Source organism: Bacillus sp. SIMBA_074 (genome assembly GCF_046534555.1).
GTDB lineage: Bacteria > Bacillota > Bacilli > Bacillales > Bacillaceae_G > Bacillus_A > Bacillus_A mycoides.
Genome location: NZ_JAWRYM010000002.1, coordinates 229,631 through 287,301, shown reverse-complemented (window position 1 = coordinate 287,301; position 57,671 = coordinate 229,631). Strand labels below are relative to the sequence as shown.

Sequence of the window (57,671 nt, the reverse complement as noted above, 5' to 3'; positions counted from 1 at the left end):
GAAAGAAAATTATATTTGGTAATATTTTATTTGTTTTTTAGGGCTGAATCTTTTATAATCTTTTATGCGAACGTAAGTTCTATTTCCGGGATGAAGAAGTTTATGTGAAATGGAGAGGGTGTTTTATGTATCCTGAAGTCATTAAAAAGATGGCATTTTCAAGAGAGCATAGAGATTTATTATTAAAGTTGTATAATAAAGAAATTACGCGTCGTGAATATGATCGACTTGTGGAATCGCTATATAGACCTTCTAAAGAGGCTTGCGAAGGATAAGGTGAGAGAGACAATCTAAAGGATTGTCTTTTTTATATTTGCGTATGTTCTGTTAAAATTAAGGTTAGCCTTAAAAGGAGGTGAAAAGCTTGCGAAAACGTTTATATATAGGGATTGGGGTTAGTCTCTTAATCGCTTTAGGTGGAGTTGTATTTTGGTCAGCTTTACAAGGAAATCGTACCGAGCATTTTATTTTACGACATATGGTGAATGAAAATGGAACACTTGCAACGTATCGCTTAGAGGATACAAAGGCAGGTAAGGGTGAAGCGAAGGGCCGTGAAGCTTTATCAGAATCTGCAGGGTTATGGCTACAATATACACTTGATAAAGATGATCAAGCTTTATTTGATGAACAAGTGAAGGTTATTCAAAATAACTTTGTACACAAGGATCGCATCGTTATATGGAAAATCTCTGAAAAGGGAGAAATGCAGTCAGCTACTAATGCACTTATCGATGATCTTCGTATTATAGAACAATTATATCGTGCTTATGAAATGTACAAGGAAGATCGCTATAAAAACCTTGCAGATCAATTGAGTGATTCTGTACTTCGTTATAATAAAAAAGGTAATTATTACGTTGATTATTACGATGCAGATACAGGGAAACAAAATAACTTTGCAACAACATCTTACATAAATCCGCATGCATTCTCTTATATGAAAAAGTATGGAAAAATTTCTGCACAGCAGTATCAGGAAGTTGTTCAGTTTTTAGCGGATTATCCAAGGCAGGGCTGGGCATTTCCGAAAGAGTATAAAGATGATGGGACATTTACGTACGATAAAGAAGTGAATCTTATTGATCAATCATACGTCGCTTATCATCGTAGTTTAGGCGGTCTTTCATCAGATGCTTATTTGGAATTTATAAAGAGGAAATTTCGCGAAGACGAAAAGTTATATGGTCGTTATAACTTAGAAACGGGAAAACAAGCTGTGAACTATGAATCACCAGCATCTTACGGATTAACAATTTTGTACGTACTACAAACAGGTGATACAAAGTTTGCGAAGGAATTGTATGAGCGGATGGCTACATTCCGAAATGATAATGTATTTAGTAGATATTATGGTGGATATGTAACAGGTGAGAATAATAATACACATATTTTCGATAACGTATTGCCGCTTTTAGCGGAAATGGAATTGGATAAGAGTAAAAAATAGAAGGTGCCACCCTATGGGGATGGTACCTTTTATTTGTGTCGTTACTTGTTTGTAAAGCGATATAATTTTACGCCCTAATATTGGAGAAGTAGTCAATCACGAATTCACGAAATTGCTGGGCGGTGTTTGATAAATAGCGCTTCTTTGACCAACTTAAGCCGATAGTTCGTTCGCAATTAGGTTCAATAATACGTAACTTATTTGATGCTAAAGTAGAGTTTTTTAATAAAGTTAAACCTGGGACAAAGGCGATGCCAAGACCTTGCTTAATGAGATCGCTAATCACGGTTGGTTCATCTACTTCAAAAGCGATATGTGGAGTGAAACCAGCTTTTTTACAAAATTCATCTGTTAAGTGCCGAAATCCGTAACCAGTGTTCATACTAATAAACGATTCGTCTTTTACTTCATGCAGATATACACTTTCACGTCCTGATAAACGGTGGCCTGAAGGGACGACTAAGAAAATTTCTTCTGTAATAAGTGGCTCCCACATAATTTCCTCGCCTTCAATTGGCACAGAAGAAATGCAAAAGTCAATTTCTATATTATCTAGTTGTCGTTTCATAGAAGGAGTAGATGCGAGAAACTGTTGGAATCGAACGTTAGGATGTTCTAGTAAAAAAGAGCCGAGTAGTTCTGGTAATATTCTCGGGATAGAAACTGCCAGTGTAATAGAGCTTTGTTGTAATTCAGCTAAATCTTTAATTTCTCTTTCGCCTTCACTTAATTCATGAAAAATGCGCTCTACTCGTTTTAAAAATACTTTTCCAAAAGAGTTTAATGTAATCTGTCGACCTTGGCGATCAAATAACGGGACGCCTAAGTCCTTTTCTAATCTAGCAATTGTTTTGCTGAGCGAAGGTTGTGCGATATGCAATTCTTCAGCGGCTTTTGTCATATGTTCTAATCGTGCGACTGCCTGAAAGTATTTTAATTGGAGCAGTTCCATTTTGAACCTCTTTTCTATAGACCAGAAGGAATGAATTGATAATTAAAGATGTATTATACAGTATGGAAAGTGACGTGTATAGTAAATCTGTTAAACCATTCGAAGGGTGTTAAATTAGAAGAGGAGTATGTTTCATGAAAGGAATTCAACTTATATTTAAAGATTGGAAAGCGATGTGGCACCATAAACATGGACGTATCGCTTTAATTTTTTTATTAATCGTTCCGTTAATTTATTCAGGATTCTTTTTAGCTGGATATTGGGATCCATATGGACGATTAGATAAATTACCTGTTGCAATTGTAAATTTAGATAAAGGTGCTGCGATGGATGAAAAAACAATTCATGCAGGAGAAGATTTTGTCAAAAATTTAAAAGAGAATAAGGAACTAGCTTTTCATTTCGTATCAGAAAAAAATGCTGATGAAGGGTTAAAAGAAGATAAGTATTATATGGTCGTTACGATTCCAGAGGATTTCTCTAAAAAGGTAAGTACACTTATGGATGAGAAACCAGAGCCAGCGCAGCTTCAGTACAAAGTAAATCCGGGTAAAAACTTTGTAGCAGCTCAAATTGGAACGACAGCTGTTGAAAATATGAAAACAAAAATCTCAAATAGTATTACGAAATCTTATACAGAAGGTGTCTTTTCAAAGTTTCAAGATTTGGCACAAGGGTTGAGTGATGCAAGTAATGGTGCTGAGAAGTTGCACGAAGGAACGACGGATGCAAAAAATGGGGCGAATCAGCTTGCAGATGGTATTCATCGTTTAAGTGACGGGACATCAAAAGTGAAAGAGGGAAGTGAAAAACTTGCTTCTAGCCAATCTGCCTTAAGTAGCGGTGCAAATGAGCTGAGTCAAGGAGCGGCATCACTTCATAATGGTATGGAGCTGCTAGCACAGGGTGAGAAGTCTTTACAATCAGGAGTTAGTGAATTAAGTGCTGGTACAAATGAATGGGTGAACGGAAGTGAGAAACTTGCTGAAGGGCAAGTGAAAGCGGACAATGCAGCAAATAGTGTAAAACAACAATTAGAAGAGTACGTGAAAAGTCATCCAGAAGTGCAGCAAGATCCTGCTTTTCAAAAGATCATTGCTACTTCTAACGGATTAGCTAAAGCAACAAACACTTTAAATAATAGCCAACAACAATTGACACAAGGTGCGCGGAAGCTTACTGATGGTCAGCATAAGATTGAGGAAGGCATGAATACATTCGGAGTTAAGTTAAACGAAGCTACCGCTGGAACGAAAAAGATAGCAGATGGTACTTCGAATTTAGCTGATGGATTTACGAAGTGGGGAAATGGATTTACATCATTACAAGAAGGTGTAAATCACCTTGCGAGTGGCGGAACAGAGCTGAATCATGGTGCTGATAAGTTAACGAACGGACTTGTTAAACTTGACGATGGTGCGAAAGAACTTTCTACGAAATTGGGAGAGGGCGCAGAGAAGATAGCGGATGTTCGCAATGATGATGCACGCAATACGATGTTCTCAGAGCCGGTTCAATTAGTGAAGTCGACAGTTTCTGATGTGCCTAACTACGGTTCAGGTATTGCACCATACTTTTTATCACTGGCATTTTATGTTGGCGGAATTATGGCATCGAATATTTTACCTCTTGGCCGTAGACAAAGTATGAAGGTAAGCGGAACAGTACATTTTATTAATAAATTAGGATTAGTATATTTAATTGGACTCATTCAAGCACTACTTGTAGATGTGGTAGTGTTAGGAGTTATGAAATTAGAAGTTGCAAGTGTATCACTCTTTGTTTTATCAAGTATTGTTATTTCCTTTACGTTCATGACATTTATTCTTATGTTAGTAACGGTATTCGGCATTGTTGGGAAGTTCGCAGCGGTAACGCTTCTCGTTCTTCAATTAGCGACGAGCGGAGGTACTTTCCCAGGAGAGTTAAATATAGCTGTGCTTAGCAAAATTGGACAGTTTCTCCCAATGTCTCATTCTCTTAGAGGATTACAAGATGTTATCTCTTTAGGAGATTGGTCGCAATTACGAATGCAAATTTTAATTTTATTATGCTATCTCGTTGTTGCTGGCGGAATCACATGGGTTACGAGTCATATACAGCATAAGGAGACGAATGCAGAGCAAGTTTCTTAAAATGAAAAAAGCTATCCGATTTTTCCGGATAGCTTTTTCTTATTTCTTTTCCATAACCGCAAAGTAATTACTTTCATTATCAGCGAAGTTAAAAGCTCTACCTGTAGGTAAATCTACAACTTGTCCAACTGTAACATTTTTCTCAGAAAGATCTTTATACAGTTGATCTAAGTTATTAGAGAAGAACATAAGTGAAGGGGTATTTAAGTTTAATTCAGGTTGCATCTTCGCAATTAACGCCTTATCGTGAAGGACGATGCTTGTTCCAGCTTCTTTTGCCGGCGCAATTTCAATCCAGCGAAATCCTTGACCGTTATTTTCTTCTGCAACGATTTGGAATCCTACTGTTTCTGTCCAGAATTGCACTGATTCATCTTGATTATTTACATATAACATAATTTGTCCAATTTGATTAATCATAGGTGTCTCCTGCTTTCTTTTCTTATATGAAATACTATCCCGCATTAACGGGCAGTAAGACCCCTACCTCAAAATTCAGCAAAAGAAAAGAAGTTAGGTGGGGATCGGGCTGCCCGTAAATGCCCGATTGGTGAGGGCTAATAATCAGTGGGGGATGAAGAACCCCTCCACTGATTAAAGTTTCACTTTATTATATCAAAGATATGGTTTGAATACCTTTTCGTGATTTTTTCGAAGTACAATCTTAGCCCATTTCATATTTGTCGTAGGAGAAGGTCCTGTAATCCATGTATGAAATGGTAGTGTACTGCAAATGACCATTGCTGAAATCGAGATTGTGGCCGTTATTGTAAATAATAATAGGCTATATAATATTGTGTTTTCTTGCAGTGTGAATAAAGAAAGAAATTTTGTACATAGTTGCAAGAAGAAAAAATGAGCTAAATAAGCGCCATACGTGTAATTCCCGATAAAACGTAGAGCTTTATATAAGAAACCACGTCGCTGTACAATTGTAATAGATAACACGTACAGTATCATAATTTCACAAACAATATATAAAAACATGGACGGTTTTAAATAAGTAGAAACCGTTAAATGAATAGAATTGGCGCCGTAAAAACTAAATAACTCATAATTGATGAATAAAAATAAGATGAAAAATAAGATTGTTATAAGCGGAATATGTTTCATGACAAATATACGCCAAGTTTTTAATGCTACAGCAGCTATTCCTCCCATGACGAAATAGAATGAGTAGAAGAAGAAGGAACGATCTGTATAATGTAAAATGGTTGAACTAGTCAGTTTCTCTCCATTAAAAATGTAGTGAGAAGAGTACCACATTAAGAAGAAATATAGACAAGCGAAAATGGTCATATATTTATATATGTCTTTTTTATTTTCTGTTCGTTTTTGAAACCAATAAAATAGTGTGCATAGTAACGGGAACAATAAGTGAATTTGGAACATCATAATAACGTACCAAAGATGAGGTGCAGCTGTTCCGAGTAATAAACTTTTTATTCCGCCTTGTAGTGTAATGACATCGTTTGTTGTTAATAGGTAAAGAATAGACCAGAAGAAATAAGGAATGAGTAAATGTGCGGCTTTTTCATAAATATATTCTCTGTAAACGAGTTGCTTCGTATATAGCCGAATTAAATGGAAGCCGACGATAAATATGAATGCAGGTGCTGAAAATTTTGCAAGATTAAATAGCATGCCCATAATGAGGGATTGCTCGAGTAAGACATTTCCTTGATTCATTGTATATAATAAGGAACTTTGCAAAACGACAGCAAGAAATGCAATGCTTTGCAAAACTTTGAATTCTGGTGCGCTTTGTGTCATCATGTCCATCTCCTTTTCCATACATGATTATAGTACGGAGAAAGGATGAAAGGTGTGGAATATTTGTGAAGATTATAACAAATTTGTGGCGGGATGGGATTATATTAACGTTTTTGCTAATATATCTATCACAACTTCAAATATATCGATTCACTGACAAATGACAACAAAAAGAGGATGCTCAAAACGAGCATCCTCTTTCTATATATTAAGCAAATTTATTTTTGATCCAGTTCTTACCTTCTACAAGACGAGCTGTCATTACGGCACAAGCGTTATCTCCTGTTACGTTTAACACTGTTGCAGGAGGATCGATAATTGTACTAATTGCTGCGATAATTGGCAATGCTTCTGGTGGGAATCCGTATAGAGAAACGATTAACATTTCACCAATCATACCCCCGCCCGGAATAGCACCCATTACTGTTCCTACTAATAGAGAAACAACAAGTGCAATTGCTAATGTTTTCGGTCCTTCGAATTCCATGTTGAAAATACCGAATAAGAAAGCAATTTTCAATACCCCGCCTAAAACAGATCCGTCTTTATGAAGTGTAGATCCAAGAAGGACAACTGTTTCACGAACGTCAGAAGAAATACCCATTTTCTTCGTTGCTTCTAAGTTCGCTGGAATACTTGCGGCACTACTACAAGTTGCAAGTGATGTAACTGTAGGAGAGACCATGTTCTTCCAAAATATTTGTACACCTTGTTTGCGACCTGCAAGGTACGCATAGAATGTAAAGAATACAAAGAAGTAAATAAGAGAAGCTGGATAGTATACCATTGCTGCTCGGAAGTAAGTTCCAAGAAGTTGTGGTCCGAATTCACCAACTAATGCTGCGAAGTAGGCAGCTAGTCCGATTGGAGCGTAGTACATAATGAAAGATACAACTTTCATTGAAATTTCTGCACCAGCTTGTAGGAATGTAGCGAATGGTTTCCCTTTTTCACCAACTGCTGAAGTTGCAACCCCCATTAAGATAGAGAAGAAAATAAGAGCTAGCATGTTCTCGCGAGATAGTAACTTTGAAAAGTCTGATACTGTTATGATACCGACAATTTGATCAGCAACACTAACTGCTTTTTCAGCTTTATCAGGCTGCGTTAGTTCTAATACAACACCTTGTGCTGGCGGGAATACTTTCACGATAATAATCATAAAAATAGCAGCTAAAATACTTGTAAATAAGAAAGTTCCAGCCATACTAGACATAATTTTACCGAAACGTTTTAATCCATCCATATTAGCAATAGATGACGCGATGCTAAAGAACACTAACGGTACAACAATCGTAAACATTAAGTTTAAGAAAATGTCACCAAGCGGCTTTAAAGCAACTGCATCGGCACCCATGAAATAACCAATAAAACCACCAATTAGGATAGAAGATAATAAAATAAGCGGAAAGCGATATGCCTTCATAAATATATCCTCCTATCGATTATAAAAAATCATACTGAATCATTATAGCGAGTTAGAGACTTCTTTACTAGGAAAATACGGATAGATGGAATAGCGTGAAAACCGAGAAATTTTTGTTTTTAAGCTCGGCATACAGTTAGAAATCTAGACATATATATTTGTAACCTAGTGGTGGCAAGGGCTACACCATAACTTAGGTTTGGAAAAAGGGGGAGGGGAGCGAGATGAATATTTTACTTTGCTGTGCAGCGGGAATGTCTTCCAGTTTGATTGTTACAAAAATGGAGAAAGCAGCAGAGGCAAGAGGGATACAGGTAAAGATTTGGGCAGTATCAGGTTCAGAAGTGCGAAATCATATTGATACTGCAGATGTACTTTTACTTGGACCGCAAGTACGTTATTTATTACCGAAAATGAAAGAATTATGTAAGGAGAAGGGAATACCTGTTGATGTCATTCAATCCGTCCATTACGGACTTTGTAATGGAGAGGCTATCTTACAAGCAGCTTTGTCCATGAAACCATGAGGAGAGTGGGATAGATGATAAAGTTTTTAGAGAAATATGTGATGCCAGTGGCAGGGAAGGTTGCAGAGCAGAGGCATTTGCAAGCGATTCGTGATGGAATTATTTTGACGATGCCTTTCTTGATTATTGGATCATTTTTCCTTATTATTAGTGCATTACCAATAACAGGATATAATGATTTTATGGCAGGTTTATTTGGTGAGAATTGGCAGAGGGCTTTAGGGTATCCAGTTAGTGCAACTTTTAATATAATGGCTTTAATAGCTGTTTTTGGAATCGCTTACAGACTTGGAGAATATTATAAAGTGGACGCTTTAGCATCCGGAGCATTATCGCTTGTGACGTTTTTACTTGCAACTCCATTTCAAGTTGCATATATTATACCAAGCACGAAGGAAAGTGTGATTGTAGATGGAGCAATCCCAGCTGCACTAATGGGAAGCCAAGGTTTATTTGTAGCGATGATTATTGCAATTATATCTACTGAACTTTATCGGTTTATTGTACAAAAAAAGATGATTATAAAGATGCCGGAGACAGTTCCACCAGCTGTGACACGTTCATTTGCGGCACTTGTTCCAGGTTTTATTGTTGTAACGGTTATTTGGATTTTACGCTTAATTATAGAAAATACTTCTTTTGGCAGTATCCATAATATTGTGGGGCAAATTTTACAGGAACCACTTAGTGTACTTGGTGCTAGTCTTTGGGGCGCAATAATAGCAGTTATTCTCGTTCATGTTCTTTGGTCGTGTGGAATTCATGGTGCTACTATTGTTGGTGGTGTAATGAGCCCCGTTTGGTTGTCGTTAATGGATCAAAACCGAGTTGCTTTCCAAGCAGGGCAAGATGTACCGAATACGATTACCGCACAGTTTTTTGATTTATGGATTTATATGGGTGGTTCTGGTGCAACACTCGCTTTAGTTGTAGGAATGTTACTATTTGCGCGAAGTCAGCAATTAAAAAGTTTAGGGCGATTGTCAATTGCGCCTGGTATATTTAATATTAATGAAATGGTAACTTTTGGTATGCCGATTGTAATGAATCCAATTTTACTTATTCCATTTATATTGGTTCCAGTTGTGTTAACGGTTGTTTCTTACTTTGCAATGGAATGGGGATGGGTCGCACGTCCGAGCGGAGCGGCTGTACCTTGGACGACACCTATTCTTTTTAGTGGATATTTAGGATCAGGCGGGAAAATTTCAGGTGTTGTTTTACAACTTGTTAACTTTGCACTTGCATTCTTTATTTACTTACCGTTCTTAAAAATATGGGATAAACAAAAAGTAGCGGAAGAAAAGGGGGAGTAAATAACTAAAATGGATACGATAGAGACGAAAGCTTTTCACTTAATTTTGCATGGTGGTAATGCGAGAAGCTGCTCAATGGAAGCAATTGATTGCGCAAAGCGCGGTGAATTTCAGGAAGCAGAAGCGAAACTAAAAGAAGCTTTAAATGAATTGCAAGAGGCGCATCGCTTACAAACAGAGCTCATACAGAAAGAGGCTGCCGGGGAAAAAAACGAAGTTACCCTTCTGATGGTGCATGCACAAGATCATTTAATGAACGCAATTACAGTGAAGGAATTGGCGAGTGAGTTTGTAGAATTATATAGGAAGATGTCGGTGGATGAATGAACCTTGCTTATGCGAGGTTTTTTTATGTATGTGTCCGTACCATCAGTGGAGTGTTTGTTCCACTGATGGTATTTACAATCCTCCTTTTTACGGATGAGTAAGAGTGATAATTAATCGGCAGTAATAATCTCTCCTGTACCACGAATTAGTTTTTTTATATGCATCTCGTTTGGTCTTAATATACTTACGATATAATCAATCGCTATTTGCGGTTCAACGGTCGTACCGCACGTATAACAGTCGATGGCTGCAAAGTTTTTTTCTGGATAAGTGTGAATTGAAAGGTGGCTTTCGGATAGTAAAACTAAAACAGTAACGCCATGCGGATCGAATTCTTTTGTACTTACGTTTAAAATATGGGCACCAGAGCAATCTGCAGCGTTAACTAAATGATATTCTAAAAAGTGAACATCATCTAATAGGGAAAAGTCCACTCCCCATAAATCTACTATTATATGCTTACCAAAAGTAGAATATTCCATAGGGTAGCACTCCTTACTATAATATTGTCAAAACTCCATTTCCTTTTTGTAACATTGATGTAGGATAAGATTCGATTCTGAGTTTAAAAGAGCGAGATTACGTTGTTCTAAATGTTCTTCTTTAAATTGAAACAAAGGAGAAAGAAGAGAAGGTAATGTTCGAGGAGTTGGTATTACATATAATTGCTCAATTTGATCGAGTACATAGGCAGAATTAGCAGCAATATGAAATCCCCAGTCAGTTCCGAAAGAAGGAACGATTGTATGATAACTTTTCACAGTTAATCCAGCATGTTCAATAGTGTTACCGATGCTCCAATATACTAGAGGTGCATCAGCAGGTGAATTAGATTGGCAGACGAATGCACCATCTTCTGTTAAAAACGTAGCTATACGAGCAAAAAGTTCGCTTGTATATAAAGTACTTAATAACTCTGTCGCTGGATCAGGGAAATCAATGATGATTACATCGTATAAAGATGAAGGTGAATTTAGAAATTCTTTTGCATCGCATACGTGCACGTTCACGCGATTATCAAAAAAAGCGTTTTTGTTTAAAGATACTATTTCTGGAACATTACGTGCCATATTAATCATTGCCTCGTCTAAATCAACAAGGTCTACGTGTAGCACAGTTTCATATTTCAAAACTTCTCGTAAGGCAAGACCATCGCCACCACCTAATATGAGAACACGTTTTGGATCAATTACTTTTGCCATAATCGGATGTACAAGCGCTTCATGATAAATTTGCTCATCAACGGAGCTGAATTGTAGTTGCTTGTCCAAGTATAAGCGAACATCGTTTACTTGGACTAAATTAATATTTTGATAATTACTCTTTTCTTCAAATAAATTCGTATGTTCACCAGCTTGTATTTCCTTTAGAGAAATTTCATCCCACACATCTAAGCTGTGTGAATCTGTGGGTACTATAATTACATTTTCCGATTGTACTTGCTTATCGTGTTTATCTGGTTCGTCGTGTTTGTCAGGTCTGTCTTGTTTATCTTCAGTGTCCTGTCGATCTAGTGTATCCGTGTTGGAATTTAATTCAGAATCCTCTTCTTGTTTATACCATTTATTTTGAACCTGTATTCTATAAATCTTCATTCTATTCTTTTTTCTATGCTTTGGCATTGGAATCCCCTTTCAAAATACTTTATTTTATTCTATTCTATGTAATTTAGTAGAGTTTGATTGGACAATAACTAGACGAGTGTCTTGAATAGGTATTTGTTTTGATTTGAGTTGAAATATTATATTTTTTGGCACTATATTTTCACACTTTTAAAAAAATTAGTGTTTTTTTGTTTTAAACACAACTAGACAACTAAACACTAATCTATTTTCATACAGTTATGTGTTAAAAGTGAGGTGTTTTATAACACACTGTGTGTTTTTTTTGGGACACACTGATTGAAAGCGGTAACACACAAAGAAATTACTCGAAAAAACGCTGATTTTAGGCGTTTTGAAAAGTTGGCACGGTAATTGCATTAATAAATAGCGTAAAGAAAAATAAAAAACATAAATTTTTTATACCACACAAGGGGGATTTATAAATGAATATTTTATTATGTTGTTCAGCAGGGATGTCTACAAGTTTACTAGTTACAAAAATGGAAGCGGCTGCAAAAGCTCGCGGTCTAGAAGGTAAGATTTGGGCTGTATCTGGGGATGCAGTAAAAAACAATATCGATCAAGCAGACGTACTATTATTAGGACCACAAGTTCGTTACATGCTTTCTACAATGAAAACGCTTGCCGATGAGAAAAACGTTGGAGTCGATGTTATTAACCCAATGCACTACGGCATGATGAATGGAGAAGCAGTTTTAGATCACGCATTAACACTAAAAAAATAATTAGGGGGGAAGCGAAATGCAAAAGTTTATTGCATTTATGGAGAAGTATATTGTTCCTGTCGCTGGTAAAATCGGATCGCAACGTCACTTAGCTGCGATCCGTGATGGATTTATTGCAGTTATGCCACTTATTTTAGTTGGTGCATTGGCATCACTAATTAATGGTTTTCCGTCTGAAGCTTTCCAAGAGTTCATGAAAGGTTTGTTTGGTGAAACGTGGAAACAAGTTGGCGGTGGAATGTGGACTGGTTCTTTCGCAATTCTAGCACTAATCATAGCATTTACAACAAGTTATAACTTAGCAAAATCTTACGGCGTTGATGGTTTGTCAGCAGGTATTATTTCATTTGGTGCGTTAATTATTCTTACGCCAACAACACCGAAAGAAGGCGGATTGAACTTAGCTTGGACAGGGGCACAAGGGCTATTCGTAGCAATTATCGTGGCACTCCTTGTTACTGAGGTATTCCGTTTCTTTGTACAAAGAAACATTACTTTTAAAATGCCTGATGGAGTACCACCAGCAGTTTTAAGATCTTTCGCAGCTATAGTTCCAGCATTTGTTATCTTAACAGTAGTTGCAGGTATTCAATTAGCAGTGAAATTAGCTGGTACAAGTGTTCATGAATTTATCTTTAATACGATTCAATCACCACTGCAAAGTTTAGCAGGGACATTACCAAGTGCAATTGTCATTGTACTCCTTGTTCATCTTCTTTGGTTCTTCGGTTTACATGGACCAAATATCGTTGGTGGTATTATTGAGCCATTATACTTACCGGCATTAGAGAAAAATATGAAGTTATTCCAAGGTGGTACATCTGCATTTGATGTTCCAAACATTATTACAAAACCATTCTTTGATACTTTTGTATATCTTGGTGGTTCTGGTGCAACATTAGCGTTCTTAGTGGTCGTATTACTTGTAGCAAAAAGTGCACAATTACGCGGTGTATCTCGCTTATCAATTGGACCAGGTGCATTCAATATTAACGAACCAGTAATCTTTGGTACACCAATTATTTTAAATCCAATTTTATTCTTACCGTTTATCATAACACCAATTGTATTAGTAATTACTTCTTATACAGCGATATCTATTGGTTGGGTACCAAAAACAGTTGTGATGATTCCATGGGCAACACCACCAATTATTAGTGGTTATCTTGTAACAGGTGGACATCTTTCAGGCGCAATTCTACAGTTATTCAACTTTGTAATTGCGATGGTAATCTACTATCCATTCGTTGTATTATCTGACCGTTCTGTTGTTCGTACTGAAAAAGCAGCAGCACAAGGAAATAACAACTCTGTACCTATGTAACATAGTAATTGTTCTCACAGGTAACATTATCTGTGAGAACAATCACCTTTATATCATGTTCAGAAAGATGAGAACCATCTACAAGAACACCAAACTATCATTAATAAAATAATAATTTAATAGAAATGTTCAAACTGAAGGGGTATTTAAATCGGTTGAACCATAATAGAGAGGGCGGTAATTATGATGACTACAGCAGAACAAATTCCATTCCAATTGATTTTAAATAGTGGTAATGCACGAAGCTTTGCAATGGAGGCACTGCAATTCGCCAAACAGGGGAAAATGGCAGAAGCTGATGAAGCGATGGTAAAGGCGAAAGAAGCGATTAATGAAGCGCATCATTTCCAAACAGAGCTCATACAATCAGAAGCAAGAGGGGAAAAAACAGAGATTAGTGTTCTTTTAATTCATGCGCAAGATCATTTAATGAATTCTATTACGGTAAAAGAATTAGCGGCAGAATTTATTGACCTTTATAAAAAGCTAGAAGCGAAAGGGGAATAAAGCATGACTGGAATTAAAATTGCTACAATCGGCGGTGGCTCTAGTTATACACCAGAGTTAATTGAAGGATTTATTAAACGTTATGACGAGCTTCCTGTTCGTGAAATTTGGTTAGTAGATATTGAGGCAGGAAAAGAGAAGTTAGAAATCGTTGGTGACTTAGCGAAACGTATGGTGAAAAAATCAGGTTTACCAATTGATATTCATTTAACACTTGATCGCCGTGAGGCATTAAAAGATGCTGACTTCGTAACAACGCAGCTTCGCGTTGGTTTGTTAGAAGCACGTGCAAAAGATGAAGCAATTCCATTAAAATATGATGTAATTGGTCAGGAAACGAATGGTCCTGGTGGTTTGTTCAAAGCGCTGAGAACGATTCCTGTTATTTTAGATATTTGTAAGGACATGGAGGAATTATGTCCAAATGCATGGCTTATTAACTTCGCAAACCCAGCAGGTATGGTAACAGAAGCTGTACTTCGCTACACGAACATTCAACGAGTAGTTGGTCTATGTAACGTTCCAATCGGAATTCGTATGGGTCTTGCAAGATTACTTGAAGTAGATGCAAGCCGGGTACACGTTGATTTCGCTGGTTTAAATCATATGGTATACGGATTAGATGTATACTTGGATGGCGTAAGCGTAATAGATCGTGTATTAGAACTTGTAACAGATCCAGAAAAGCAAATTACGATGGAAAACATTGCTGCGCTTAACTGGGAGCCGGACTTTATTCGCGGTCTTCGTGCAATTCCGTGTCCATATCATCGTTACTACTATAAAACACGTGAAATGTTGGAAGAAGAGAAAGAAGATTCGGTTGAAAAAGGCACACGTGCAGAAGTAGTAAAACAATTAGAGAATGATTTATTCGAGTTATATAAAGACCCGAACTTAGATATTAAGCCACCTCAATTAGAAAAACGCGGCGGAGCTTATTATAGTGACGCAGCATGTAGCTTAATTACGTCTATTTACAATAATAAAGGTGATATCCAGCCTGTTAATACACGAAACAACGGAACAATTGCAAGCTTGCCACATGATTCTGCTGTTGAGGTGAACTGTATTATTACGAAAGAAGGTCCAAAACCAATTGCGGTCGGAGATCTTCCAGTACCAGTTCGCGGTTTAGTACAGCAAATTAAATCATTTGAGCGCACAACAATTGAAGCTGCTGTTACAGGGGATTATCATAAGGCGCTGCTTGCTATGACAATTAACCCACTTGTACCATCAGATAAAGTTGCAAAACAAATTTTAGATGAAATGTTGGAAGCACATAAAGAACATCTTCCACAATTCTTTAAGAAGATAGAGAAATAAAAAGCGGCGCTGTTTAGCCCGCTTTTTTTAATTCTAGTAGGAGGTATTGCGATGATTAAACTAATTGTAAATGCAGATGATTTCGGTCTTACGGAAGGTACAAATTACGGAATTATTGATGGACATAAAAATGGGATTGTAAATTCAACGACGATGATGATGAATATGCCAGGGACAGAGCATGCCGTACGCTTAGCGAAAGAGTATAAAACGTTAGGGATAGGAGTTCATCTCGTATTAACGGCAGGAGAACCGCTTCTTAAAGACGTTCCATCACTTGTAAGTAGCGATGGATTGTTTCATAAACAAAGTGTTGTATGGGAAGGAAATATAAATCCAGAAGAGGTAGAAAAAGAATGGACTGCTCAAATTGAGAAGTTTTTATCTTACGGATTAACACCAACTCATTTAGATAGTCATCATCACGTGCATGGATTACCGCTTTTACACGACGTTCTTGAGAGATTAGCAAGTAAATATAATGTTCCAATTCGTCGTTGTGAAGAAGAGCGAGCGGTGCGCCCATTTTCAGATGTGTTTTACAGTGACTTTTACGCTGACGGTGTGACGGAAGATTACTTTGTGAAGTTAAAGGAAAGAGTGCAGGACGAGCAAACGGTAGAAATTATGGTGCATCCAGCTTATATTGACCCAGAGCTTGTGAAGCGTTCTTCTTACGTAATGGATCGCGTGAAAGAATTGCGTATTTTAACGGAGAGTGAGCTTCCTGAGGGAATGGAGCTTGTGAAGTTTTAATAGGAAAACGACGGCTAAATGGGGCCGTCGTTTTTTGTGCTTACAAAATGGATAGAACATATCCACCGAAGGCCCCGATTATAACGATAACCCAAGGTGGTGTTTTCCAAAAAGCGAGTAAGCAAAATAGAAGAGAAGCAAAAACGAAATCTACAGAATTCATAATTGTACTCGTCCAAATTGGATCATAAAAAGCTGCAAGTAAAATGCCGACAACGGCTGCGTTTACTCCAAGTAGTGCACCTTGTATGTAAGATACTCTCCTTACACTGTCCCAAAATGGTAAAACGCCAACAACGAGCAGGAAGGCAGGAAGAAAGATAGCGATCGTTGCAACAACTGCTCCGGCGGTTCCATTTAGCACTGCTCCTATATAAGAAGCGAATGTAAATAGTGGCCCTGGCACTGCTTGTGTTAATCCGTATCCAGCAAGAAATTGTTCTTTTGTCATCATCCCGTTTTGTACAAACTCACTTTCAAGAAGAGGAAGTACGACATGCCCTCCGCCAAATACAAGTGCACCAGAGCGATAGAAGCTGTCAAATAAAGAGATGAAATAAGAGTATGGTCGTAACATCGGTAACAGTATTAATAGTCCGAAGAATAAGACGAGACAAGATATGGCTACCATTTTTGAAATAGGTACGTTTATTTTATGAGCTTGGCTAACTGGCTGGCCACGATATAAAAACCAACCGATGAAACCAGATACTATAATGAGAATTACTTGTGTCCAGCTACTTGGCCATAATAGGGCGATTGCGGCAGTTGCAATTGCGATTGTTGCACGGTTTCGGTCAGGTGTTAACTTTTGAGCCATTCCCCATATTGCATGAGCGACAATTGCGACCGCTACAAGTTTCAGTCCGTGAATCCAGCCAGTACTTCCAAGCTCGAATTGGTTAAGAAATGAAGCGAAGAAAACTAAAACGAGCACAGATGGGAGAGTGAATCCGATCCATGAAATAATGGCTCCTAATAATCCGCCGCGTAATAAGCCAACTCCCATACCGACTTGGCTGCTAGCAGGGCCAGGAAGGAATTGACATAGCGCTACTAAGTCTCCGTAACTTCGTTCATCCATCCATTTTCTTTTTTGCACGTATTCATGATGAAAATAACCAAGATGGGCGACGGGACCACCAAATGAAGTAAGTCCTAATTTAAATGATACGAGAAAAATCTCTATTAATGATTGGAAAGAGTAGTTATTATTTTTCAAAATTTCCTGCTACTAAAGATATAGACAAATGTATATTCTTAGAGTATTCCTGCTTCTATGTGTCCTGTCTCGCCAATCATTCGCTACTACAGTTTGCTATAACACTCCACAGGCGTAAATTCCGATGTAGCCCACCGTACATATATACAATTTATTTACGTTAGTATTGTATATTTTTTTGCTTGTAAAAGGTTGATTGATGCGTTCAAATCTCTATCCATTACATTTCCACATTCACATGTATATACCCGGTCAGATAGCTTTAAGTATACTTTCTTTTGACCACAGCACGAACATAACTTTGACGATGGATAGAACCTGTCTACTTGACGTAGTTTGATTCCATATTCTTCACATTTCGTCAATAGCAATGTTTTAAATATATAAAAACATTGCCCAGCAACTGCTTTAGATAGATGTTTATTCTTCATCATACCTTTCACATTCAAATCTTCCACTGTAATAAACGTTGGCTTGGTTTTCACCACATCATTTACAATAGACTTTACATACTCTAGTCGGATATTTGTTAGCCGAACATGTAGTTTTTGCACCCTAAGAATGTTTTTATCTATATTCGCTCTTTTGTTCGTAGCAGATGTTTCACCTCTCTTTTTTACATTTTCAAATTTACGCGATAAAGAGCGTTGCTCACGTTTTAACCGCTTTTCTATCCTTTTTACGCTTATTGTTTTGTTGATGTTTTCATGAACGATACCATCGCTACGTGTAGCGAAATCCTTCACCCCTAAATCAATACCTAAACCTGTTTCATTAAGTGTTGGTTTCGTTGCTCTTTCTTCCAATTCGCAAAGCACAGATACAAAATATCTCCCTGCCCTTTTACATATCGTTCCACTTTTTACAATCCCATTTTTCGGGATATAACCATACTCCTTTAATCTCACCCAACCAATCGTTTGGACTTTTACTCTATGTCTTTCTACTGCCCAGTCCGTTTTGTTGTTTTTAGGAAAATAGCACTTCACATCTTGATTCTTCTTTTTCTTATAACGGGGAAATCCAGATAAGCCCTTAAAAAATCTTTTAAAAGCCGTATCTCCATTCATAATTGCCTGTTTTATCGCTTTACTAGATACCTCTTTAATCCATTGATCACATTCTTTTGTATAGACATTGTTTAACCATTTAGAAAAGTCATATCCACTCAGAAACTTTCCCTCGGATTCATACCTCTCTTTGGTTTTAGAGATATACAGATTGTAAACATACCTACATACCCCAATCGTTTGATTGATCTTGGTTATTTGTTCATTTGTCGGTTTAATCTCTATCAAATAGGCTCTTCTCATAACTTTTTATCACCCACCATGTTCTTTTTGTATTTTCTCAATCCATATACCCTACAACTACATACATGAATGATAGATATCAAATCTTGAACAAGTTCTTCTTGTGGAGATAATTTTTTATTTACCTTTTGGGTTTTGGTAAGCAGTTAAAACAACTTGGTTATCCCAACTTTGCAATGGTCTAATAGGTACGTTGAAAACTTCTGGAAATTCTTTTGGTTCATATTGTTACATAATTACATTTTAATACATATGTCTATAATCGTTCGCTTTTTCGATTACTGTATAATTCTCCTAGACTGTTTTTCTAAGTGCATTATACAAGAGGGAGTAAAGCAAAAGAAACGATTTTAATGTAAAGATTGTGTGAATCTTTTCTTCGTAATTAAAATTTGAAAAAGTCATAAATGATTATGTCTAAACCATAAAGTAGTAGAAGTAGTGCTGGGAAATTTATATGAGGAGAATGCCCGTATGACAACACATTTCTTTGCTAGGTTAACAGGGAAGAGGGAAGTACCTCCTGTAAATACAGAAGCTTACGGTGTAACAGAGCTCATTTTTAGTGAAGATTTAAAGAAGTTGCAATATCGGGTCATATTAAAAAATATAAAAAAAATCACGTCATGCCAAATTCATTTAGGAAAAGCGAATCAAATTGGTCCAGTTATTTTAAGTTTGTTTGGTCCGTTAGAGCAAGGGATTAGTGTGAATGAAGGAGTCGTTACTGGTGTAGCTAGAGTAGAGGATTTTGAAGGGCCTTTACAGGGGAGAGCATTTGACAGCTTGTTTCAAGAGATAATGCAAGCAAATGTATATGTAAATGTTAATACGAAATCTAATAAAAGGGGAGAAATAAGGGGGAGAATAAGGGAAGTAAAGAAGTAAGCGAAAAGGCTGTCCAAAAAACATTTTGGAACAGCCTTTTCTAATTATATAGAGTGCTACAATATCCCCTAGTTTAATTTTTTACAGGCTGATTTTTAATGAAGAAGTCCATTATATAGAATACTTCGTCATCTGGGATTTGTATTTCAAATGTATTTTCAATAGGTTGCAATGCTTTTTTCACTTTCATATACATCCAGTACTCATCTTGTCTTCGTTTCTCTTTATCAGGATGAGGGAGGAGACTTTCACCTTTTTGAAGACGGTCAACCATGCAGCTCATATGCAAAATCACACCCATTAAACTGTCGGGAGTTAGCTGTAAAGAAATCAATTCTTGAATTGTATTTAATGCATAACGAATTGTTTTAATAAGTAATGCTCCATCGTTACGCTGCATTTGTTGTTCAAGAATATCAGCCATTTTTGCATAGGTTTCTTCATACGTAATCAATTCTTGAATTGGTTGAATAGCTGTGTAGTTCACAATGTCTTGGAAATGATATGTTAAGCAAGGTATTTGCATATCGAAATTCGTGACGATACAAATGATATTACGCTCTTTTTTTATGTTCTCGATCATTTTCGTTAAATCTTTTTCATGAACGATGCTAATCGGAATAATTTCAATTAAGTCTTTATCAAAGCGTAAATAGTTCTCTAACATTTTTTGAATTGCTAAAGCACTTCCTTCGCCGGTTAAACAAGCTGTTAAAATCACGGATTTCATTGGCGATAGTGGCTTTTTCTTTTCTTCCTGTACGTTTAAATAGAACGGCGTTAAGTTCTTCACTGTTTCGTATAGTGCATCTAATGAATAGCCAAGCTGAGCTTTTCGAGCTGCTTCTAGTGCGTGTGGTGTACTCGTCATGGAAAGAACACGTACAGGGATTTTGAATTCAGTTTCTAATATATCACCAATATAAGCGAGAGATCCCATATCAACAAGTAAGAGAAGCCCGTTTACATTTTGAAGTGTTTTCATATACACTTTAACACGCTCTAAGAAGTCTTTTGGTGATTCATGCAAGGGCATATCGATACCAGTTACTTCATCAATACCGAGAAGTTCGTTTGCAACGTTTGCCATTTCTGTTGCGATGCCATTACCGTGTGCTAATATTAATACTTTTACTTCTGTTTGTGAGGCAGGAATTGGATCAACAACGAAGAACATTGTTAAAAAGCCAGCTTCATCAATAGGTATTGTTATTTGTAATTCTTCTTCTAATAGCTGAATACATTGCATAGCTACGGAAAAAGCTTCTTTATATTTCGTACGAATTTGATTTAATTGTGGGTGGTGAATTTGTTTCCCGCCCTGTAAACGTTGTAGAGTTGTCTGTACATGTAAACTTAAAGCGAGAAATACTTTTTCATCGAAAGTTTTAGATAAATATTTTTCAGCTAGTTCCGCAATTTTTTCACATACGGAAACGATATTACGATCCACAATTTTAAAAACATTTTCATGACTTGTTTTTTTAGATATTTGGTTAAAGTATTGGACGAAAAAGCTTTGGATATCATTTTCTATTAGTAATTCTAATTCTTCCTCTTCAATGCCGCGTGCTTGAAGTTCTTCATATTTATAATCAATATAATCGTAAATAGAAGAGCGACTTCCTTCGGGTTTTATTGTATGTTTACTCCAACCTTCATCACCTGTAAATACAAATGTTTCATTTGGTATTTGATATAGATGACGGCTCTTTCTTTCAATAAATAATCCTTCTTTCATATACCAAGGTAAATCTGTACTTGAAACACAGACAGAATCACGTTTTTTTGTTACGAAATCAGAATAAGCTTTCGCACAGGCAATTTGTACGTCCGTTTTCAATTGACCGATGTTATTTGGACAATTGTAAAAGACGAAAGCACGCATTGTATTTGGACTAACATGAATCTCTTTCCTTAGACGAATTGCTTCATTTATGAAAAATAGTTGCAGTAAAGCAAACCGTTCTTTATGTGTTCGCTCACGAAGTGGTGGAAGCGTAACGGTCATCGGAATACGTCTTGTAAATGTTTTTAATAAAAATGAATTTGGTTCTTCGGTTGTTGCAGTAATAATCAACACTCGTGCCTTACGCTCATTTTCCGTTTCTCCAAGGCGGCGGTATACTCCGCGATCAATAAATGTGAAGAGCATCTCTTGTCCTTCTGGAGGAAGGCGATGTACTTCATCTAAGAAGAGAATTCCTTCATGTGCTTTTTCAATTAACCCTTTTTGATCACTGGCACCTGTGTAAGCTCCTTTTTTTATCCCAAATAACTGTCCAAGTAGTAGTTGTGGATTGTTTGCATAATCAGCACAGTTAAAGACGATAAAAGGTGCATCTTTTGGAAGTTGTTCCACTTCAATTGCGTATTCGTGCATTAAAGAAGCGAACATCGATTTTCCGACACCTGTTTCTCCAAGTAGTAAAGTATGCATACCGTTTGGAGGATAGAGAATAGAAGCTTTTGCTTTTTCAATTGCAATTTTTAGGCTTGTATTTTCAATAGCAAATGTATCTAATGAAGTGCCCTTTGTTGAATGCGTTTCCAATGAAGTGTTCGTTTCTATATAAAAACGGACAGGGCGTGTAATCGTTTTTAATAAACGATTATCTTTCACAAGCTTGTTTAAATCGCTACTAACATTTGCACGGTCTAACTGTAGAAGTGTAGCGAGTTCTGATGCTGTTATACCTTCTGTATAATTCCCTTTTTGTATTGCGTTAAAAATGAGATCTATTCGTTTCATTTCTATTCACCTCGAAACTTCATCACTATTTAAAATTCTACACAAAAATGAGAAGTGTGGGAAGAGAAAAATAAAGTGAAACTTTAATCAGTGGGGTTTTTGTTCATTCCCACTGATTATTAGCCTTCACCAATCGGGCGTTAACGGGCAGTTGATCTCCCACCTAACTTCTTTGTTCCAGCTGAATTTTGAGGTGGGAGTCTTACTGCCCGTTAACGCGGGGTAAAACAGCTTTAGTACATAGGCACTAAAGCTGTTACAATCTTGTGTCTTTCCAAAAATTCACTTCGAGATGGGAAGATGGATTGTAGGGAAGTAGTTTATATCCTTGTGAGTGTAAATAATCAATTACTTTTGGGAGTATTTGCACTGTGACACTAGAATCATGCATTAAAATAACCTCTACTTGTTCATCGCTTTGATTTCGTACTCTTTCTAGTATTGCGGAAGGATTATCATAGCTTTTCCAGTCATATGTATCAATTGTCCAATCCCACATTTTATACTGGGCAGATACGAGTGCATCACGGTAATTCTTTTTTAAGTAAGGCATGCTACCGTATGGGACCCGAACGAGATGTGTATTTAAATGTGTAACTTGCTGGACAATGTTTTGGGTTTGCTCCATTTCTGCAATTAAAACAGATGGATCGCCAGTATAAAGACGTTTTACATCATGCGACATACTATGGAGACCGATATAATGTCCATCTTTAATCAATCGCTCCATCGTTTTTTTATAATGTGGCACCTTTCCGCCAATAACGAAGAAAGTTGCTTTTCCGTTCTTCTCTTTTAAAATATTTAAAATTTGTGGTGTGTATTTATTTGGTCCGTCATCAAATGTTAAGTACGCAATTTTTGTTGTAGGAGAGGTAGTTTGAGTACTTTGGTAATCTTTTACTTGAATGTCTGTAGTTGCTTTTGTATTCGATGATGCGTACATAGTAATAGTTAAAAATAAAATTATACATTGAAGTAATCGCTTGATCATAACATTCACCCTCAGTTTGACAATCAAGATGTAAAAATGAAAATTTGATACTTTTTTCGTTATACGTATATCTTTCTCCAATAGAGGCACTCTCAAACAATCTATATTTTGGAAATGGGGAATAAGGATTAAAAAATAAAAAATAGCATCCTCTTATGAAAAGAGGATGCTATTTGAATATTTCATAATAGTAAAGGCTATACTACAATTAGTCTTCGCGCTTTTTCACTTTTTTATAGAAGGAAATAATTGGTTTGTAACGTTCGTGTACAAGACCGATTACTTCAGCAATGATTTCTGTAAAGAAGATTAAAATGAAAAGAAGAATAATGGATAACCATAATGTTGCACTACTGAAAATAATTGCATTTACACTAAAGAAAATACCCAATGCGTAAATAATTAGTACCGTTTTACGATGAGAGAATCCCATTGCAAGCAAACGGTGATGTAAATGCGATTTATCAGGTGCTGAAATAGGCTTTTTATTTACGATACGGCGGATAATTGCAAATGTCGTATCAAATATAGGTACACCTAAAATAATGATTGGAACGATAAAACTGAATAACGTTACGCTTTTGTATAATCCAAGTAACGATATAACAGAAATACAGTATCCTAAAAATAGTGCTCCTGTATCTCCCATGAAAATTTTTGCTGGATGGAAGTTGTAGAATAAAAATCCAATTGTACTTGCTAATGTAATCAGTGCTAGAGGTAATATAATAGCTGCTCCAGTACCCGATGGGCTAGTGAAGGCCATATATGCTAGCGTTGCAAGTACGATAGATGAAATCCCTGCGGATAATCCATCTAATCCATCAATTAAGTTGATGGCATTTGTAATACCGACAATCCAAAATACTGTAATTGGATAAGCAAGCCACCCGAGTTCAGTATCTCCGAAAATTGGGATATATAATATTTGCACTAATAATCCACTTTTGACAATCATGATGGCAACTAATAGTTGTCCACCGAATTTTACCCTCGCAGATAGTTCGTACATATCATCTAAAATCCCGATGATAACAATGATGATAGCACCTAAAGTTATCGATAGCATTCTTTGTTCGTATAATCCACCGACAACAAATCCTACGGCTACACCGATGAAAATTGCTAACCCGCCAAGACGAGGCATAATTTTTTGGTGTACTTTACGCGCATTTGGCTTGTCTGTTGCTCCTATTTTGAAAGCTAATTTAATAACTAAAGGAGTAACGACGAGTACAGTGATGAAAGATGCCAAAATGGCATAAATCACTTGTGAGTCCATTAATACCCCACCCTTTATAGTTTAACGTAATTTTTCTAATTGTATTTATCTGAAAATTATGATGTTTATTTACAGGCTCATAACATATGGTATCACAAAAAGATTAGAATTCAATCTTTTTTTCTTTTGGCTGTAAAGGGGAGTGAATAGAATATATGACAATTGGATATGGAATGTTGTGTCCTTAGAGAAGGTTGATCTCATATTGTGGCTTGTAATGTGACATTGTACCTCCCTCTCATATAGCGATGACTTTTGTTTCCGTATTATAAGTGTTGCACGTAAAATTGAGTAAGTTCCGTGTTAAAATGTGGGAATTTACATTTTGTATATATTGCATCATTTAACTTTACAAAATCTTAAAAAATAATAAAAAAACAATTCATATAATAAAGAAGTGAAAGAGTTTTCTCATTTTTAGTGTGAGAGGGGGAAGCACAGGGAGAATTCTGTGTATTCGTATATTTTCTTATGTATATTCCTGTGCGAAAGGAAAATGAAAATTACGATAATAGGTACCGGATATGTTGGATTGATTACGGGAGTAGGATTGGCGAGATTGGGACATTCAGTCACATGTTTCGATATAAATAGTGAAAAAATTGAACGGATTAAACAAGGCGAGTTACCTATTTATGAATGTGGATTAAATGAATTAATAAATGAAGCATACGAGAATAATCATTTAACTTTTACAGCAAGTAAATCAACGGCATTTAATGATGTAGAGTTTATATTTATTGCAGTTGGAACGCCATCTTTATTAGATGGAACAGCAGATTTAACGTATATTCGTAGTGCTTGTGATGATATTGGAACATATGTGAATAACGATATTATTGTTGTTACGAAAAGTACGGTTCCTGTAGGGACAAATGATGTAATGAGAGAATGGATTGAGGGGAAACTACAAGGTAGACATGAATTATATATTGTATCGAATCCAGAGTTTTTAAGAGAAGGTTCTGGTATTTATGATTTTTTTCAGGGTGATCGTATCGTAATTGGAGCATGTAGTGAAGAAGCTGCAAGGAAAGTAGAGAATTTGTACAGTAAATTAAGCTTACAAACGTATATTACAGATATTCGAAGTGCTGAGATGATTAAATATGCATCTAATGCTTTTTTAGCTACGAAGATTAGTTTTATTAATGAAATTTCTAATATATGTGAGCAAGTGGGTGCAGATATAGTAGATGTAGCTACAGGGATGGGGATGGATAAGAGAATTGGTGCATCTTTTTTAAATGCAGGCATCGGATATGGAGGATCTTGTTTTCCAAAAGATACGAAAGCACTTGTGCAAATTGCAGGGAATGTTTCTCATGATTTTCGCTTGTTGAAAGCAGTCATTGAAGTGAATAATAAACAACAGTTGTTGTTAGTTGAAAAAGCGAAGAAAATTATAGATATGAAGAAGAAGCGAATTGCGGTTCTTGGTGCAGCATTCAAACCGAATACTGACGATATTAGGGAAGTACCATCTCTTATTATAATAGAAGAATTAATTAATATGGGTGCGGATGTGGTTTTATATGACCCACAAGCTATTCAAAATGTAAGAAGTTTATTTGGAAATACGATACGATACGCTGAGTGTATAGATGAATCGATTAGAGAGGCGCATGCAGTTTTTATCGTAACAGAATGGGAATCAATTCGAAATTATCCGCTAGAAAAGTATGCACAGCTTATGAGGGAACCTATTCTATTTGATGGGAGAAATTGTTATACTAATGAGGATGCCGAGAAGCATGGATTAGATTATTACTCAGTTGGGCGAAAAGACGTCTGTAATAGTAATGTATCTCAGGTGCGTTAAAAAATGTATTTTCACATGCATATTTTTATATGCGATAATAGAAGTTTTAACTAGTGAAAGAAAAGAGGCAATGAAATGACTGAACGTTTAAAAGTAATGACAATTTTCGGGACACGACCAGAAGCAATTAAAATGGCACCTCTTGTATTAGAGTTGCAAAAGCACCCAGAAAAGATTGAATCAATTGTGACTGTAACAGCACAACACCGTCAAATGTTAGATCAAGTATTAAATATCTTTGGAATTACGCCAGATTTCGATTTGAATATCATGAAAGATCGTCAAACGTTAATCGATATTACAACACGTGGTTTAGAAGGTTTAGATAAAGTAATGAAAGAAGCGAAGCCTGATATCGTACTTGTGCATGGTGATACAACGACGACATTTATTGCAAGCTTAGCTGCTTTCTATAATCAAATTCCAGTAGGACATGTTGAAGCAGGACTTCGTACATGGGATAAGTATTCTCCATATCCAGAAGAGATGAATCGCCAACTAACAGGTGTAATGGCGGATCTTCATTTCTCACCTACAACAAAATCAGCAACGAACTTACAAAAAGAAAATAAAGATGAGTCACGCATTTTCGTAACAGGAAATACAGCGATCGATGCACTGAAGACAACTGTAAAAGAAACTTATAGCCATTCGGTGTTAGAGAAACTTGGAAATGATCGTCTTGTACTTATGACAGCACACCGTCGTGAAAATTTAGGAGAACCAATGCGCAATATGTTCCGTGCAATTAAGCGTCTTGTTGATAAGCACGAAGATGTACAAGTTGTATACCCTGTTCATATGAATCCTGTTGTTCGCGAAATAGCGAATGATATTTTAGGCGAGCATAGCCGTATTCATTTAATTGAGCCGTTAGATGTAATTGATTTCCATAACGTTGCAGCTCGTTCATACTTAATGTTAACTGATTCTGGTGGTGTACAAGAGGAAGCACCATCACTAGGTGTGCCAGTCCTTGTCCTTCGTGATACGACGGAACGCCCAGAAGGTATCGAAGCAGGTACGCTGAAATTAGCAGGAACAGATGAAGAGACAATCTTTGGTCTTGCTGATGAGTTGTTATCTGATAAAGAAGCTCATGATAAGATGACGAAAGCATCTAACCCTTACGGCGATGGTCGTGCATCTGAGCGTATTGTAGAAGCGATTTTACAACACTTTAAGAAGTAACAACAATTGCGTGAAAAAAAAAGAGCCAAATCGTATACGATTTGGCTCTTTTTTTATTCATGATTCCTCATAATCCACTCTGCATGAGCATTTGTAGAAGGGGGAGGAGGCGGTGGTGTTTTGTTCTCACTCGGCTCCTTCTTTGCTTTTGCGCTGGAGTTAGAATTTGAATCGGAATTTGTATTCTCATTTTTCGTAGTCTCTGTTGGAACTTTTGCTTTTTCTCCTATTTCCTTTTCAATTTCGTTACGTACAGTCTCTACACTGATTGGATCTGGAAGGAAGTAATAAATACCGCCAATTTTTCTGTCTTCTCCTTCAAGTTTTAACGTTTGTATTGTAGAAGGGTCGAATCCAGAGATTTTATTGTAAAGAGCAAGTCCGTCTGAAATAGGAATATCGGTTTTTATATATTTTCCAACTACCTTTGTTAAATCTTTAATTTTAAATACGGTAGAAGCAGAGTTTAGCTTTTGGGCAACAGCAGCCAGTACTTGTCTTTGTCTAGCAGCTCGACCATAATCACCGTTAGGATCTTGCTTTCGCATACGGACGTATGCGAGTGCTTCTTCACCATTTAAGTTCTGTTGACCTTGTTTAAATTGGATTTTTTTATAGTAATCCACGTCAGAGCGTTCCCAGAAATCGAAGGGGACATCAACGGTAATACCGTCAACAGCATCAACGATACCTTTAAATCCTTGGAAATCAATTTTAATATAATGATCAACAGGAACTTTTAAAAACTCTTCGACGGTGTCGATTGCCATTTTTTCTCCACCGTAAGCATGGGCAGCGTTAATTTTGTCTTCTTTATTTTTGCCAACAATCTTAACACGAGAATCGCGTGGGATACTCATAAGTGAAACCTTTTTTGAGTTGGGATTAACTGTCGCGAACATGAGTGAATCTGTTCGGCCGTTTTGACCATCTGTTGCGTAATCCTCAATACCCATAATTAGTATTGTGAAAGGTTTTTTTGTGATTTCCACATCTTCTGCTCGTAATTTAGATTTTTCACGGCTAAATCCACTGTACATCCCCATGAGAGAAGTGTAGGAATTTAACATATAAAGTCCTACGCTACCAAATAAAAATGCGAAAATAAGAAAGAAGAAAAACTTTCTTCTACGTTTCTTTTTTATTCTGCTATTTTGGAGATGATAATCACGTTCTTCCATATATAATCTCCTTAGTTCATTTGTAGGGAATTAATTCACTACATTAATATTTAAAGGCGATAAGTTAGCTATTCTTAGATAACACCTTGTTCTAAGTACAACATATCTCCTTCTTTAATTGTACACTTCCCGTTTGTTAATTCAATCATCCAATCTGTAAATGTTTGTTTTCGATTTTCTTCTACATACGTATCGAATGTGACGTTTTCTAGATAATGTATATCTTTAATGTTATATTCTGAATTACGTAATTCATTTTCAACTTTGCCAAGCAATGTGTAATCAATTTCTGTTTCCATAACGCGCATTAGTTTTCGCTCAACAACGCCTACGTGATTAAGTCCTTCACTTGTACATTTTCCATATGCGCGAATTAATCCACCAGCACCAAGTTTAATGCCACCAAAATAGCGCGTGACGACAACGACAGTATCCTTTAGACCTCGCTTTTTTAATACCTCTAACATAGGTACACCAGCTGTGCCGCTCGGTTCGCCGTCATCGTTTGCCTTTTGAATTTGATCTTGTTCACCGATTAAATATGCGGAACAATTATGTGTTGCATTCCAATGCTGTTTTTTTATTTTTTGTATAAATGCTTGAGCTTCCTCTTCCGTTGTGGCGCGATTCACATAGCAAATGAATCTTGATTTTTGAATCACAATTTCGTGCTCTCCATAGCCTTTTATTGTTAAATATTGTAATAACAATGGTATACGCCCCTATCTTTCAAAATAACTAGTACTTTACATTTTAAAAGCGAGCGTTTTTATATTCAAACATTTTTTACAAATATGTTGAAATTTTTGGTGAGTATTTTATCCCGCATTAACGGGCAGTAAGACTCCCACCTCAAAATTCAGCTGGAGCAAAGAAGTTAGGTGGGAGGTCAACTGCCCGTAAAAGCCCGATTGGTTCAACTAATAATCAGTGGGGGATGAACAAAACCCCCACTGATTAAAGTTTCACTTTATCTTTTTGTTGTAATTTGTCGAGCGGGTGATTGTAGTTTCTAATCGGCATTTTTATGTATGGATGCACCTTTTCTAGTTTTCGTGTAAAATTAGGGGATAAAAATTTTTTATAAGGCAGGTACGAAAATGAAAACAGCTATTGTTACCGATAGTACAGCATATATACCGAAGCATATTCGTGACGAACTCAATATATATATGATTCCATTAAACGTTGTGTTTGGAACGGAATCTTATCAAGAAGAGGCTGAAGTTTCAGCAAATGATTTTTATATAAAAGTACGTGAACAAGAAGAACTTCCGAAAACTTCGCAACCAGCAATTGGAAAGTTTTTAGAGTTATATGAAGAGTTATCTAAAGAATATGATGCAGTTATTAGCATTCACCTTTCCAGTGGAATTAGTGGTACATATCAAACAGCAACGGCAGCTGGACAGATGGTAGATGGTATTGATGTATATACGTACGACTCTGAAATTAGTTGTGAAGTACAAGGGTTTTACGTGCGTGAAGGGGCAAAATTAGTAAGTGAAGGGAAAGCCCCAGAAGAGATTATCGCTCGCTTTGATGAAATGAAGCAAACGATGGATGCTTATTTTGTAGTGGATGATTTACATCATTTACAACGTGGTGGAAGATTAAATAGTGCACAAGCTTTCATCGGTAGTTTGTTACAAGTAAAACCAGTATTATACTTTAGAGATAAAGTAATTATTCCATTCGAAAAAATTCGTACGCGTAAAAAAGCGTTAAAGCGTATCGTTGAAATCTTTGATGAGCAGGCAAATAAAGGTGTGCCTATGGAAGCTGTTATTATTCATGCGAATCGTGAAGAGGAAGCTAATGAATGGAAACAAGAATTAGAAGAGATATACCCTCATGTTACAATTCGTACGAGTTATTTCGGAGCTGTAATTGGGACGCATTTAGGTGAAGGTGCGCTTGGTTTAGGTTGGTATACGAAGTGATAAAGATATAAAAGCTCTCTTACTTGAAGAGGGTTTTTTTACGGGGATTTGACAAGTTAATATTTGGAAATGGTAAAATGTATGTAAAATTAATAATGAGGAAAGTTTTATTACTTACTTTTTACAAGAAACTATATTATAATAGAAGAGAGGTGAAACATATGGAGCATAATTCTTGTTTATGTCCAAAGTTTGAGTCAGCTTTTACAATGCTTAGTAAGAAATGGACTGGCTTAATTATTAAATCTTTGCTCGAAGAGCCGAAACGTTTCAGAGAAATCGCAGATATTATACCGAATATGAGCGATCGTATGTTGTCAGAACGTTTAAAGGAATTAGAAGGCGAAGGTATTGTAGTTCGTAATGTTTACCCAGAAGTACCAGTTAGAATCGAGTACGGTGTAACTGATAAAGGGAAAGCGTTGGAAAGTGTTATGGATGAGGTCCAAAATTGGGCTGAGAAATGGATGAAGTAACGTTTCTATTTCATTCATATTGGAGTATTTTCAAAACGTAAGGGGTTCCCTTACGTTTTTTTTCAATCCTATAAAAAACGGTGTAAGGCTCTTAAAATTCTACATATATATACAAATTTAGATATACTTTGCTATAGAGATAAATGTAATATTACATTTATTTTACAAAACCGTAACATTAGCAAAAAAACTCCCGAATTATGGTATAAATTTTAATAGGTTATATACGGAAAATGAAAAAAAGAAAGCGGTGTAAAAAATAAAATGAAAAAGCTAAAAATGGCATCTTGCGCATTAGTTGCAGGGTTAATGTTTTCTGGGCTAACACCAAATGTATTTGCAGAAGATAAAATTTCTGACGTGAAATCACAAATTAACACACAAAATGATACTTTACATAAACAACAACAAGAACGTGATGAATTACAAAAACAAATGAATGACTTAAACAAAACAATCCAAGGTTTGGATAAGTCTGTTCAAGAGAACGCTTCAAAACTTGATGAAACAACAAAAAAAGTTTCTGATACGGAGCAATTAATCGAAAATAAAAATAAAGATATTGCAGAACTACAAACAAAGATTGCAAAACGTGAAGAGTTATTAAGAAAACGTTTAGTTGCACTACAAGAACAGCCAAATACGAACATTGTAACAGAAGTTCTTGTAAACTCTAAAAACGTTGCAGATTTAGTTGATCGTTTAGCTTCTGTGTCTAAAATTATGGAATCTGACGAAGATATCATGAAAACACAACAAGAAGATCAAACGAACGTGAAAAAAGATGTTGAGACAGTAAAAGAAAAACAAAAAGAATTAAAAGAAGCACAAGCTCAAATTGAAACTGCTAAGAAAGAACTTGACGTTGAAAAAGAGAAAAAAGCAACAGCAGTAAACGATTTAAGTGGTAAAATAGATACAGTTGTAACTACAATGACAAGTACGGAAAGTCAATTGCAAGATCTTGAGAAACAAGCACTGCAATTACAACGTATTGCGGAAGAAGAAGCGCAAGCAAAAGCGGCACAAGAAGCTGCTGCTCAAAAACAAGCAGAACAAGCTGCTAAAGAAGCACAAGCTCAACAAGCTGCACCAGCGCAAGCGCCTGCAGAACAAGCTGCACCAGCAAACAATGCTGGACAAGCTCAAAAAGAAGAACCTAAAAAAGAAGAGCCTAAAAAAGAGACACCTAAACAAGAAAACAAAAAACCAGAGCCAACTCCACCAGCTCCTGGTGTGATTGGTAAAGCACAACAATACCTAAATATGCCATATGTTTGGGGAAGTGCATCTCCATCAAACGGTGGTTTTGACTGTAGTGGATTTATTTCTTACATTTATGGTGTAGGTCGTCAAGACGTTGCAGGTTACTGGAACTCAGTTTCGAAAGTAAGTAGCCCACAACCTGGAGATTTAGTATTCTTCCAAGGTACTTATAAAGCAGGTCCATCTCACATCGGTATTTACGTTGGTAACGACCAGATGATTCATGCAGGTGATAAAGGGATTGCTTACGCTAGCTTAAGCAGTAGCTACAACCAAAAACATTTCTTAGGTTACGGTAGATTATAGGATTTATAATTGAATAAAAACGTGTATAAAGTCGATAGCTTACTATTTTATAAGTAGGTTATCGGCTTTTTTGAGTTTTTACGAGATAAAGAGAAGGATTTATAGTAGTGCTAGAGGTGGTTTATGATGTTAGCCGGGAAACAGTTACTATTAGAAGAACTTTCTTCAGACTTGCAGGATAAATTGGATCATTTGAAAAAGAATCGAGAAGTCGTTTGTGTACAAGGGGTAATTAAGAAATCTTCAAAATATATGTGCCAGCGTTGCGGAAATATAGAGCAGCGACTGTTTGCATCATTGCTATGTAAAAGGTGCAATGAAGTATGTACGTATTGCCGGAAATGTATAACGATGGGCAGGGTAAGTGAATGTACTGTACTTGTTCGCGGGATTGCTGAAATAAGCGGAGAAAGTTATTTGAATCCGTTACAGTGGGAAGGCGTTTTGTCTGACGGTCAGGAGTTAGCTGCGCAAAGTGTCGTTGACGCTGTTAAGCAGAAAGAATCATTTTTTATTTGGGCGGTGTGCGGGGCTGGAAAAACAGAAATGTTGTTTCGCGGAATTGCAGAGGCACTAAAAAAGGGAGAAAGAGTTTGTATTGCAACGCCGAGAACGGACGTTGTACTTGAATTAGCACCAAGATTACAAGAAGTGTTTCCAAATATAAATGTAGCTGCTTTATACGGAGGGAGTTTAGACCGAGAAAAAGATGCGGCGTTAATCGTTGCAACTACACATCAATTGTTACGTTATTATAGGGCGTTCCATGTCATGATTGTAGATGAGATAGATGCTTTTCCGTATCATGCAGATAAGATGTTGCAGTATGCAGTAAACGAAGCGACGAAAGAGGAGGCAGCACGTATTTATTTAACTGCAACTCCAGATGAAAAGTGGAAGCGTAAGTTGCGAAGTGGTAAGCAAAAAGGGGTTATTATTTCAGGACGTTATCATCGTCATCCGTTGCCAGTTCCAGCATTTCGATGGTGCGGAAATTGGAAAAAAGACCTCATGCGTAACAAAATCCCTCGAGCCGTATTACAATGGCTAAACATGTACTTAGATAAACAATATCCCATTTTTCTATTTGTTCCCCATATACGATACGTAGAAGAAATCAGCTTGTTATTAAAATTAAAAAACAGTCAAATTGACGGTGTGCATGCAGAAGATCCGAAGAGAAAAGAAAAGGTAGCGGCTTTTCGAAAGGGAGAAATTCCTTTATTAGTTACGACGACGATTTTGGAACGAGGAGTAACTGTGAAAAATTTACAAGTTGCAGTTTTAGGAGCTGAGGAAGAAATATTTTCAGAAAGTGCTCTCGTTCAAATTGCAGGGCGTGCTGGCAGAAGCTCTGATGAACCGCATGGAGATGTTATCTATTTTCATTATGGAAAGACAGAGGCGATGGTGCGTGCGAAAAAACATATTCAAAGTATGAATAAGAATGCTAAAGAACAAGGATTGATAGATTGATGCATTGTCTACTTTGTGATGAGTATATTTCATATGCGATTAGTTGGTACACTTTTTTTGTTAAGCTTCATAAAAAGTATATATGTGATAGATGTGAACAAAAACTTTCCTATATTATAGGAGATATTTGCAAGGAGTGTGGTCGGCCTTTAGAACTTGTACCAGCTGAATATAAAAACGGGGATATTTGTATGGACTGCATAAAGTGGACGAACGAGCAGAGGTTTCCGTCTCTCATAAATCGTTCGTTGCATGTGTATGATGAAGGGATGAAAGAAATATTAGCACAGTTTAAATTTCGAGGAGATGCTGAATTAGTGCATATTTTTCATCAGCCTTTTCGAAGTCTTTTTCAAAAATATTTTGCGAATGTTTCAGTTGCCATTCCGGTTCCTCTTAGTGAAGAGCGAGAATACGAGCGTGGTTTTAATCAAGCGGAGTTACTAGCTTCTTGTTTGCCTATCAAAATGTTTTGTACATCATTAAGAAGAATAGAAACAGAAAAACAAAGTAAGAAGAAGCGTAAAGAAAGGATATCGGGAGTTAATCCTTTTTATTTTCAGGGAGAAGAGCTGTTTCATGAGCAACATGTTTTAATTGTGGATGATGTGTATACGACAGGAATTACTGTCAGGCAAGTTGGAAGCCTTTTGTATGATCGAGGAGCGAGAGAAGTTTCTTGTTTGACGCTTTGTAGAGGTTAATATGTGAATGTCGAAAGGAGTAATAAAAAGACGACAGGTCTTCTTTGACTTACAGTCTTGTCATTCGCTATAGTCAGAATATGGGGCGAATGCCCTGATTTTAAGAGTGAAGGGAATGGAATGAACATGCAAGGACGAGTAAAATGGTTCAATGCAGAAAAGGGATTTGGGTTTATTGAGCGTGAAGATGGTGACGATGTGTTTGTTCATTTTTCTGCTATTCAACAAGATGGGTATAAGTCGTTAGAAGAAGGTCAACAAGTGGAGTTTGATATTGTTGATGGAGCACGTGGGCCACAAGCGGCTAATGTTGTGAAACTGTAAAAATTAAGTTTTTGGAAAAGATAGAGCTGTATTTTTAGCAGCATTATATAGATGGCGAAAGCTCTTGCTCGTAACAAGGGCTTTTTTGTTTTGGAGGAGTTGTCAAAAAGTTGTTTCTTTTCTGTAACTAATTGTCCACAGTTACATTCGTTATTCACGATGTTAATAGGATAAAATAAGGATAGAAACGATGCATCTTTTCATTTCAACAAAAAACGATAAAAAAATCGCAATTCCACTAATTTTTTTTAAAAATTAGAAGGAGTTTTTAAGCCAATGTCGAAATTATAGTACATAGGCTTGAAAGGAGGAATTCATCTATGAAATTCAACATTCGTGGTGAAAATATTGAAGTAACTCCAGCATTAAAGGAATATGTAGAGAAAAAACTAAGTAAATTAGAGCGTTATTTTGATACATTCCCAGAGATTAAGGTTAACTTAAAAGTATACTCTGACAAGCAACGTATCGAGGTAACAATTCCATTTACAGATTTATTACTTCGTGCAGAAGAAACAAATAGCGATATGTACGCTGCGATTGATTTAGTAGTTGATAAAATTGAGCGACAAATTCGTAAACATAAAACAAAAGTAAACCGTAAATTACGTGAAAAGGGTTCTATTAAAACTAACTTTATTCTTCCAGAAGCAGTAGCTGTTCTGGATGCGGTAGAAGAGGATGAATTAGAACTTGTACGTACAAAACGATTCGATTTAAAACCGATGGACGTTGAAGAAGCGATCTTACAAATGGATATGCTAGGACATAATTTCTTCGTCTTCACAAATGCGGATACAAATGAAACTAATGTTGTATATGGCCGTAAAGACGGGAAATATGGTTTAATCGAAACTAAATAATAATTCGAAGGCGCAGCCAAATGAGGCTGCGCTTTTTTATATATTTTAGTTATTGTATTGAGATCTTGAATGTGATTATCGCCACAAGTATTTCCTTGTTAGGAGTATACTAATTTTGTTTAATTTAACAATATTTTATAATTGTAAATAAAATATTAAGTTTCCTGAAATTAATTGATAGTGCATTTCGGCTTTGATATCCTAATATTTCATTATATTGATTTTATTTCTTCAGTGAAAAAATAAAATCAATATAATGCTACAAATTATCGGAGGTGTTTTTAGTGAGTATTAAGAAAAAAAGTCGTTTTATGTTTGGATCTGTTTTATCTTTAGGTATTTTAGCTAGTACTTTTGCTTTAACCGAACCGGCCAAGGCTGATACTAAGGCTAATACAAGGGATGATCATGTGGAATTTACCTTTAGACTTTGGAATGCATATGATTATACTAATGCACGTCCTAAAGAGAATGATACTTCTATGTATATGCGTGTGAAGAGCAGTGAGAAGGGCGGTGGTTCTTTCAACGTTTGGACAGAAGCGGATAAAAATAAAAATGCAGAAAATAGAAAATGGGTAAATGTTTCAGGTGATTCAGGTAAGCATGAAGGAGAAGTGCAACCAGGTAAAACATATCTTTTCAAAAATTATGCATATGAAAACTATGGGAAAAATGTTCCTGTTAGATTTGGTGGTTATTCTAGAGAAAATAATGCTTATCCTACTGCTTGGAGCCCTGATAGTGTAAGACCTAATGGACCTTACATCGAATATTGATTTAGAAATTATAAATTGAAATTATTTATTTTGTAGCGCTAGAAAAAGTCGTATAGTTTCTAATCTAGATTATACGACTTTTTCTGCTATTTAATTTTTAAAAATAGGAGGAGCTGTAATGAAACTTATTTCAAAATATATTTTAGTTTGTTTTTTTATATTGAGTATTAGTTTCTTAGTTTCTTGTCAAAAGAAAGTAGATGAACCTATTGTAAATATTGAAGATACTTTAACGGAAAAAGGAAATTTAAAAAGTATTCAGTTGCAAGAAATTAAGAAAAATACTATTTATGAACAAGTATTTTTCGGGAATGAAAATGGTAATGATTTCTTTCAAGGTCAAATAGATAGAAATGATATTGCAATAGAAGATAAGCTTTTAGATAAAAATTTAAAGTCAGGAGTTATACCAGAAAATTATTATGTTTTTTTAACGGGTGTTACGAATAAGAAAAAACCAACGTATCTTTTGGGACGGATTGAACAAATTGATGGAAAAGTAATTCAGTGGAAACAAGAAGTTAAGAGTGTACAAAGAAAAGATGCAAATGGTGTTTATCAGTATGATGTTTATCAGTATGAAGTTGAGTTTCCTAAATTTGAAGGAGAGAGAGCAAATGTTTCTTTTCGTTATATTTGGTTAAATAAAGAAAATAAATGTTATGGTGTTGCGGATCAATTATTCATATTAAAAAAGATTTAAATTTAATTAATGGTTTATGGAGGAGCTATAGATGAGTTACTTTTTAGGAAGGATTTTAAAAGGTAGGATGTTTTGGTTGTCTTTATTTATTATGTTAATAATTGTTATTGCTCAATATATTGCTATGTGTGTAACAACTAAAGGATTTAACGATGATGGGATTATAAAGGTATCCCCATATTTGTCTAATATTTTATATTTTACTAGATTATCGTTTTATAGTGAGTTTTATCTACTTATATTTCCTATGCTTTCTGCAATGGCTGTAGCAGGGATTTATAGAATTGATAAAAATTATGGGTTTATTTATCCTGTTATTTCTAAAATGGGAACAGGTTATTATTTTAAGCTACTTTATTTTATGAATTTCATTGTATCTTTTTTTATTATAAGTGTCCCTTTACTATTTAACTTTTATTTATATGCAATGACTTATCCAACAGTTGCTCCGCATCCAATATTAAATTATATGGCTTCTACTGTTTCACCAACAGCTCAATTTCATATAGTTTATTATGAGTACCCTACTTTATATTTTCTAATGTATGTATTTTTAAATGGTTTATACGGTGCAGTTTTTTCAAGTGTGGCTTTATCAGTTTCGTTTTTTATAAAACGAGTTTATTTTATTTATTTAGTTCCATTTGTTTTACATATTTTTTGGCTTGGTATTGGAAAAGGGATTCTCAATCCTAAGGATTATTTAATTAAAGATTTCGGCTTTTTTGAATTACAAATTTTTCTTAGTGTACTGTTATGTATTTGGTTTTGCTCTGTAGTTCTTTATTTACGGGGGAGTAGGAAGCATGTTCTTTTATAATGTAATGAAAGAAACTATAAGGATGAAATATGTTTGGTTAAGTATTCTCTTTTTACTTAATGTCAGTATCATTGGTTGTTTGTTCAATTATTTTGAACCTGGAATTGTAAAAGAGAAAATGAATGAATTGGAAACTTTGTATAAGGTTATGTCGTTTTATAATTTATCAACTATATTTATTCCTTTAACAATCGTTTTTTCTGTATATTCTATGTCGAATTTTTTTAGTATTTATGTTGTTTATAGAGTGAATAATGCATTGAAATTAGTTTCTATATATTATTTAAAATTATTAGTTTTCGTTTGTTTTTTTGCGGGGAGTATGATTTTACAGTTATTTTTGATGTCAAATATGATGGCTGTAAATAGTATTTCTGTGAATTATCCATTATTATTTTGCATTCAATTATTTGCGAATATTTTCATATGTATGATAAGTGCTTTGTTGCAATTATTTTTACCTAGTTTACTTGCAATAATATGTATGATCACTGCTGTTTTACTAGATAGATTTATATTACATGGATTTTTATTTACAAATGTTTTTTATATAAATGTGTTTGAAGATGCTACGGGTTTATTTATACGTTTATTTGGATGTTTTTCTATCTTTTTTATAAGTGTATGGATTTTATCTAAAAAAAGTTATATTTCTATGAATGATGAAACAGAGGTGATCTAGTTTACATTATGATTTTATATCATTTGTTAAAAAGAGATTTACATGTAAGGTTTAGAGATTCCATCAAGATAATGGCTTTTTTATTCTTAATTTACGCTATGATTGTATTTACTTTTTTATACAATCAGTCTCTTATTAATGGTAAAGAACCTGTATTAGTAGATGTTACCTTTTATCGATTTTTTCATGGAGTAGACTTTGTTGATTTATCTCACTTTTATAAGGAGGGGCGATTTTCTATCCCTTTTTATTGGGTTTTTTTTCAAATCACTCCTTTGTTGCTTGTAGGGAATTTTGCTTTTTCAGATATTCAACAGAATGGTGTTTATTTATTTCCTCGTGTTAAGAAGAAGCATTTTCTTTGGTTAACGAAAATACTATCTTTGTTCTTTTATATAATTAGTATTTGGATTGTTATGTATTTTCTTTGGTTTACTGTTTACTATTTGCTTTCTTTTGGCGAGTATTCTTTTTTAAATTTATATAGTCAATTTTCGTATAAAATATTAGGTACTATGCTAATTCAAATAATCATAAGCTTTTTATTAGCTTTAATTTTTGAGTTTTTAACGTTTTATATACCAATAACTATTGTTTTTGTACTGATGTTGATGTACCTATTTATGTCTATTTTCTTTCATAGTATTTGTTTTTTAGGCTCTTTTGTTATGCCAAATCGCTGGTATTTTGTTGATCACAGTTCAATTCAATTGACTTTAGGTAATAATCAATCTATTCAATGTAATGATTTACTTTTAATAGGAGTAGTAATTGTTGTTGTAATGATTTTATTAGGTAGTTTTTGTTTTAAAAAACTAGATGTGATAGGTGAATAATTTATGGACAATTATATTAAATGTGAATGTATGATGAAAAAATTAAAAGGAAATATTGTGTTAGATAATATTAGTTTATCGATAAAAAAAGGCGAGTTTTTAGTTTTGAAGGGGCATAATGGCTCTGGTAAAACGATGATTTTACGAGCTATATCAGGGTTAATGCGTTTGGATTCTGGATTTGTTTATATAGATAATAAAATGATTGGAAAACAAAAGCAATTTCCTGATTCTATGGGAATATTGATTGAATATCCAAGTTTTATTCCAGGGTATACTGGTTTTCAGAACTTGAAATTTTTAGCATCGATTAACAATAAAATTTCTGATGAGGAAATTTATAATATTATTCAAAGGGTTGGACTTGATAAAGCAGATAAGAGAAAGTATAAAAGATACTCTTTAGGTATGAAACAACGTTTAGGGATAGCGCAAGCTTTAATGGAACGACCAAAATTATTGTTATTAGACGAGCCAACTAATGCTTTAGATAGTGATGGGATAAAAGATGTTTTAGATATTTTGGAAGTAGAAAAATCTAAGGGAACGACTATTCTTGTAGCTAGTCATGATGTGCATGTTCTAGATAATGGAATAGTAGATCGTATTGTACATGTTAATAATGGAAAGTTGGTAGATTAATAGTGACAAGAAAACATGTCTTAATAATCATTGGATTGTGTGTGTTGCTATGTACATTTGCTAGTTTGTTTAGATTTAAAACATTAAATCAAAATAATGAATCTTATAAAGTGGTAAAAGATGAGTTTTTATCTAATAGAACTTTTGATGATGGACAAGGAGTGAAGTTTCATGCACTTGAGCCTCTTGATCCTACAAAAGTTTATGATCCTTATGAAGACCGTGAAGTAGTGACGTATGTGTTACCTTTAAATATTACAAATACAACAAATCGGGATATTAACTTATTTAGTAATAAGTCTATTTCTAATACAATGTTTTATTCTAAAATAGGGGAGTTTTATAATTTAGTTCCTTATTCAATGGAATTACCTGAAAAATATCAGTTTGATCCTGTAATACCTGCTGGTAAAACAGTACGAGGATATATAGGGACAAATTATTTTATAGGAGATGACCCTTATAAAAATTATAAAAACTTTTCAAATGAATCAACTAAGGTGAAATTCATTTCTTTTATGAAGGATAAGAAAGGGAAATATCATGAATTAGAAATACCAATAAATTAATAACATTTATTAGTAGTATTAATTTGAAGTGTAATTGTAAAAAAAGAAAAAGTTCTATATAAAATGTATTAAGTATAGTGTCTTTTTCTTCTTTATTGATATCTATATATTTTAAGTTTACTTTTGAGTTGCTGTGGTTGAGTATATCTTGCAATATAATGATAGATATTGTTTATAGAAATCAAAAGCTGAAGGTTTTGCGCATTGTGTGAGTATCTATGGATGCTGCACCGGCAAAATCTTTGGCTTTTGTAATTGTCGATTTAAATCTTACTAATATGTTCATTCCAGCTACTCTCTTTAAAGGGAACGGGAAAGAATATTATTTAGAATTAATATGAAATTTGGAATATGAATTTGAAATAGAGAGGTAGGGAAAAGAATCATTAATTTGTTGAAACGAATAAAATAAAAACTTTTTCTGAATCTACGGCTCGACATTTGGACGATTGTTGTCATAGTTATAAGACAAGTGTTACAATTATCATTAGGTTTATACATTTTAGTTTTTTAATTAGGAGAAAAATTGGCATAACATAAAGTGAAACTTTAATCAGTGGTGGGTTCTTCCCACCTACTGATTATTAGCCCTCACCAATCGGGCATTTACGGGCAGTTGATCCCATACCTAATTTTTATTTTTGCTTAATTTTGAGGTAGGGATCTTACAGCCCGTTAATGCGGGGTAAATTTGATTTTTATAACGACTGATTGTAAAGAGAAAAAGAAAGCAATCGGAAGTTTTATTTTAATAAAAGAGGAGCGTATTTCCTATGATCGGTATTTTAAAAAAGGTATTTGATGTCAACCAACGCCAAATTAAACGTATGCAGAAGACAGTGGAGCAAATTGATGCATTAGAACCATCTATTAAGCCGCTAACTGATGAACAATTAAAAGGAAAGACGATTGAATTTAAAGAACGTCTAACAAAAGGTGAGACAGTAGATGATCTACTTCCTGAAGCTTTTGCGGTTGTTCGTGAAGCAGCGAATCGTGTTCTTGGAATGCGTCCATATGGCGTACAGCTAATGGGTGGTATCGCCTTACATGAAGGAAATATCTCTGAGATGAAAACAGGTGAAGGTAAAACGTTAACATCTACTTTACCTGTATATTTAAACGCATTAACAGGAAAAGGTGTTCACGTTGTTACAGTCAATGAATACTTAGCGCAACGTGATGCGAGCGAAATGGGACAACTTCATGAGTTCCTTGGCTTAACTGTAGGGATTAACTTAAATAGTATGTCACGTGAAGAGAAACAAGCTGCTTATGCTGCTGATATTACGTATAGCACAAATAACGAGCTTGGGTTCGATTACTTACGTGACAACATGGTGTTATATAGAGAGCAGTGCGTTCAGCGTCCACTTAATTTTGCTATCATCGATGAAGTCGATTCTATTTTAGTCGATGAAGCACGTACGCCGCTTATTATTTCGGGACAAGCTCAAAAATCAGCAGAGCTATACATGTTTGCAAATGCATTCGTTCGTACATTAGAAAATGAAAAAGAATATTCATTTGATGTGAAAACGAAAAATGTAATGTTAACAGAAGATGGTATTACGAAAGCTGAGAAAGCTTTCCATATCGATAACTTATTCGATTTAAAACATGTAGCACTTCTTCACCATATTAATCAGGCGCTTCGTGCACACGTTGTTATGCACCTTGATACAGATTATGTTGTACAAGAAGGCGAAATCGTAATCGTAGACCAATTCACTGGTCGTCTTATGAAAGGTCGTCGTTATAGCGAAGGTTTACATCAAGCTATTGAAGCAAAAGAAGGCGTAGAAATTCAAAATGAAAGTATGACGCTTGCAACAATTACGTTCCAAAACTACTTCCGTATGTACGAAAAATTATCTGGTATGACTGGTACAGCGAAAACGGAAGAAGAAGAATTCCGTAGTATTTACAATATGAATGTTATCGTAATTCCAACGAATAAAGATATTATTCGTGATGATCGTGCTGATTTAATCTTCAAATCAATGGAAGGTAAATTCAATGCAGTTGTTGAGGATATTGTAAATCGTCATAAGCAAGGGCAACCTATTCTTGTTGGTACAGTTGCAATTGAAACGTCAGAGCTTATTTCAAAAATGTTAACACGTAAAGGTGTACGTCATAATATCTTAAATGCAAAAAACCATGCGCGTGAAGCAGATATCATTGCAGAAGCTGGTATGAAAGGCGCTGTAACAATTGCGACGAATATGGCTGGTCGTGGTACGGATATTAAGTTAGGCGACGATATTAGAAACGTTGGCCTAGCAGTTATCGGTACAGAGCGTCACGAAAGTCGTCGTATTGATAATCAGTTACGTGGTCGTTCTGGTCGTCAAGGGGACCCTGGTGTAACACAGTTCTACTTATCAATGGAAGATGAACTAATGCGCCGCTTCGGTTCTGACAATATGAAAGCGATGATGGATCGCCTTGGTATGGATGATTCACAGCCAATCGAAAGTAAAATGGTTTCTCGTGCTGTAGAATCTGCGCAAAAACGTGTGGAAGGAAATAACTATGATGCACGTAAGCAGCTATTGCAATACGACGATGTACTTCGTCAACAACGTGAAGTAATTTATAAACAGCGTCAAGAAGTAATGGATTCAGAGAACTTACGCAGTATTATTGAAGGTATGATGAAATCTACGATAGAACGTGCTGTTGCACTTCATACGCAAGAAGAAATCGAAGAAGATTGGAGCATTAAAGGTCTTGTCGATTACTTAAATACAAACCTTCTTGAAGAAGGAGATGTAAAAGAAGAAGAGTTACGTCGCCTTGCTCCAGAAGAAATGAGCGAATCAATTATCGCGAAATTGTTAGAGCGTTATAACGAAAGAGAGAAGCTTCTACCTGAAGAGCAGACGCGTGAATTCGAAAAGGTTGTTGTATTCCGTGTTGTAGATACGAAATGGACAGATCATATCGATGCAATGGATCATCTTCGTGAAGGTATTCATTTACGTGCTTACGGACAAATCGATCCACTTCGTGAATACCAAATGGAAGGATTCGCAATGTTCGAGTCGATGATCGCTTCTATTGAAGAGGAAATCTCTCGTTACATTATGAAAGCTGAAATTGAGCAAAACTTAGAGCGTCAAGAAGTTGTTCAAGGTGAAGCTGTTCATCCATCAAGCGATGGCGAAGACGCGAAGAAAAAACCGGTTGTAAAAGGTGACCAAATGGGACGCAACGATTTATGTAAATGTGGTAGTGGCAAGAAATATAAAAACTGTTGTGGCATTGGGCAGTAATAAGAAACTGTAATTTAGACTGTTTTGCAAATTTTTACATCAAAAATGTATAATGAAAAGGATTAAACTCTCTCCGTAATAAGCGGAGAGAGTTTCCCTTGTTTTCATATGAAAGTAACAGCAATTACATAGAGGTGAAGGAAATGGAATTAGTAGAAATTAGGCAAGAATTAGAAAAAATGGCTAAGAGATTAGCGGCTTTTAGGGGGTCTCTTTGACCTTCCTACTAAGGAAAAACAAATTGCAGAATTAGAAGAAACGATGATGGGCGCTGGATTTTGGGATGACCAACAAGGCGCACAAGCTGTAATTAATGAAGCGAATGCGCTGAAAGATATGGTTGGAAGGTTCCGTCAGTTGGATGAGACGTTCGAAAACTTAGAAATGACGCATGACCTACTTAAAGAAGAGTATGATGAAGATTTACATGAAGAATTAGAATCTGAAGTGAAAACTTTAATTCACGAAATGAATGAGTACGAGCTGCAGTTACTATTAAGCGATCCTTATGATAAAAATAACGCTATTTTAGAATTACACCCAGGTGCAGGTGGAACAGAGTCACAAGACTGGGGTTCTATGTTATTACGTATGTACACACGCTGGGCTGAGAAACGTGGGTTTAAAGTAGAAACGGTTGACTACTTACCGGGCGATGAAGCTGGTATTAAGAGTGTTACATTATTAATTAAAGGTCATAACGCTTACGGTTACTTGAAAGCGGAGAAAGGTGTACATCGTCTTGTACGTATTTCACCGTTCGATTCTTCAGGTCGTCGTCATACATCGTTCGTATCTTGTGAAGTTGTACCTGAATTCAATGATGAAGTTGAAATTGAAGTGCGTACAGAAGATTTGAAAATAGATACGTATCGTGCAAGTGGTGCAGGCGGACAGCATGTTAATACGACAGATTCAGCAGTTCGTATAACGCATCTACCAACAAACACGGTTGTAACATGTCAGTCAGAGCGTTCTCAAATTAAAAACCGTGAGCATGCGATGAAAATGCTGAAAGCGAAATTATATCAAAAGAAACTAGAAGAACAACAAGCGCAATTAGATGAGATTCGTGGAGAGCAAAAAGAAATTGGATGGGGCAGCCAAATCCGTTCTTACGTATTCCACCCGTATTCTCTTGTAAAAGACCATCGTACAAATACAGAAATTGGTAACGTGCAAGCAGTTATGGATGGAGAAATTAATCCATTTATCGATGCTTATTTACGTTCTCGCATTTAATAAGAGAAAAAGCCAACAGAATTGTTGGCGCACGCTGAGGTAAAAGAGGATATAAAGAGGCTTATCTTATTTATATTGATGAAATAAAGAGGAAGAGAAGTTGGAAACGACAACTTCTCTTTTTGATGAGATTATATGTAGAATACAATGTCGTATATTGTTTTGTAAAAAGTAGAGAATAGTAAAACAGAGTGATAATAGAGTAGGACTTTATATGGAATTTCTCTGCTTTATTTTGGAGAAAAAGGTTCTTTATAGAACTTTCTAATGTGTTCACAGAATTGAAACAATTTATGAAAGCTTTATTCTATTAAGGTTCTCACTATATTTGTAAAAAATATGAAATACACCTTAGTTTTTCTATATAAAGATAATGCTTATAATGAAAATTGAGTGTGGTATGAAAATATTGCCTATTTATGAATGAAGAGAATATCAAAAATGGGGAGCGATAGAAGTGAAAAAGAAATTGTTGGCTATTACGCTGGGGACATCAGTCGTTTTTGCTTTAGGAGCATGTGGAAATAAAGAAGAGAGTAAATCATCAAAACAATCTGCAAGCACAGATAGTGCAGAACAAATCTTCCAAAGAAGTTGTGCAGGTTGTCACGCGAAAGATTTATCAGGAGCAACTGGACCTGATTTAAGAAAAGTAGGCGGTAAGTATGACGCTGCGGCTATCGAAGAAATTATTAAAAAAGGTCGGGGCTCAATGTCACCTGGACTTATTCAAGGTGAGGACGCAAAAAAAGTATCTGAATGGCTAGCTGAACATAAATAAAAAAGGTGAAATAGACGAGTTGATTATAGGATCTTACCTAAAAATGATTTAGGCTAAGAACTATGTCAGCTCGTTTACCTTTTTAGGATGTAACATAACTGTAACAAAAATGTATCCGAATTGGAAACCGATTGATGTTACAATGGGGTTTGTAGAATTTTGATGAAATATATTACATAGAGTAGCGTTGCTAATAAAAAGCATGTATGGAAGCTACCTTCAACAAGAATGGTCGAATGAAAATAAAGGTTTTTCTTTTATTTTCAAATGTACAGAAAAGTATTTCTAAAAAAATCATTAAGTATTGGGTGATAAATAATGATAAAAATGACGAATGTTTATAAGGAGTACCCAAATGGTATGAAAGCCATTGCTGGTCTCACAGTTAACATTAAACAAGGTGAATTCGTATACGTAGTTGGACCGAGTGGAGCCGGAAAATCTACATTTATTAAAATGATGTATCGTGAAGAGAAGCCATCTACAGGATCAATTAATGTAAATGGACTTGTAATTGAAACATTAGCAGAAAGAGATGTTCCATATTTCCGTCGTCAATTAGGCGTGATTTTCCAAGATTTTAAATTGCTACCTAAATTAACGGTATATGAGAATGTTGCGTTTGCTTTAGAAGTAATTGAAGAAGAGAAGGAAGCGATTCGTGAGCGCGTTACAGAAGTGTTAGGTCTTGTTGGTCTTGAAGAGCGTGCCGATGCACTTCCAAATGAGCTTTCGGGCGGAGAGCAACAACGTGTGGCGATTGCAAGAGCGATTGTAAATAAGCCAAAGGTTGTAATTGCCGATGAGCCAACAGGTAACTTAGATATTGAAACAGCTCTTGATATTATGAAGATTTTTAAACGTATTAATGAGCGTGGTACAACGATTGTTATGGCGACACATAACGCAGATATCGTAAATACAATTCGTCATCGTGTAATTGCAATTGAAGGCGGAAGAATTGTTCGAGACGAGATTGAGGGAGGATACGGATATGAAGGCTAAAACCCTTAGTCGACATTTGCGAGAAGGTGTGAAAAATCTATCCCGTAACGGATGGATGACATTTGCTTCTGTAAGTGCAGTAACAGTTACATTATTACTTGTAGGTGTCTTTTTGACAGCGATTATGAATATGAACCATTTTGCGACGAAAGTAGAGCAAGATGTAGAAATTCGTGTGCATGTTGATCCAGCAGCAAAAGAAGCTGATCAAAAGAAATTAGAAGAAGATATGAGTAAAATTGCGAAAGTAGATTCTATTAAATATTCTTCTAAAGAAGAAGAGTTGAAACGTTTAATTAAAAGCTTAGGCGATAGTGGAAAAACGTTCGAGTTATTTGAGCAAGATAACCCACTGAAAAACGTATTTGTTGTAAAGGCGAAAGAACCAACAGATACGGCAACAATTGCGAAAAAGATTGAGAAAATGCAGTTTGTAAGTAATGTTCAATACGGTAAAGGTCAAGTTGAAAAATTATTTGATACTGTAAAAACTGGTCGTAACATCGGGATTGCGTTAATTGCGGGTCTTCTATTCACAGCGATGTTCTTAATCTCTAACACAATTAAAATTACAATTTATGCTCGTAGTACTGAGATTGAAATTATGAAACTTGTTGGTGCAACAAACTGGTTTATTCGTTGGCCGTTCTTGTTAGAGGGATTATTCCTAGGAGTATTAGGATCAATTATTCCAATTGGCCTAATTTTAGTTATGTATAATTCGTTGCAAGGTGTGTTTAATGAAAAACTTGGCGGAACAATTTTCGAGCTTCTACCATACAACCCATTCGTATTCCAATTAGCTGGTTTATTAATGTTAATCGGTGCATTAATCGGTATGTGGGGAAGTGTAATGTCAATTCGTCGCTTCTTAAAAGTATAAAAAGTTGCAAACATAATTCGTACAAGCTTATCATATAGTAGAAATAGGTAAAGGCATCACACATCGTGTGATGCCTTTTGCTACACCACCTGTGTGTTCTGGAAAGGGGAATTCCGCATTGAAACGTAGAGTTGCAATTATTGGAATGGTTGTTGCATTTTTAATTGGTGCTGGCGGGATGTTTGGTGGTATGTACTGGTTTGGGATAAACCCAGCGTATGTAACGCAAACAGTATCGAATGGTAATGCTGGCACAGCGCAAGGGAATTTGGTAAAGATTAATGAGGCGTATGCACTAATTGATTCACGTTATGTGGAAGACGTGAAAGACGACAAATTAGTCGAAGGTGCGATACAGGGAATGTTGTCTACGCTGAAGGACCCTTATTCCACGTATATGGATAAAGAAACGGCAAAACAGTTTAGTCAGTCACTTGATCCTGAACTTGAAGGGATTGGAGCTGAAGTGAACAAGACGGACGGTAAGCTTATTATCGTATCGCCAATTAAAGGTTCACCAGCAGAAAAGATAGGAATTAAACCGAATGACCAAATTTTATCTGTAGATGGAAATAGTGTGAAAGATTTATCACGTGAAGAAGCAGTATTAAAAATTCGTGGTAAAAAAGGAACGACTGTTGCAATTGAAATTAAGCGCGCAGGAGTGGCTGATCCGATAGAATTTAAAATTAAGCGTGAAAAGATTCCGATTTTCACTGTATTTAGTTCCGTAAAGCAAGATAGCGGAAAAGATATCGGTTATATGCAAATTACTTCTTTCGCTGAAAATACTGCGAAAGAATTTAAGGATCAGTTAAAAGAGCTAGAGAAGAAAAACATAAAAGGCTTAGTTATTGACGTGCGTGGTAATCCTGGCGGTTATTTAAATAGTGTAGAAGATATACTAGGAGACATCATGACAGATAAAAAGCCAATGCTACAAGTAGAACAGCGAAATGGTGAGAAGAAGAAATTCTCTACGGAACTGAAAGAGAGAAAGCCATATCCAATTTCAGTATTAATTGATAACGGAAGTGCTTCTGCTTCAGAGATTTTAGCTGGTGCGCTAAAAGAAGGAGAAGGATACGATTTAATTGGTGAAAAAACGTTTGGTAAAGGTACTGTTCAGCAGGCTGTTCCATTTAAAGATGGCAGCAACATTAAATTAACAATGTTTAAATGGTTAACACCAGATGGCAATTGGATTCATAAAAAAGGAATCGCGCCAACTGTAGAAGTGAAGCAACCAGATTATTATCATGCGACACCAATTCAAATTGAAAAGACACTTTCATACAATTCAAATGATGTACAAGTAAAACACGCGCAAGAAATGCTTAAGAGCTTAGGATATGTACCAGGACGTGAAGATGGATACTTTAGCAAAGAGACAGAATCAGCACTAAAAGCATTCCAAAATGCGAATGAGATGGAAGCAACAGGACAACTCGATAAAAAGACAGCTGAAGCGATTCAAACTAAAATTATTGAAAAAATCCGTTCTGGAGAAAATGATTTACAATTACAGACGGCATTGAAATTAATAGCGAAATAAGAAAGAATACAGGCACTTTGATGCCTGTATTTTTTTATGTGTTAAATATGATAAGATAAAAAGAAAGACTGATATAAATGGTGGTGAATGAATTCGTGGAGGCATGGCTTTTTGAAATACTACGAGCAGTTGGACGTTTTTTCTTACACCCTGCTGTCTATGTATTTTTAATTAGTAGTATCTTTGTTGGATACTTACGTATATTACGAGAACGAAAAGATTTTTCTTTTAAAGTATATGATATTTGGTTTGAACTACGAACAACTCTATTTGCAGGTATTGGGTACGGATTAATCGTATCTATTATTACGATTGGGCTTGGGCTTGTTGTTTCAAAAGCGAGTTTATGGGCAATTTTACTTTGGACGTTATTATTCGGATTAACTGCTATGTATCGATATTTATCTGTAGCTTATACTTTCGGAATCGCGATTGCACTCGTGTTGTTATCGTCTAAGATGCCAGTTTCCTTCTTACAGCTTGGAGAAGGTGAAGAGGGTACGATTGTATCCCTTGCTATTTTACTAGGCGTTATGCTCGTTGTAGAGGGTTTGTTAATCTCTAAAAATGCAGTTCGTTATTCTACGCCAAAAATTAACAAAGGTAAGCGTGGGCTACGAATTGGACTACATGAATCCAATCGTTTATGGCTTGTACCAGTATTTATTCTTATACCAGGAGACGCGGTGACAGGATTTATTTCTTGGTGGCCTGTCGTTTCAATAGGTTCGACTACATACTCTTTATTCCTCGTGCCATTTTTAATTGGATTTATGAGAAAGGTTAGAAGTTATGAGCCGACGGAAGCTTTATTATTTACAGGAAGACGCGTCTATGGTTTAGCGGGGCTCGTACTCGTTTTAGGTATCGCAAGTTACTGGTGGCACGTACTCGCAATTATCGCGATGGGAGTCGCAATGCTTGGACGCTTTACAATCTCGATGCAAGAGAAAATTGCAGACGAGAAAAGACCAGCATACTTTGCCGCACGTAATGATGGACTTGTTGTGTTAGATACAATTCCTAATACAATTGGGGCAGAGATGAATTTAAAACCTGGAGAAGTTATTACGAAAGTAAATGGAATCATTCCAAGAAGTACCGAAGAGTTTTATGACGCGCTTCAAACGAAGACGACAGGAGCGTTTTGTAAATTAGAAGTAGTAGATACAAATGGTGAGCTTCGTCTTGCTCAAACGGCATTATACGCCGGGGGACATCATGAATTAGGTGTTGTATTTGTTCAGCAAGAGCACGAGTGGGATTCGGAAGCTATATAAAATAAAATGGAAACCTTCATCAAATATAGATGAAGGTTTTTTTAGTTTCATAGACGGATAACTTGAATAATCATTTGATAATGGTTATCATTTAGAGAGTCTTTTAATTTGGAAAAGGGAGGAAAGATATGCTACGTAAATTTTTTTCTTACTATAAACCGTACAAAGGTTTATTCGTACTCGATTTTTCCTGTGCAGTTATCGCAGGTTTACTCGAACTTGGTTTCCCGCTTATCGTAAATCAATTTATTGATAAGTTATTACCAGGACAAAACTGGACGCTTATTTTATGGGCTTGTTTCGGTTTGTTCGTAGTTTATGTGTTAAATGCAGGTTTGCAATATGTCGTTACATATTGGGGACATATGCTTGGGGTTAACATTGAAACAGATATGAGGCAGAAATTATTTGATCACATTCAAAAGCTATCATTCAGATTTTTTGATAATAATAAAACAGGTCATTTAATTTCACGTCTTACAAACGATTTAATGGAAATTGGGGAAATTGCTCACCATGGACCAGAAGATTTATTCATTGCCATTATGACTTTAGTTGGAGCATTTTCATTTATGATGATGATTAACTGGAAGTTAGCACTTCTAACATTCTTCGTAATCCCGTTCTTATTATGGTTGGCACTTTACTTCAATAAAAAAATGACAGGTACGTTTAGACGTTTATTCTCAGACGTTGCTGATTTCAATGCATGTATCGAGAACAATGTAGGTGGTATCCGCGTTGTACAAGCATTCGGAAATGAAAAGTTTGAGAAAGAGCAATTTGCTGTAAATAATGCTCGTTTCCGTACAACAAAATTAATGGCGTATAAAATTATGGCGTTAAATTCATCGATTAGTTATATGCTGATGCGTCTTGTAACACTCTTTGTATTAATATGTGGTACATGGTTTGTTCTGCAAGGTGAATTAACGTACGGTGGATTTATTGGATTCGTTCTATTAACGAATATTTTCTTCCGCCCAATTGAAAAAATTAATGCGGTTATTGAAAGTTATCCGAAAGGAATCGCTGGTTTTAAAAGATATGTAGAACTTCTGGAAACAGAGCCGGATATTGTAGATTCTAAAGATGCAATCGAAGTTAAACATGTACACGGCGATATTCAATACAATAACATCACGTTCGGATATGAAAATAAAGAGCCGATTTTAAACGATATTAGTTTGAAAATACATGCAGGTGAAACAGTTGCTTTCGTTGGGCCATCAGGGGCAGGGAAAACAACACTATGTAGTTTATTACCGCGTTTTTATGAACACTCATCTGGATCGATTCAAATTGATGGCATTGATACGAAAGAGATGACGCTATCGTCACTTCGGAAACAAATCGGAATTGTGCAGCAAGATGTTTTCTTATTCTCAGGAACAATTCGTGAAAATATCGCTTACGGAAACTTAAAAGCTTCAGAAGCTGAAATTTGGCAGGCGGTAAAACGTGCTCAGCTAGAGGACTTAATTTACTCGCAACCAGACGGTTTAGATACAGTTATTGGTGAGCGTGGTGTGAAACTTTCAGGAGGACAAAAGCAGCGCTTAGCAATTGCCCGTATGTTCTTGAAGAACCCGCCAATTTTAATTTTAGATGAAGCAACTTCTGCGCTAGATACAGAGACAGAACTTGCTATCCAAAAATCACTTGCAGAACTATCTGTTGGCCGTACAACATTAGTTATCGCTCACAGGCTTGCAACTATTAAAAATGCAGATCGTATCGTCGTTGTAAATAAAGACGGTATTGCAGAACAAGGTTCACATGAGGAACTAATCAAACGAGGCGAGGGTTACAGCCGATTGTATGAGGCGCAGTTTAGTTCGTAAATATAATTTCTGCTGAATTAGTGCACCATAAGTAAGTGGAAATCTTATTTGGGAGGCTACAAAGCATGATTGTAACAACAACTTCTACAATTCAAGGGAAAGAAATTATTGATTATATCGATATCGTTAATGGCGAAGCAATCATGGGTGCGAATATCGTGCGTGACCTTTTCGCTTCTGTCCGTGACGTTGTCGGTGGTCGCGCAGGCGCCTACGAAAGTAAATTAAAAGAAGCACGCGACATTGCAATGGAAGAGATGAAAACTCTCGCAAGACAAAAAAATGCGAACGCCATTGTTGGTATCGACGTGGACTACGAAGTAGTTCGCGAAGGAATGCTAATGGTTGCGGTGAGTGGGACTGCTGTCCGTATATAAAGTGAAAAGCCGTGCTGGTGCACGGCTTTTTGTTGTTATTGTGTCTAACATGATAGGTAGGGTGATATTCTATGTCGAAGCCTCGATATTTCTTGGGAAATGTGGAAGGTCCCGTCGATATATGGGGAAGACATTAGAGTGCTTCTTTACACTGCCGAATTCGAACTAATAATTTTTCGTATTCTTGTTCGAGAAATGTGATGTCATCATGCTGATTTGGGATAGAAATCCGGCTGATGATTTCTGTTAATTTTGTTTGTAATCGTAATAATTCTTGTTCAGTAACGTTTACAGAAGCTTGGGTGGTTCTTTTTGTGTATTGCTCGTAATTGCCGTGGAATATTCTTGGTTCGCTCTCATCTACTTGTAGAATATGGTTTGCAACAGAACGAATAAAGGCACGGTCATGGCTAATGAAAAGTATTGTACCAGGATACTCCTGTAACATGCTTTCTAATTCTTCTTGCGTTGCCAAGTCTAAATAGTTTGTCGGTTCGTCGAGCAGAAGCATATTATAGTTTCCTAAAAATACTTTTGCGAGTGCAACCTTCATGCGTTCTCCACCACTTAAGATGTGCACAGGTTTATGAACATCTTCACGGCGGAATAGGAGCCTTGCAAGTATTGTTCGAACGAATGCTTCTGTATAGTTTGTTTCTTCTAGAACGTTTTCTAAAATTGTTTTATCTGTTTTTAAAATAGATAATGTTTGTTCAAAGTATCCAATTTTACAACTTTTCGAAAGCTGAATGCCACGCTCGTTCGCGAGAAGCATTTTGAACAAAGTTGTTTTTCCGCTTCCGTTGGCACCTAAAATAGCAAGCTTTGCCCCAGGGACAATTGTTCCATTCATATTTTTAAATAATGTACGATCCCCTATTTTCTTCGTTGTTTTATTAAACTGAACAACTGCTTTACTATGAATTGGTGTGTGGTATTGTACGTCAAACTGAGCTTGAGAAAAGTCCTTCGGTTTTTCTTTCTGTTCCAACTTTTCAAGGCGTGTTTCTAGTGCTTTCGCTACCTTGCTAACATTTTCTTGCCCATGAGCCCCGCTGCACTTATAAAGTTTAGATTCAGATGAACTGAACCGTGTTGGGATTTTTGTCATGCTAGAAGCACGTTGCTTTCTTTGTGAAATTGACTGTTCTAACCGATTTTTTTCTTGTATATATTGATCATATTCTGCCTGCTTTTGTATTCGCTCACGTTCTTTTTGCTTTCGATAGTTTGAATAATTACCTTTATATTCTTGAATAGTACCGTCTTCAACTTCGATGATTTTTGTACATATGGCATCTAAAAGATCACGATCATGCGATATTAAAACAAGTGCACCTTTATAAGATAAAAGTGCCTTTTCTAATTGCTCTGTACCGAACATATCTAAGTGACTTGTTGGCTCATCAGCAAATAGAATGCCTGCATCTTGTTCGAGGGCATGGGCGATCTTTAGGCGCATTCGTTCACCGCCGCTCATTGAATTTGCGACGTTTGAAATATTCCATTTGCCCTTAGCGAGGGAAGAAGCGGTTTCCGGTATCCCCTCGCTAAGCTGTGGAATGATGGCGATAGAACTATGATGAGTTACTGTGCCTTTGTCAGCTTCTATTTCTTTACTTAATATTTGTAATAACGTAGATTTTCCAGCTCCGTTGACTCCGACAATTCCTATACGATCGTTTGCTTGAATTTCTAGTGATGGTAACGTAAATATGGTGCGATCACCAAAGCTCTTTTCGATATTACGTGCGATTAAAATAGTCATAAAAAAACCTCCCTAGTTTCACTAGAGAGGATAAATGTCGCCCTTTAATGTAAAAATCGTACATAAATAAACGATTTTTTACATGATCGTATCGAAAGAAAGTATCGACAAATGGACAGACTAATCCTCTGCTAGTTTTCATCATTTTTGTTCACTATTTGTGATGGATGAAATAAATAAGAGAATTAGAACTTCATTGGTCAAAGTACCTTCCTTTCATAATATTATTTTTATTGTATGCGCATACAAATGGATTTGTCAAACTTATTTCTGTGTGCTATTTTTGAATTTATTATTATACAATTGTGCTTTTGCCAGCGCTTCAGCATCGTTCTTGATTTCATCTAGTCCATTCGCATCCCCAATAATATACCCTTCAAATGATGAACCAACAAAATCAAAGATATATTGAAACTGGGCGATAAGCGGCAATGCTTTCAGTTTTGGACTGTCTCCGCCAACGATGACAACGTACATTTTTTTGCCTTTCATTTTTTCTTTGAAATGAAGAGATTTATTACGCAAGCTTTGTGACCAGCGATCAACGAAGTTCTTCATGTGGCCGCTCATTCCGTACCAGTATAGCGGTGTAGCGAAGATAATCGTGTCGTGCTCTAGCATGCGTTTGGTTAACTGCTCGTAGTCATCATTTACAGGTTGAAATCCTTCTACATCATGGCGCTGATCTATGATTGGGTGGACGATATGATCACGCAAGTAAATTTGTTCTGTTTCAATCCCATCAATCACCATATGTGTTAAAGCTTCCGTATTTCCGTTTTGTCTTGAACTGCCATGTATAACAAACATGTAATCATCCCTTTTCTTTTGCTTGTTTTAGGAGTGAAACGTGTTTTTGTAAATTCGTTTGAATGTTGGAAAGTAATGTGATTTGCTTCGTTACCTCATCAAGTTTGTCTTCGTAAAGTGCAAGGATACTACTACACGGATTTTCGTAGAGATGTGGCTCGATTTCAAGGCAACGTAGCATTCGTTCTGTTTCTTCTAAATTTAAGCCGATTTGCAAGTACATTTGAATCAGCTCTACTTTTTCGATTGCACTTTCATCAAAATCACGGTAGCCATTTGCTAGGCGTTTCGAAGGGAGTAATCCCTTTTCTTCATAATGTCTTAGTGCCCTTTCGCTAACCCCAGTTTCTTTTGATAACTCTCCAATTCGCAATGCGTTTCACTCCTTTTACATGTATTGTAAACCTTCACACTAATGTGAAGGTCAACTCTGTTTTTTCGCAAAAGAATCTACGTGTTTTAAAAAGACTTGAATAGCTTTAGACGGGATAAAATATTTGCCGCGCACGATGGAGAATGGACGGATTAGCTCTTCGTTCGGAACAGGGATGTGGAATATTTCTTGTGCCAACAGTTCTTTTCGAACAGTCCAATCTGAAAGAATAGCGATGCCAAGACCGGCTGCAACGGCTTCCTTCACGCTTTGAATACTGCTAAATGTAAAGAAGCGTTTCATTTTTAAATGATGTTGGTGTATAAAGCGATCGCTATAGGCACGTGTGCCAGAGCCGCTCTCCCTTAATACCCAGACTTGATCTTGCAATGTATTTTCGTTAATCCCCTTGATATGGAGCAATGGGTGGTTTGGCGGGACGACGAGTTTCATTTCATCTTGCATAAAAGTTTCAACATCTACGTCAGCGTATACGACTTGGCCTTCCACTAAGCCGATATCAATTTGATTAGAGCGGAGGCTTTGCAAAACTTCTTCCGTATTGGAGATAAATGTATGAACTTCGACGTGTGCATTTTCATTGGCAAAGCGCGCAAGTATTTTTGGAAGTAAGTATTCGCCAATTGTAAAGCTAGCGCCGATGCGAAGTGTCCCTGTTACGACGTTATGCAGCGCATTAATTTCCTGTTTTGCATCTTCATAAAGTGAGAGCATCTGCTTTGCGTGTATGTATAATATGTTTCCAGCTTCCGTAACTTGGACGTGCTTTGGGGAGCGCTGAATAAGTGTAGTCCCAAATTCATTTTCCAAGTTGCGAATGTGCATACTAACGCCAGGTTGTGAAAGGTTTAATAGTTCCGCAGCACGCGAAAAATGTTTTTGTTCAACGACAGTAACAAAGATCTTTAAAATGTCGACGTTCATTTGTTAGGCCCCTTTATTTTTGCTTTTATTTTATCATAAGTATTTCTGATGATAGGGATTCAATATTGATATTAAACTTATTATTAAAACTCTCTTATAATGTAACTAGAAAGAACATGCATGTTCCAATACGATTATTGGGGTGGTACAAAGTGGAACAAACACTTGTTATACAAAAGAAGAAGGGCTTTGGATTTTCGCAAGGTATTGGGATTACGTTATTAATCGCAATCGCCGCGAAATATTTAGCAGAGCTTCCATTTTTAAATATTATGGGACAATTAGTAATCGCTATTCTAATCGGGATGGTTTGGCGCGCGG

At 36.0% G+C, this 57,671-nt stretch carries 56 protein-coding genes and 2 pseudogenes (1 of these 58 cut by a window edge); 39 read left to right on the top strand and 19 right to left on the bottom strand.

Translation table 11 applies throughout. From position 1 onward, the window contains the following. Positions 1 to 125 precede the first annotated feature (125 nt). Together SB773_RS03790 and SB773_RS03785 are read left to right on the top strand one after the other, a co-directional pair. Positions 126 to 275, top strand: a complete 150-nt coding sequence (locus SB773_RS03790; RefSeq protein WP_002016173.1) for a hypothetical protein — start codon at positions 126 to 128, stop codon at positions 273 to 275. Between the two features lie 89 nt (positions 276 to 364). Continuing rightward, on the top strand, positions 365 to 1,450 hold the full coding sequence (locus SB773_RS03785) for a transcriptional regulator (RefSeq protein WP_410588645.1): 1,086 nt from the start codon (positions 365 to 367) through the stop codon (positions 1,448 to 1,450). 67 nt (positions 1,451 to 1,517) lie between these two features. Here SB773_RS03785 and SB773_RS03780 read toward each other — a convergent pair whose 3' ends face one another. After that, positions 1,518 to 2,402 carry a LysR family transcriptional regulator gene (locus tag SB773_RS03780; protein ID WP_410588643.1) on the bottom strand — a complete coding sequence of 295 codons (885 nt, stop codon included), beginning with the start codon at positions 2,400 to 2,402 and terminating at the stop codon, positions 1,518 to 1,520. Positions 2,403 to 2,536: 134 nt separating this feature from the next. Here SB773_RS03780 and SB773_RS03775 point away from each other — a divergent pair, with 134 nt between their 5' ends. After that, entirely contained in the window at positions 2,537 to 4,537 is a 2,001-nt protein-coding gene (locus SB773_RS03775) for a YhgE/Pip family protein (RefSeq protein ID WP_410588641.1), read from the top strand. 39 nt (positions 4,538 to 4,576) lie between these two features. On the opposite strand, the gene SB773_RS03770 is transcribed toward SB773_RS03775, so the two are convergent. From SB773_RS03770 to SB773_RS03760, 3 genes are all read right to left on the bottom strand, one after another. After that, positions 4,577 to 4,957, bottom strand: a complete 381-nt coding sequence (locus tag SB773_RS03770; protein ID WP_002143773.1) for a VOC family protein — start codon at positions 4,955 to 4,957, stop codon at positions 4,577 to 4,579. Positions 4,958 to 5,152: 195 nt separating this feature from the next. Then, entirely contained in the window at positions 5,153 to 6,310 is a 1,158-nt protein-coding gene (locus SB773_RS03765) for an acyltransferase (protein ID WP_131246505.1), read from the bottom strand. 208 nt (positions 6,311 to 6,518) lie between these two features. After that, entirely contained in the window at positions 6,519 to 7,736 is a 1,218-nt protein-coding gene (locus tag SB773_RS03760) for a dicarboxylate/amino acid:cation symporter (RefSeq protein WP_002144835.1), read from the bottom strand. A gap of 224 nt (positions 7,737 to 7,960) precedes the next feature. Between SB773_RS03760 and SB773_RS03755 the strand changes: the two genes are divergently transcribed. From SB773_RS03755 to SB773_RS03745, 3 genes are read left to right on the top strand one after another with little or no spacing between them, the layout of a single operon-like run. Then, the gene (locus tag SB773_RS03755; RefSeq protein WP_002089630.1) at positions 7,961 to 8,263 is read left to right on the top strand and encodes a PTS sugar transporter subunit IIB; all 303 of its coding nucleotides are present in this window, start codon (positions 7,961 to 7,963) and stop codon (positions 8,261 to 8,263) included. A 14-nt stretch (positions 8,264 to 8,277) separates the two neighbouring features. Then, on the top strand, positions 8,278 to 9,579 hold the full coding sequence (gene celB, locus SB773_RS03750) for a PTS cellobiose transporter subunit IIC (protein WP_328056995.1): 1,302 nt from the start codon (positions 8,278 to 8,280) through the stop codon (positions 9,577 to 9,579). A gap of 9 nt (positions 9,580 to 9,588) precedes the next feature. Further along, positions 9,589 to 9,906, top strand: coding sequence for a PTS sugar transporter subunit IIA (locus SB773_RS03745; protein ID WP_088033403.1), 318 nt, complete (start codon positions 9,589 to 9,591; stop codon positions 9,904 to 9,906). A gap of 110 nt (positions 9,907 to 10,016) precedes the next feature. Here the strand turns inward: SB773_RS03745 and speD are convergent, their stop codons facing one another. Further along, complete coding sequence (gene speD / locus SB773_RS03740; protein WP_002191178.1) at positions 10,017 to 10,388, bottom strand: adenosylmethionine decarboxylase; 372 nt, start codon at positions 10,386 to 10,388, stop codon at positions 10,017 to 10,019. A 27-nt stretch (positions 10,389 to 10,415) separates the two neighbouring features. Then, positions 10,416 to 11,528, bottom strand: a complete 1,113-nt coding sequence (locus SB773_RS03735) for a polyamine aminopropyltransferase (RefSeq protein WP_410588637.1) — start codon at positions 11,526 to 11,528, stop codon at positions 10,416 to 10,418. A gap of 425 nt (positions 11,529 to 11,953) precedes the next feature. On the opposite strand from SB773_RS03735, the gene SB773_RS03730 reads away from it, so the two are divergent. From SB773_RS03730 to chbG, 5 genes are all read left to right on the top strand, one after another. Beyond that, the gene (locus SB773_RS03730; RefSeq protein WP_001023565.1) at positions 11,954 to 12,256 is read left to right on the top strand and encodes a PTS sugar transporter subunit IIB; all 303 of its coding nucleotides are present in this window, start codon (positions 11,954 to 11,956) and stop codon (positions 12,254 to 12,256) included. 16 nt (positions 12,257 to 12,272) lie between these two features. Then, a complete protein-coding gene (gene celB, locus SB773_RS03725; protein ID WP_044439398.1) occupies positions 12,273 to 13,580 on the top strand; it encodes a PTS cellobiose transporter subunit IIC in 1,308 nt (435 codons plus the stop codon). Between the two features lie 183 nt (positions 13,581 to 13,763). After that, positions 13,764 to 14,087 (top strand): PTS lactose/cellobiose transporter subunit IIA, encoded by a 324-nt coding sequence (locus tag SB773_RS03720; protein ID WP_000989054.1) that lies wholly within the window; start codon positions 13,764 to 13,766, stop codon positions 14,085 to 14,087. Between the two features lie 3 nt (positions 14,088 to 14,090). Next, the gene (gene celF / locus SB773_RS03715) at positions 14,091 to 15,416 is read left to right on the top strand and encodes a 6-phospho-beta-glucosidase (RefSeq protein ID WP_410588634.1); all 1,326 of its coding nucleotides are present in this window, start codon (positions 14,091 to 14,093) and stop codon (positions 15,414 to 15,416) included. 51 nt (positions 15,417 to 15,467) lie between these two features. Then, entirely contained in the window at positions 15,468 to 16,172 is a 705-nt protein-coding gene (gene chbG / locus SB773_RS03710; RefSeq protein ID WP_044439396.1) for a chitin disaccharide deacetylase, read from the top strand. 40 nt (positions 16,173 to 16,212) lie between these two features. Here chbG and SB773_RS03705 read toward each other — a convergent pair whose 3' ends face one another. The 3 genes and pseudogenes from SB773_RS03705 to SB773_RS03695 all read right to left on the bottom strand — a co-directional run. Beyond that, entirely contained in the window at positions 16,213 to 17,394 is a 1,182-nt protein-coding gene (locus SB773_RS03705; RefSeq protein ID WP_002167380.1) for a chromate transporter, read from the bottom strand. 155 nt (positions 17,395 to 17,549) lie between these two features. Continuing rightward, the gene (locus tag SB773_RS03700; RefSeq protein ID WP_410588631.1) at positions 17,550 to 18,707 is read right to left on the bottom strand and encodes an RNA-guided endonuclease InsQ/TnpB family protein; all 1,158 of its coding nucleotides are present in this window, start codon (positions 18,705 to 18,707) and stop codon (positions 17,550 to 17,552) included. Continuing rightward, positions 18,704 to 18,829 (bottom strand): annotated as a pseudogene (locus SB773_RS03695) (IS607 family transposase); the annotation flags it as partial. The gene SB773_RS03700 and the pseudogene SB773_RS03695, both read right to left, overlap by 4 nt. Before the next feature lie 352 nt (positions 18,830 to 19,181). On the opposite strand from SB773_RS03695, the gene exsM reads away from it, so the two are divergent. Beyond that, positions 19,182 to 19,595: an exosporium regulatory protein ExsM gene (exsM, locus tag SB773_RS03690; protein ID WP_410588629.1), complete on the top strand. Its 414-nt coding sequence runs from the start codon at positions 19,182 to 19,184 to the stop codon at positions 19,593 to 19,595. Positions 19,596 to 19,668: 73 nt separating this feature from the next. On the opposite strand, the gene SB773_RS03685 is transcribed toward exsM, so the two are convergent. From SB773_RS03685 to SB773_RS03675, 3 genes are all read right to left on the bottom strand, one after another. Continuing rightward, a complete protein-coding gene (locus SB773_RS03685; RefSeq protein ID WP_410588627.1) occupies positions 19,669 to 22,347 on the bottom strand; it encodes a sigma-54-dependent transcriptional regulator in 2,679 nt (892 codons plus the stop codon). A gap of 256 nt (positions 22,348 to 22,603) precedes the next feature. Further along, positions 22,604 to 23,341 (bottom strand): polysaccharide deacetylase family protein, encoded by a 738-nt coding sequence (locus SB773_RS03680; protein WP_012261992.1) that lies wholly within the window; start codon positions 23,339 to 23,341, stop codon positions 22,604 to 22,606. Positions 23,342 to 23,549: 208 nt separating this feature from the next. Further along, on the bottom strand, positions 23,550 to 24,623 hold the full coding sequence (locus SB773_RS03675; protein WP_060749245.1) for a glycosyltransferase family 4 protein: 1,074 nt from the start codon (positions 24,621 to 24,623) through the stop codon (positions 23,550 to 23,552). A 451-nt stretch (positions 24,624 to 25,074) separates the two neighbouring features. Between SB773_RS03675 and SB773_RS03670 the strand changes: the two genes are divergently transcribed. Further along, a complete protein-coding gene (locus SB773_RS03670) occupies positions 25,075 to 26,445 on the top strand; it encodes a UDP-glucose dehydrogenase family protein (RefSeq protein WP_410588624.1) in 1,371 nt (456 codons plus the stop codon). A 75-nt stretch (positions 26,446 to 26,520) separates the two neighbouring features. Further along, on the top strand, positions 26,521 to 27,636 hold the full coding sequence (gene wecB, locus SB773_RS03665; RefSeq protein WP_002034751.1) for a non-hydrolyzing UDP-N-acetylglucosamine 2-epimerase: 1,116 nt from the start codon (positions 26,521 to 26,523) through the stop codon (positions 27,634 to 27,636). Positions 27,637 to 27,689: 53 nt separating this feature from the next. Here wecB and SB773_RS03660 read toward each other — a convergent pair whose 3' ends face one another. Both SB773_RS03660 and SB773_RS03655 read right to left on the bottom strand, forming a co-directional pair. Then, positions 27,690 to 28,817, bottom strand: coding sequence for an LCP family protein (locus SB773_RS03660; protein WP_131246516.1), 1,128 nt, complete (start codon positions 28,815 to 28,817; stop codon positions 27,690 to 27,692). 74 nt (positions 28,818 to 28,891) lie between these two features. Further along, on the bottom strand, positions 28,892 to 29,527 hold the full coding sequence (locus SB773_RS03655) for a YigZ family protein (RefSeq protein WP_002034752.1): 636 nt from the start codon (positions 29,525 to 29,527) through the stop codon (positions 28,892 to 28,894). 390 nt (positions 29,528 to 29,917) lie between these two features. Between SB773_RS03655 and SB773_RS03650 the strand changes: the two genes are divergently transcribed. The 14 genes from SB773_RS03650 to SB773_RS03585 all read left to right on the top strand — a co-directional run bounded on the left by SB773_RS03650 (position 29,918) and on the right by SB773_RS03585 (position 41,206). Further along, entirely contained in the window at positions 29,918 to 30,760 is an 843-nt protein-coding gene (locus tag SB773_RS03650; protein ID WP_002016143.1) for a DegV family protein, read from the top strand. 161 nt (positions 30,761 to 30,921) lie between these two features. Continuing rightward, a complete protein-coding gene (locus tag SB773_RS03645; protein ID WP_002089608.1) occupies positions 30,922 to 31,236 on the top strand; it encodes a winged helix-turn-helix transcriptional regulator in 315 nt (104 codons plus the stop codon). A gap of 264 nt (positions 31,237 to 31,500) precedes the next feature. Continuing rightward, on the top strand, positions 31,501 to 32,808 hold the full coding sequence (locus tag SB773_RS03640; protein ID WP_410588620.1) for a C40 family peptidase: 1,308 nt from the start codon (positions 31,501 to 31,503) through the stop codon (positions 32,806 to 32,808). A 126-nt stretch (positions 32,809 to 32,934) separates the two neighbouring features. After that, positions 32,935 to 34,284: an ATP-dependent helicase ComFA gene (gene comFA, locus SB773_RS03635; protein ID WP_410588618.1), complete on the top strand. Its 1,350-nt coding sequence runs from the start codon at positions 32,935 to 32,937 to the stop codon at positions 34,282 to 34,284. Beyond that, positions 34,284 to 34,988: a ComFC family protein gene (locus SB773_RS03630; RefSeq protein ID WP_410588616.1), complete on the top strand. Its 705-nt coding sequence runs from the start codon at positions 34,284 to 34,286 to the stop codon at positions 34,986 to 34,988. Before comFA ends, SB773_RS03630 begins: the two co-directional genes overlap by 1 nt. Positions 34,989 to 35,114: 126 nt before the next feature. After that, the gene (gene cspC, locus SB773_RS03625) at positions 35,115 to 35,312 is read left to right on the top strand and encodes a cold shock protein CspC (RefSeq protein ID WP_001990088.1); all 198 of its coding nucleotides are present in this window, start codon (positions 35,115 to 35,117) and stop codon (positions 35,310 to 35,312) included. A gap of 320 nt (positions 35,313 to 35,632) precedes the next feature. Beyond that, on the top strand, positions 35,633 to 36,175 hold the full coding sequence (hpf, locus tag SB773_RS03620; RefSeq protein ID WP_410588614.1) for a ribosome hibernation-promoting factor, HPF/YfiA family: 543 nt from the start codon (positions 35,633 to 35,635) through the stop codon (positions 36,173 to 36,175). A 284-nt stretch (positions 36,176 to 36,459) separates the two neighbouring features. Continuing rightward, positions 36,460 to 36,954, top strand: coding sequence for a hypothetical protein (locus SB773_RS03615; RefSeq protein WP_002184661.1), 495 nt, complete (start codon positions 36,460 to 36,462; stop codon positions 36,952 to 36,954). Positions 36,955 to 37,072: 118 nt separating this feature from the next. Next, positions 37,073 to 37,657: a hypothetical protein gene (locus SB773_RS03610; protein ID WP_002068272.1), complete on the top strand. Its 585-nt coding sequence runs from the start codon at positions 37,073 to 37,075 to the stop codon at positions 37,655 to 37,657. Positions 37,658 to 37,688: 31 nt separating this feature from the next. Then, complete coding sequence (locus SB773_RS03605; RefSeq protein ID WP_060749252.1) at positions 37,689 to 38,477, top strand: hypothetical protein; 789 nt, start codon at positions 37,689 to 37,691, stop codon at positions 38,475 to 38,477. Then, complete coding sequence (locus SB773_RS03600) at positions 38,464 to 39,159, top strand: hypothetical protein (protein WP_060749253.1); 696 nt, start codon at positions 38,464 to 38,466, stop codon at positions 39,157 to 39,159. Before SB773_RS03605 ends, SB773_RS03600 begins: the two co-directional genes overlap by 14 nt. Positions 39,160 to 39,230: 71 nt before the next feature. Beyond that, entirely contained in the window at positions 39,231 to 39,995 is a 765-nt protein-coding gene (locus SB773_RS03595; protein WP_060749300.1) for a hypothetical protein, read from the top strand. 3 nt (positions 39,996 to 39,998) lie between these two features. Continuing rightward, a complete protein-coding gene (locus tag SB773_RS03590) occupies positions 39,999 to 40,637 on the top strand; it encodes an ATP-binding cassette domain-containing protein (RefSeq protein WP_410588611.1) in 639 nt (212 codons plus the stop codon). A 41-nt stretch (positions 40,638 to 40,678) separates the two neighbouring features. After that, positions 40,679 to 41,206: a hypothetical protein gene (locus tag SB773_RS03585; protein WP_033731110.1), complete on the top strand. Its 528-nt coding sequence runs from the start codon at positions 40,679 to 40,681 to the stop codon at positions 41,204 to 41,206. A gap of 55 nt (positions 41,207 to 41,261) precedes the next feature. Here SB773_RS03585 and SB773_RS03580 read toward each other — a convergent pair. After that, positions 41,262 to 41,462 (bottom strand): annotated as a pseudogene (locus SB773_RS03580) (tyrosine-type recombinase/integrase); the annotation flags it as partial. Between SB773_RS03580 and SB773_RS03575 the strand changes: the two are divergent. From SB773_RS03575 to SB773_RS03530, 10 genes are all read left to right on the top strand, one after another. Then, the gene (locus SB773_RS03575) at positions 41,425 to 41,547 is read left to right on the top strand and encodes a hypothetical protein (RefSeq protein ID WP_002167387.1); all 123 of its coding nucleotides are present in this window, start codon (positions 41,425 to 41,427) and stop codon (positions 41,545 to 41,547) included. The pseudogene SB773_RS03580 and the gene SB773_RS03575 sit on opposite strands and share 38 nt — an antisense overlap. 432 nt (positions 41,548 to 41,979) lie before the next feature. Then, positions 41,980 to 44,487, top strand: a complete 2,508-nt coding sequence (gene secA / locus SB773_RS03570) for a preprotein translocase subunit SecA (protein WP_131246523.1) — start codon at positions 41,980 to 41,982, stop codon at positions 44,485 to 44,487. Between the two features lie 143 nt (positions 44,488 to 44,630). Next, positions 44,631 to 45,729, top strand: a protein-coding gene (prfB, locus tag SB773_RS03565) for a peptide chain release factor 2 (RefSeq protein WP_215576673.1) whose coding sequence is annotated in 2 segments (ribosomal slippage) — positions 44,631 to 44,702 and positions 44,704 to 45,729 — 1,098 coding nt in all. Because the reading frame shifts where the segments join, the coding sequence is not laid out codon by codon here. 457 nt (positions 45,730 to 46,186) lie between these two features. Then, positions 46,187 to 46,510, top strand: coding sequence for a cytochrome c551 (gene cccB, locus SB773_RS03560; RefSeq protein WP_113733796.1), 324 nt, complete (start codon positions 46,187 to 46,189; stop codon positions 46,508 to 46,510). 318 nt (positions 46,511 to 46,828) lie between these two features. Beyond that, positions 46,829 to 47,515, top strand: coding sequence for a cell division ATP-binding protein FtsE (gene ftsE / locus SB773_RS03555; RefSeq protein WP_002016128.1), 687 nt, complete (start codon positions 46,829 to 46,831; stop codon positions 47,513 to 47,515). After that, complete coding sequence (gene ftsX, locus SB773_RS03550) at positions 47,505 to 48,398, top strand: permease-like cell division protein FtsX (RefSeq protein WP_002089596.1); 894 nt, start codon at positions 47,505 to 47,507, stop codon at positions 48,396 to 48,398. The genes ftsE and ftsX overlap by 11 nt, the downstream gene beginning before the upstream one ends. 118 nt (positions 48,399 to 48,516) lie before the next feature. After that, positions 48,517 to 49,953 carry a S41 family peptidase gene (locus tag SB773_RS03545; protein ID WP_098167532.1) on the top strand — a complete coding sequence of 479 codons (1,437 nt, stop codon included), beginning with the start codon at positions 48,517 to 48,519 and terminating at the stop codon, positions 49,951 to 49,953. A gap of 95 nt (positions 49,954 to 50,048) precedes the next feature. Further along, entirely contained in the window at positions 50,049 to 51,233 is a 1,185-nt protein-coding gene (locus SB773_RS03540) for a PDZ domain-containing protein (protein ID WP_172798714.1), read from the top strand. Between the two features lie 128 nt (positions 51,234 to 51,361). Continuing rightward, positions 51,362 to 53,077, top strand: coding sequence for an ABC transporter ATP-binding protein (locus tag SB773_RS03535; RefSeq protein ID WP_410588606.1), 1,716 nt, complete (start codon positions 51,362 to 51,364; stop codon positions 53,075 to 53,077). Between the two features lie 65 nt (positions 53,078 to 53,142). Beyond that, positions 53,143 to 53,454: a YbjQ family protein gene (locus tag SB773_RS03530; RefSeq protein WP_002112849.1), complete on the top strand. Its 312-nt coding sequence runs from the start codon at positions 53,143 to 53,145 to the stop codon at positions 53,452 to 53,454. Positions 53,455 to 53,587: 133 nt separating this feature from the next. On the opposite strand, the gene abc-f is transcribed toward SB773_RS03530, so the two are convergent. The 4 genes from abc-f to SB773_RS03510 all read right to left on the bottom strand — a co-directional run bounded on the left by abc-f (position 53,588) and on the right by SB773_RS03510 (position 57,350). After that, positions 53,588 to 55,222 (bottom strand): ribosomal protection-like ABC-F family protein, encoded by a 1,635-nt coding sequence (gene abc-f, locus SB773_RS03525; RefSeq protein ID WP_410588604.1) that lies wholly within the window; start codon positions 55,220 to 55,222, stop codon positions 53,588 to 53,590. Positions 55,223 to 55,486: 264 nt separating this feature from the next. After that, entirely contained in the window at positions 55,487 to 56,032 is a 546-nt protein-coding gene (locus tag SB773_RS03520) for a flavodoxin family protein (RefSeq protein WP_002016115.1), read from the bottom strand. A 4-nt stretch (positions 56,033 to 56,036) separates the two neighbouring features. Continuing rightward, entirely contained in the window at positions 56,037 to 56,405 is a 369-nt protein-coding gene (locus tag SB773_RS03515) for a MerR family transcriptional regulator (protein WP_002016114.1), read from the bottom strand. Between the two features lie 51 nt (positions 56,406 to 56,456). Next, positions 56,457 to 57,350, bottom strand: coding sequence for a LysR family transcriptional regulator (locus SB773_RS03510; protein ID WP_060749257.1), 894 nt, complete (start codon positions 57,348 to 57,350; stop codon positions 56,457 to 56,459). Between the two features lie 152 nt (positions 57,351 to 57,502). On the opposite strand from SB773_RS03510, the gene SB773_RS03505 reads away from it, so the two are divergent. Then, positions 57,503 to 57,671, top strand: partial view of a YeiH family protein gene (locus SB773_RS03505; protein ID WP_410588601.1) — the 5' portion only. The gene runs 854 nt beyond the window's last position; the window shows 169 of its 1,023 coding nt (coding positions 1-169); the start codon lies at positions 57,503 to 57,505; the stop codon falls past the right edge of the window.

Excerpts from the sequence above, each read along its gene's own strand:
- SB773_RS03650 (WP_002016143.1), top strand. The coding sequence starts at position 29,918 with ATGAAAACAGCTATTGTTACCGATAGTACAGCATATATACCGAAGCAT.
- SB773_RS03770 (WP_002143773.1), bottom strand. The coding sequence starts at position 4,957 with ATGATTAATCAAATTGGACAAATTATGTTATATGTAAATAATCAAGAT.
- celB (WP_328056995.1), top strand. The coding sequence starts at position 8,278 with ATGATAAAGTTTTTAGAGAAATATGTGATGCCAGTGGCAGGGAAGGTT.
- SB773_RS03645 (WP_002089608.1), top strand. The coding sequence starts at position 30,922 with ATGGAGCATAATTCTTGTTTATGTCCAAAGTTTGAGTCAGCTTTTACA.
- SB773_RS03630 (WP_410588616.1), top strand. The coding sequence starts at position 34,284 with ATGCATTGTCTACTTTGTGATGAGTATATTTCATATGCGATTAGTTGG.
- SB773_RS03745 (WP_088033403.1), top strand. The coding sequence starts at position 9,589 with ATGGATACGATAGAGACGAAAGCTTTTCACTTAATTTTGCATGGTGGT.
- abc-f (WP_410588604.1), bottom strand. The coding sequence starts at position 55,222 with ATGACTATTTTAATCGCACGTAATATCGAAAAGAGCTTTGGTGATCGC.
- SB773_RS03700 (WP_410588631.1), bottom strand. The coding sequence starts at position 18,707 with ATGAGAAGAGCCTATTTGATAGAGATTAAACCGACAAATGAACAAATA.
- celF (WP_410588634.1), top strand. The coding sequence starts at position 14,091 with ATGACTGGAATTAAAATTGCTACAATCGGCGGTGGCTCTAGTTATACA.
- SB773_RS03730 (WP_001023565.1), top strand. The coding sequence starts at position 11,954 with ATGAATATTTTATTATGTTGTTCAGCAGGGATGTCTACAAGTTTACTA.
- hpf (WP_410588614.1), top strand. The coding sequence starts at position 35,633 with ATGAAATTCAACATTCGTGGTGAAAATATTGAAGTAACTCCAGCATTA.
- SB773_RS03765 (WP_131246505.1), bottom strand. The coding sequence starts at position 6,310 with ATGACACAAAGCGCACCAGAATTCAAAGTTTTGCAAAGCATTGCATTT.
- SB773_RS03775 (WP_410588641.1), top strand. The coding sequence starts at position 2,537 with ATGAAAGGAATTCAACTTATATTTAAAGATTGGAAAGCGATGTGGCAC.
- SB773_RS03530 (WP_002112849.1), top strand. The coding sequence starts at position 53,143 with ATGATTGTAACAACAACTTCTACAATTCAAGGGAAAGAAATTATTGAT.
- SB773_RS03600 (WP_060749253.1), top strand. The coding sequence starts at position 38,464 with ATGTTCTTTTATAATGTAATGAAAGAAACTATAAGGATGAAATATGTT.
- SB773_RS03755 (WP_002089630.1), top strand. The coding sequence starts at position 7,961 with ATGAATATTTTACTTTGCTGTGCAGCGGGAATGTCTTCCAGTTTGATT.
- SB773_RS03575 (WP_002167387.1), top strand. The coding sequence starts at position 41,425 with ATGGATGCTGCACCGGCAAAATCTTTGGCTTTTGTAATTGTCGATTTA.
- SB773_RS03610 (WP_002068272.1), top strand. The coding sequence starts at position 37,073 with ATGAAACTTATTTCAAAATATATTTTAGTTTGTTTTTTTATATTGAGT.
- SB773_RS03685 (WP_410588627.1), bottom strand. The coding sequence starts at position 22,347 with ATGAAACGAATAGATCTCATTTTTAACGCAATACAAAAAGGGAATTAT.
- SB773_RS03720 (WP_000989054.1), top strand. The coding sequence starts at position 13,764 with ATGATGACTACAGCAGAACAAATTCCATTCCAATTGATTTTAAATAGT.
- SB773_RS03595 (WP_060749300.1), top strand. The coding sequence starts at position 39,231 with ATGGCTTTTTTATTCTTAATTTACGCTATGATTGTATTTACTTTTTTA.
- secA (WP_131246523.1), top strand. The coding sequence starts at position 41,980 with ATGATCGGTATTTTAAAAAAGGTATTTGATGTCAACCAACGCCAAATT.
- SB773_RS03590 (WP_410588611.1), top strand. The coding sequence starts at position 39,999 with ATGGACAATTATATTAAATGTGAATGTATGATGAAAAAATTAAAAGGA.
- SB773_RS03660 (WP_131246516.1), bottom strand. The coding sequence starts at position 28,817 with ATGGAAGAACGTGATTATCATCTCCAAAATAGCAGAATAAAAAAGAAA.
- exsM (WP_410588629.1), top strand. The coding sequence starts at position 19,182 with ATGACAACACATTTCTTTGCTAGGTTAACAGGGAAGAGGGAAGTACCT.
- chbG (WP_044439396.1), top strand. The coding sequence starts at position 15,468 with ATGATTAAACTAATTGTAAATGCAGATGATTTCGGTCTTACGGAAGGT.
- SB773_RS03680 (WP_012261992.1), bottom strand. The coding sequence starts at position 23,341 with ATGATCAAGCGATTACTTCAATGTATAATTTTATTTTTAACTATTACT.
- cspC (WP_001990088.1), top strand. The coding sequence starts at position 35,115 with ATGCAAGGACGAGTAAAATGGTTCAATGCAGAAAAGGGATTTGGGTTT.
- SB773_RS03520 (WP_002016115.1), bottom strand. The coding sequence starts at position 56,032 with ATGTTTGTTATACATGGCAGTTCAAGACAAAACGGAAATACGGAAGCT.
- SB773_RS03760 (WP_002144835.1), bottom strand. The coding sequence starts at position 7,736 with ATGAAGGCATATCGCTTTCCGCTTATTTTATTATCTTCTATCCTAATT.
- SB773_RS03790 (WP_002016173.1), top strand. The coding sequence starts at position 126 with ATGTATCCTGAAGTCATTAAAAAGATGGCATTTTCAAGAGAGCATAGA.
- ftsX (WP_002089596.1), top strand. The coding sequence starts at position 47,505 with ATGAAGGCTAAAACCCTTAGTCGACATTTGCGAGAAGGTGTGAAAAAT.
- SB773_RS03640 (WP_410588620.1), top strand. The coding sequence starts at position 31,501 with ATGAAAAAGCTAAAAATGGCATCTTGCGCATTAGTTGCAGGGTTAATG.
- SB773_RS03780 (WP_410588643.1), bottom strand. The coding sequence starts at position 2,402 with ATGGAACTGCTCCAATTAAAATACTTTCAGGCAGTCGCACGATTAGAA.
- SB773_RS03605 (WP_060749252.1), top strand. The coding sequence starts at position 37,689 with ATGAGTTACTTTTTAGGAAGGATTTTAAAAGGTAGGATGTTTTGGTTG.
- SB773_RS03675 (WP_060749245.1), bottom strand. The coding sequence starts at position 24,623 with ATGGACTCACAAGTGATTTATGCCATTTTGGCATCTTTCATCACTGTA.
- SB773_RS03510 (WP_060749257.1), bottom strand. The coding sequence starts at position 57,350 with ATGAACGTCGACATTTTAAAGATCTTTGTTACTGTCGTTGAACAAAAA.
- wecB (WP_002034751.1), top strand. The coding sequence starts at position 26,521 with ATGACTGAACGTTTAAAAGTAATGACAATTTTCGGGACACGACCAGAA.
- SB773_RS03735 (WP_410588637.1), bottom strand. The coding sequence starts at position 11,528 with ATGCCAAAGCATAGAAAAAAGAATAGAATGAAGATTTATAGAATACAG.
- ftsE (WP_002016128.1), top strand. The coding sequence starts at position 46,829 with ATGATAAAAATGACGAATGTTTATAAGGAGTACCCAAATGGTATGAAA.
- celB (WP_044439398.1), top strand. The coding sequence starts at position 12,273 with ATGCAAAAGTTTATTGCATTTATGGAGAAGTATATTGTTCCTGTCGCT.
- SB773_RS03535 (WP_410588606.1), top strand. The coding sequence starts at position 51,362 with ATGCTACGTAAATTTTTTTCTTACTATAAACCGTACAAAGGTTTATTC.
- speD (WP_002191178.1), bottom strand. The coding sequence starts at position 10,388 with ATGGAATATTCTACTTTTGGTAAGCATATAATAGTAGATTTATGGGGA.
- comFA (WP_410588618.1), top strand. The coding sequence starts at position 32,935 with ATGTTAGCCGGGAAACAGTTACTATTAGAAGAACTTTCTTCAGACTTG.